Here is a 41,524-nt window from a genome sequence, read left to right as displayed (position 1 = left end):
TCATCTACCTTCTTCGCTTTTCCCAGAATCTTGAGGTGGGGTCTTACTGTCCGTTAATGCGGGATAACAAAGAAAAAACACTCCTCTTACATTAAAGGAGTGTTTTTTTCTTTGTTATTAAGATTGTGATTTTTTTGCTGCTGATTTTGCGTTTTGTTGTTTTACCGCTTGTACATTCGTTTCTGTTGCAAACTCTGTACCATAGCTAGCAGCTGCACTTTGAGCAGCGCTAGCAGCGCCAGAAGCTTGTGATTTCTTAGCTTCTGCTTGTGCGTTTTGTTGTCTTACTGCTTGTACATTTGTTTCTGTTGCAAATTCTGTGCCATAGCTAGCGCTTTGTTGTTTTGCGCTTTGAATGCTAGCACCAGAAGTTGTTTTTCCAAAACCTTGTTGTTTTTTGTTCATCTTTCTCACCTCCACAACAAATAATGTAACCATCCTTCACTGAACATATCCGTTAAAAATGTGAAAAGAAAAATATTTTTTTACGTATACAGACAAAAACGTTCATTCAAACTAACTATGATGGAGGTGTAAATATATGTATGTTGGACGTGATATGACAGAATTATCAATGACTCCAAGAAATCAATGGAAAAAAGATGAACTCGCTCATTTTCATCATTCTCTGCAGCAAATAATGCCTTATTTAAATGTAGAAGGCCAAACTATTTACAAAGAAATTGTAAAAGAAATTGAAGCACGCGGTGGTTTACAGCGGCAATAAGCTGATTAGACACATGGTATAAAGTGAAACTTCCATCAGTGGGGGTTTTCTTCATTCCCCACTGATGGAAAGCTCTCACCAATCGGGCGCATGCCAGCAGTTATCCCCCACCTCTCTTCTGTAGAAAAGCGGAAGCGGCTCGCCCAGAATCGCAGGACGTTGGAGCACCCGACAGAGAGGCGCTTTTTGCCTCGTCCGAGGGGGCGAAACGACCGGAGATTCTAGCCGCTAGAGCTGGACAACGCTTTTCTCTGCATCTTGAGGTGAGGGTCTTACTGCCCGCGAATAGCGGGACAAAAATATCCTATGATTAAAAACCCCAGCCGCTACGGCTGGAGTTTTTTCACACACTCTTCAAAAATTGTTCGATGCGATTTAGAAATTGGTAACTGTTCAAATTCCTGAACCGTTATCACCTTTAAAATATCTGTTTCAACAATTGAATTTGTTACTGTACCATAAAATACAAATATATCCCACGTTCTATGCGTAAATGTATGCTGAACATTCATTGCATAATCATCAATAGAAACAGAAAGAGAAAACTTCTCTTTCATATAATCTGTCAATTGCTGTTTGTGGTTACGAATTCCTTCTCCAATTTCTACGTTAGGAAATTCCCACATGTTAGCAAGTAGCCCTGTGCTTCCTCTTTTATTAATGACATATTTACCGTCTTCTGTACGCAATACACCGGCAACGATTGGAACCATTTTCGGTGCTTTCGCCTTACTTTTCACAGGCAATTCCTTTTGTACTCCTTCTGCAAACGCGCGGCAGTGTTCTCTAACAGGACATAGAAGACAAGATGGATTTTTAGGAACACAAATAAGTGCACCTAATTCCATCAATCCTTGGTTAAAATAAGATGGATTTTCTTTTGAAATGATTTCACGAACAATATCTTCAAATAATTTACGTGTCTTTGGTTTAGCGATATCATCCCAAATCGATAAAATTCGTGATAATACACGCATCACATTTCCATCAACAGCCGGCTCTGGAATTCCGTAAGCGATACTTAAAATTGCTCCTTTTGTATACGGACCTACACCTTTTAACTTTTCAATTTGTTTTACATCGCTTGGAACTTTTCCACCATATTGCGCTTTTACTTCTTTGACTGCAGCGTGTAAATTACGTGCTCTCGAGTAATAACCAAGTCCTTCCCACGCTTTTAACACCTCTTCATCCTCAGCATCAGCTAACGCTTCTAGCGTTGGAAACTTTCCCATGAAGTTTGCGTAATATGGTTTTACAGCTTCAACTCGTGTTTGCTGAAGCATAATTTCTGAAACCCAAACACGATATGGATCTTTATTGATGCGCCATGGTAAATCACGCTGCTCTGTTTCGAACCAACTGATTAAATCATGTTGGAAATTTTCTATATTAAAATCATCTAGTATCTCAAGCTTCAAACTTGATCCCCCTCATTTTTTGCATATACGTACTATTATAAAGAATTTAGGAGAAAATTTAAGTAAGATAGTGTAAGAAATAAAAGGTAAATGCCTTGTGATATGAAATAAAAAGAGTTACATTAATAAAAAACGGAGGTGGTTTTCATGGACACAGCCACTCATCTTGTCATGGGCGTTACATTAGGAAGCTTAGCCACACTAGATCCAGCAATCAGTCAAAGCGATTTTGGACCGCAAGCTGTGATGCTTGCCGCAATTGCCGGTTCGAATATACCTGATATTGATACTGTTTTAAAACTGCGCAACAATGCGAAATATATTCGAAATCACCGCGGGATTACTCACTCTATCCCAGCTGTTATGCTTTGGTCATTTCTTGTTAGCGGGATTACCTTTGCAATATTTCAAGGAACCCCTTATTTCCATCTTCTTTTATGGTCATTTATTGCTGTTTTTCTTCATGTTTTTGTTGATATTTTTAATGCCTACGGTACACAAGCGCTGCGGCCCTTTACTAAGAAATGGGTGGCACTAGGCGTCATTAATACATTTGATGCAGTTATTTTCTTCATTCATTTATTAGCGATTGCATGTATACTTGTCGGTGCAAATAAAGGTTATGCAGGAGTAGCTGCTTATATATTAATGACCATTTATTATATTGGCCGAATTATAATGCGTCAAAATGTAAAAAGTGTCGTAAATAAACGGTTCCGTGATGTTGAACAAGTCATTATTTCGCCGTCATACCGCTTTTATCATTACCGCTTAGCTATTGTGACAAAAGATCATTACTTTGTTGCTCATTGGCATCGCGGTCATATTATGGTTCATGATAAATTCGAGCGCATTCCATTACCTAATAATGATGTCATTCGTGCCGCTCAAAAAGATGAAAACATTTCAGCATTCTTATCGTTTTCTCCTGTCTATCGCTGGGACATTTTTGAATACAACGATCATTATGAAGTTCGATTTATTGATCTGCGCTATCGCAGCAAAGGTTATTATCCATTTGTTGCAATTGTTCGGCTTAATAAAGAGCTCGATATTATGAGTTCATACACAGGATGGATTTTCAGTGAAGAAAAACTACGAAAAAAATTAGAATTAATTCCCCATTAAAAAAACGACCTCAATTGGTCGTTTTTTTAATGTTTTAAATGATTTTCTTGATTAATTAAATGACTATACTTTGGATTATTCGTTTGAATTTCATGCAAACGCGCCCCTTGGTTATTAATCCATGCTCGTACAACTTTCTCTGTCATTTCAATCCCTTGATACGTTCCTGTTTTTGCATATGTCGCTCCAAAATCCTCCCATAACAACTCAACCCAAGTACGCGCCTGAGAATAAGAAAGGGTAGCATTTTTTTCAAGAAGTTCTTTCGTTAATTTTTCAAAAATATCGTTCATTTTATGTCTCCTTTAGTCAATTTATCCATTTTACGTTATAGAATATTTTCTCTCACATTGCACATTCTATAAGTGATACTTTTTGTATCAATTTGTAGCGAGGGGGAGTTCCTCTTGGGCAAACAATCTGAAATTTGGTCTGAAGCTAGAAATAACAATAAGTTAGACGGTCCGCCAAAAGCACAAGCACGTTTTGCTTCGAAACGACCTAACGGCACTATTAATACGCATCCGCAAGAACGAATGCATGCCGCTAATCGAGAAGAAGAAGCATAACAAATGTTTATCGATAACTATACGAGGTGATAAGATGAGTTACCGCGATCATTTAGACCATCGTTCCGAGTTATTCAACCCTACATGGGCGCGTCGAAAACATGCAAAAGCACAGGTGAATGGACAAACGCAGCAAAATCAATCTCTTATTATTTTGGCAAATGAGATGAGAAAACGCCAAACTTGATTGCCTATCTCCTGTAACAACTACGAAAAGTGAAAACCAGAGCAGCCAAGGCTCTCTGGTTTTTATTTCTTTTGCAATAGCGAAATAGGAATACCAATTCCCTCTGTTTCATTTTGTTTATGGCCCCAAGCAAATACTCCATTAAAATACGTAATCGTAAAAGATACCCCTGGCTCTTCTGTAAGTTCATATGTTTCACCAATCTTAAATGCATCGATATCTGTCATATAAGCACGAGCCATTGCAATTTTCCTCATTAATACGTCAAATTCATTTACAATACCAAGTTGCTCTGCCTTCACTGCCTGTTCTTTTAAAATGCCAATTTCTTCTCTTAACTCATGTGGTGTCATCTCGCTATAGCGCTTTGGCATATTTCTCATATTTTCCCTCATCCCTCTTCACGTTTCATTTGAATAAGCACTTCTATTTCATCAATCGAAAAACCCTTTCGATATAACGCTTGCTTCATCTTATTTTCATACGTCCAGCCATCATATTTCTTGTATTTTTCATGATATTTATTACCATGATATATAAGGGCTTCTTCTTGTTGCTTATCATCCTTTTCATCCTGTAATTCTTCTAAACAAATTTGAATGATATCACGCCCATACCCTTTGCGCACTAGCATCTCTTCTAATTTTTGTTTCATTTGCAGAAAAGAATGTTTTTGATAAGATCTTTTCTTTTTTTCTATAAGTCCAAGACCATTTTCAATTTGTTTCTCTTGTGGATACTCCTGTAAACTATGAGTAATAATTATATCCGAAACACCCTTACTTAACAGTTCACGTCTAATAACAATCGGTCCTTTTTGGCTCACATTGCTATGAGTACGTACATATGCAATTGCATACTCTTTATCATTAATATAACGGTCATGCAATAGTTTTAAAATGACTTCAGAGATGATGGCTTGTCCAATTTCTTTTTTCCGTAATTGCTCTTCTACTTCTTGTTTCGTTCTCATTTGATGCGATAAATAAGTAATGGCGTATAAATACGCTTTTTGCACTTCTTCATCGTATAAAATATTTGCTAATTCAACATCATCAAATTCTAGGCCTTTTTGAAGCCCGTGTTTAATTAAGGTCACTTGATCTACACTGAAACCATATTCTTCTCCTTGACCTTTATCAACATAAATATTAAATCTTTCTTTTATTCGTTTTTGTACTTCTATTTTTGTAATGACAGCCATAAATTTCACCCCTACATTATTTTAACATATATGAAACAAATTTGAGTTTCTTGAATATACATAATGAGGAGGGATTTCTCTTGGAAATTGCTATTTCTGGAGGAACAGGTTTTATTGGAAAAGCACTCACTTTATATTTAGCAAGCAACGGACATACCGTATACATTTTGACACGTCAACTGAGAGAAAATCTTTCACCTTCAAATATTCGATATATAAAATGGGACGCTAATGCTGTGAAATTCCCCCTTTCTTCCATTGATGTTGTTATTAATCTTGCCGGGGAATCTATTAACAATGGACGTTGGACTATGAAACAGAAGGAAAGAATCGTCAATAGTCGCTTACAAACGACAAAAGGATTAATTAAGCAACTACAAACGTTGTCCCAATATCCACATACGTTTATAAATGCAAGTGCAATCGGCTATTATGGTACATCAGAAACAGAAACATTTACAGAAGAACACCTAAAGTCAGGTAATGATTTTTTAGCTACTACAGTAAAGTTATGGGAAGAAGAAGCAAGCAAAGCTGCTGCACTCGGTATTCGCACTGTCTATACACGCTTTGGTGTTGTTCTTGGAAAAGATGGAGGAGCACTACCGAAAATGTTACTTCCATATCAATTGTTTATTGGAGGAACCATTGGCTCAGGCAACCAATTGCTTTCTTGGGTTCATCTTGAAGATGTTGTTCGAATGATTGATTTTGCTATTCATACAAAAGAAGTGAACGGTGCATTAAATGTTACAGCTCCTCACCCTGTAACAATGGAAGAATTCGGAAGAACAATCGCAAAAGTGATGCATAGACCACATTGGTTACCGATGCCCGCCTTCGCACTCAAAACCCTTCTCGGTGAAATGAGCATCCTTATTTTACAAGGACAAAATGTATTACCTCACAAGGCGATACAACATGGGTATACACATTCTTATGGTACTTTAGAACATGCGCTTCAAAATATTGTATCGTACTAATAATTTCTAAAATTCCTCAAGAGAAAAAACTCGTATGTAGAATAAAGAGGTTAATATGAAAATATTATTTAAACAAGCCACTGTTTACCCTATTACATCACCTAAATTACAAGGTGATGTATTAGTAGAAAACAACAAGATTGCTGCATTAGAACGATTTATTGAATCTAGCGAAGATATGACCGTTATTGATGCACGTGGTCTTCATCTTCTTCCAGGCTTTATCGACGTGCATACACATCTTGGCTTATATGATGAAGGAACTGGATGGGCTGGAAATGATGCAAATGAAACAGCCGAAATGCTAACTCCTCATATTCGCTCTTTAGATGGTATTCATCCTTTGGATATGGCTTTTCAAGATGCTGTACAAAGCGGTATCACAACCGTACATGTTATGCCTGGAAGTCAAAATATAATTGGCGGAACAACATGCGTCATAAAAACAGCAGGGAATAGTATTGATCATATGGTCATTCAAGAGCCCGCAGGTCTGAAAATTGCGTTTGGAGAAAACCCAAAAGGAATGCATAGTAATGGAAACAAAGAATCCATTACCCGCATGGGAATTATGGGGATGCTGCGCGAAGCTTTTTATGAAGCAAAGTATTATGGGAATGATGCGGACTTTCGAATGATTCCTATCTTGCAAGCGCTCCGCCGTGAAATTCCTGTACGCGCCCACGCCCACCGTGCAGATGATATTCTTTCTGCTCTTCGCTTTGCAAAAGAATTTAATCTTGATTTACGTATTGAACATTGTACGGAAGGTCATCTTGTTACTGATAAATTAGCAAACCACGATTTAAAAGTATCTGTCGGTCCAACATTAACACGTCGTTCAAAAATTGAATTAAAAAACAAATCTTGGCAAACATATCATGCCTTATCGAATCAGGGAATTGAAGTCTCAATTACGACAGATCACCCCTATACACCAATTCAGTATTTAAATATTTGCGCGGCTATCGCTGTTCGAGAAGGATTAGATGAACATAAAGCTCTAGAAGGAATTACGATTATACCTGCTCGCAACTTACGTTTAGAAAAGAAAATTGGTAGTATCGAGCCTAGGAAAGACGCTGATCTTGTCCTATGGACTCATCATCCTTTTCACTATTTAGCCAAGCCTGTATTAACGATGATAGACGGAAAAATTATCCACACAAAAAATTCATAAAAACTAGTTTATTTTTTTGACTAGATGAAGTATTATACGATTATAAACTGAATGAAACCATGATCAATTTGTGTCGTGTTGAGTAATTTCAAATTGATGAATGGGGAAGGCAAATGGTGCGCCACCAGCATTATAGACTGGTTCTAGTGGGTTCGATTCCCACCCCGAAATTTTTTTAAGTTTGATATAAAAATTTCGAGGGTGGGGTGTTTTTTGTCGTCATGCTGCCCTCTTTTTTGGAGGAGATAGTATGTTAAAAAAACGTGACCTACATGACAGCCACGTTCTATATGATTTGATGATTCACCCTGATGTCTTCCCCTTTGTGCGTCAGAAGGCATCTTCTTATGAAGAATTTTTGTTTCTAACAAAACAAACAATTGAAGCTGAAGAGCGCGGAGAACTAATTTCACGCACAATTGTTGATGAATGGGGAAACCCTATTGGAACAATAACTTTATTTGATGTGCAAGAAAAAGCAGGTTTTCTTGGCACTTGGCTTGGCAAACCGTATCATGGAAATGGTTATAATAAACCAGCAAAAGATGCTTTCTTTAGTGAACTTTTCTATGAATTAGATATTGAGACTATTTTCATGCGAATTCGCAAATTAAATACTCGCTCTATTAAAGCTGCAGAAAAATTGCCATACGTTAATCTAGCAAATGAAACAAGAAAATGTGTATATGATCAAATTAACGCAAATGGTGAAGTATATAACTTATATGAAATTCCAAAAGATCAATACACACTACACACAATGCGCGAAGCAACATTCCAAGACGCTCATCATTTAAAAGAAGCATAATATATGTATATCTCCCTCTGTCATTGGTAACGATAGGTAATGACTTTATGACACGAGGTGAACTGTAATGGATAAGAAAAAACGTGAAAAATCAAGAAATACATTATCTAGCACACAAGAAGTTCTCTATCAACGTGAATTTAAAAGAGCAGATCGTGCAGCTGGATATAAACCAAAAGGAATTTATTAACATAAAGCTACCTCTTGTTCAGAAGAGGTAGCTTTTTTTGTGGAAAACTTTATCCACAAAATCACTAGAATTGTGTATAAATTCTAATATCTTTTGTATAAAAGAGGAATTTAATCACAGTTATCCTGTTTACTTTGTGGATATATTTACTAAAAATTGTGGATATTGTGGATAGTTTTGTTAATATTTAAAGTTTACTGTATATTGTAAGCGGATTCTTTTGTGGATAAAGTGAAATTTACATTCGCCCTCCTTATTTTCTCAAAATCCTGACGAAAATATCTATCCTCGTAAGTAGTGAGATGCAACCAAATGCTGGATTAGAATAAAGTTTGATTAAAAGTTACACACACATTGATTTTAATATAAAGAAAAAGACCCCGTTTTGAACAAAGTTTGATCAAAACGAGGTCACTTTTTTAATATTGATAGGTTTATTTTTATAAAAAAATTGATCATTTGGTCTGCTAATTTCAACAAACTTATGAGTATGTAAATGATAGCAAACCACGTTAGTAAGAATTCCACTAACATCCGGCAACTTATCTCTTTCGAAAGTGAGAATATTAAATGTGGATAATACAAATATGTTCAAGCTCCGTGAATTTCTTACATTAAGTCCCTATTGATCTCTGTTCAATTGAAAAACATCTTGATTGATCATTTGATGAAAGTATCTATCCATTTCTTCTGCTGAAACGCTTTTTCTATTTTGTAGCCACCATGTACTTAACGTTGTAATTACACCTGAATAGAATTCGATAATTAACTCATTTGGTATTGTATGGCTTTTACAAATTCGATTTAATTCTTGATTCTCCTGTTTCTTCATTTCACGGGTTTGATAATGTATAAAGTTATTAAATTGTTCATCACCCATTTGCGACTCTAATATTTTACCAATCTCTTCATGATGTAAGAATTGCTCCATCACTTGAAATGGTTTAGTTAATCGATCTAAAAGTGTTATGGCATAATCTTCCTTTTGATATTATTTAAATCCAAATGCCAATAACGCATCTTTATCTTCAAAATGTTTATAAAATGTTGTTCGATGTACCATCGCACGATCACAGATTTGGTTGATGGTAATGGAACTATATTTCTGCTTTGATTGCGTCATTAATTCAAATAAAGACTCCCATAATAATTTATGTGTACGTCTAACACGTAAATCCAGCTGTTCCTCATTATTTTTCATCTACACTTCTCCTTTTCTGTAGATTAATTATACAACTTGTGAAATTTGATTCTCCCTTTTTAATCTACATGTGTATATGATATTGCGTATACTCATTAGTATACAAGTGTATTAAAAACAATCAATGCAGGAGGTGACCTAAGGGGAGTATGCTTCTAGGCCAGACGGATTAGGTAGTCAAATTTTGTTCTATTGTACTCTGATTAAACATGGAGGGATTTATATGGAAAATACAGTCATTTCAACTTCTGAAATTAAGGGTTTTAAAACTAAATCCGAAGAATTTGCTCCATTTTCTTGGTATAAAAAAATGCTGACGGAACATCCGATTTACTATCATGCAGACACGAACACTTGGAATGTTTTCAAATATGAAGACGTTAAGCGAGTTCTTACAGACTATGAACTATTTTCAAGTAAACGCCACCGTTCTATTTCTCAGATTGGAGCAGACACAGAGGAAGGGAGCGTCCCAGATCGCTTAAAGATTAATGAAACGGATCCACCGGAACATCGTAAATCACGTTCTCTGCTTTCGGCTGCTTTCACCCCTAGAAGTCTCAAAACTTGGGAGCCGCGTATTGAACAGATTATTAACGATTTGATTGCCGAAATGGGGGATAAGTCGGAGATCGACATTGTCAAAGATTTTACAACCCCCCTTCCGATCATAGTAATGGCCGATTTGCTTGGGGTTCCGCATAAAGACAAGCTGCTGTTTAAGAAATGGGTCGATATATTGTTCATGCCGTTCAATAGTGAAAATGCCGAGGAAGTGGGTCAACAAAAAGCGAAAGCAGCGATGGAGTACTTTAATTATCTGTATCCGATCGTTGTGGAAAAAAGAAAGCAGCTTTCAGACGACATTCTTTCTGATTTGATTCAAGTTGAAATCGAAGGAGAAAAGTTTACGGATGAAGAAGTTGTTCGTGTGACTATGTTTCTTCTTGCGGCGGGTGTTGAAACAACAAGTCTTTTGTTGGCTAATTCATTCTACGCATTGCTATATGATGCTCCTAAACTTTACGAAGAATTAAGAAGCAATATAAACCTCGTACCTAATTTTGTTGAGGAGATGCTGCGTTACCGTTTCCACGTTATTGTATTGGACCGTGAAGTGAAAGTAGATAACAATGTTCTAGGCGTTGAGTTGAAGAAAGGTGATTTGGTGATCACTTGGAATAGCGCGGCAAACTTTGATGAGGATGTATTCGAAGATCCATTTGCTGTGAATATTCACCGAAAAAATAACAACCGGCATCAAACGTTTGGCAATGGACCGCATTTCTGTCTCGGTGCGCCACTAGCAAGATTGGAAGCTAACAAAGCGTTCAAAATTTTTATGGAAACATTTTCTCGCATTGAATCGGTTCCAGGCTTCAATTTGGAGGCAAGTTTACAGACCTCCGCCGCTGGCCAGGCCTTATCCAGCTTACCGCTGAAGGTTCACCGTTAGGCCAAGTTGGCCGGTAAATTGGGGTGTCCCAAAAGTCATCAAAAATGACGGAGGGACGCCCTTTCTTCGTTTTGAAAATGATCTCTAATCTTCTATTTCAAATCCAAAAACATCTTGATTGATCATTTGATGGAAGTATCGATCCATTTCTCCTGCCGAAACAGTGCTTTTATTTTTTAACCACCAAGCAGTTAGAGTTGTAATTACACCCGAATAGAATTCGATAATTAACTCATTTGGTATCGTATGATTTTTACAAAGTCGACTTAGTTCTTGATTCTCCTGTTTCTTCATTTCCCGAGTTTGATAATGCATAAAGCTAATAAATTGTTCATCATCCATTTGTGACTCTAATATTTTACCAATCTCTTCATGATGTAAGAATTGCTCCATCATTTGAAATGGCTTAGTTAATCGATCTAAAAGTGGGATGGTAAAATCTTCCCCTTGATATTGTTTAAGTCCAAATGCCAATAACGCGTCTTTATCTTCAAAATGTTTATAAAATGTTGTTCGATGCACCATCGCACGATCACAGATTTGGTTGATGGTAATGGAACTATATTTCTGCTTCGATTGCGTCATTAATTCAAATAAAGACTCCCACAATAATTTATGTGTACGTCTAATACGTAAATCCAGCTGCCCCTCATTACTATTCATCTACACTTCTCCTTTTCTGTAGATTAATTATACAACTATTGAAAATTGATTCTCCCTATTTTTAATCTACACGTGTATATTATATTACACGTGATCTTTTAGATACAAATGTAGCAAAAAGAGAGAGACAAAAAATAGGAGGAAAATCGATAAATGAATATGACAGCCACGAGTTCCACAAGTAGCAAAATTGATACTTCTAATATTAGACATACACCTATTTTAATTGCATTAATTTTAGGTGCAATGGTCGCATTATTAAACGAGACATTACTTGGTAATGCTTTAACCGTATTAATGAAAGATTTTGATGTAACAGCTTCAACAATTCAATGGCTTTCTACATCCTACATGTTAGTTGTTGGGGTTTTAGTACCAATTACAGCTTTACTTCAACAATGGCTTACAACAAGACAAATGTTCTTAAGCGCCATGGTAACATTTTTAGTCGGTACATTGATTGCTGGGTTCGCACCGACATTTGCCGTTTTATTAATCGGCCGTATTGTCCAAGCAATCGCGACTGGGTTAATTTCACCATTACTAATGAATACAATTTTAATTATTTGTCCACCTGAAAAACGCGGTGCCACAATGGGCTTAATAGCACTTGTTATGATGTCTGCTCCAGCAATTGGTCCTACTTTATCTGGACTTATTGTCGATTCGCTTAATTGGCGCTGGTTATTCTACATTGTTATTCCTATCGTAATCATTTCCATTTTAATTGGAATGAAGTATATTCAAAATGTCACAGAATTAACACGACCAAAAATTGATTATTTATCCATTCTTTTATCAACATTAGGTTTCGGTGGTATTGTGTATAGCTTTAGTTCTTCAGGTGATTTAGGATGGTCAGATCCTAAAGTTTATTCCACTTTAATTATCGGGGCTATATCGTTATTCATTTTTGTTGTTCGTCAATTAAAAATCGATAATCCAATTTTGGAACTACGCGCATTTAAATTTCCAATGTTTACTTTATCAGTTGGGTTAATCTTCATCGTCATGATGTCGCTGTTCTCAACAATGACATTATTACCAATGTTCTTACAAACGGTTTTACTTGTCACAGCCTTTAAATCAGGGCTAATCATGCTACCGGGGAGTATTATGAGTGGCATAATGGGACCGATTGCAAGTAAATTATTTGATAAATTTAGTCCAAAGGTTATTATCATCCCTGGCATTGTATTAGTAGCTATTGCAATGTGGCTATTCAAAGGCATTAATCCAGATACAACATTGACACAAATTATCTTGATGCACAGCGTATTAATGGTTGGACTCATGTTTGTAATGACAGCACAAACATATGGTTTAAATCAATTGACACCAGAGCTTTATCCACACGGTACAGCGCTCTTCAATACATTACAGCAGGTAGCTGGCGCGATTGGCACAGCTATATTTATATCTAAAATGTCTTCAGGCACAACTCAATATATGGAGAACTCAGCAAATCCAATGGATCCAGCAGAAAAGTTAAATGGCTTAACATCCGGCTTCCAAGGGGCATTTACGCTTGGGTTAACCTTGGTAATTGTTGCCCTCGTTGTATCGTTTTTCTTAAAAGGACAGAAAAAGAAAGTAAAAACCACTCAGCTCTTACACAATGAAAATTAGAAGAGCTTAAATTTTATATTAGCTGTAGCTTGATTTAATAAGAACATCAAAAAGACATCTTTACTAGTTAAAGATGTCTTTCGTTATAACCTACGTTGGATCGAATATAGGTATATCAGTAAATTTAAAAGTCCTTCATTTTGATTTTTATGTATGCTTGTCAAATAGTCTACAAACAATTCCTCTTCTCCCTTTTTTAATATTACTATCCATTTAAACGAAATAACGAAAAAAACCTCCTTCTACTCAGATAGAAAAGAGGTTCTTATATTAAGTAAAAGACTGCACAAGGGCTGTTGGGTGTACCGGCGAATGTACTTGTACATGATTTTCTTTTAAAATAGAATCCACAATATGAAACGCTGGTTCCGGACGATAAATGTGTTTCATCGCTTCTTTCATTTGCAATAATTTCATATCATCTTGCAATAGTTCTTTCGTTTTCTGAAAGATTTCATTATCTTCGCGAATAACAATTGCTGCACCTTGTTTTTCAAAATACTTCGCATTTTCATTTTCTTGCCCTGGTACTGGTTTATATAAAACGACAGGTACTTGCAAAGCTGCTGCTTCACTTAATGTAATTCCTCCTGGTTTTGTAATCATACAAGAGGTAATACGGAACAATTCATCAATATTCTCTATATAACCGAATACTTTTAATGCATCTGGATTGCTTTCTTGTAATTGCTGCAAGTCCTCTTGCAATACTTTATTTTTCCCACAAACTACGGCTACCTGCAGATTAGGAACTGACATAAAGGATTGGCATAACTCTTTTACACTTCCTAACACTCCATGCGCTCCTGCTACAATAAGCAAAATCTTTTTGTCCCGTGACAAATCATACTTATCATACAATGTTTCTACATTGATGACCGCTTCAAAATTTTTACGAATCGGAATTCCTGTTGCTACAATTTGCTCAGCAGGTACTCCTACCTTTATCATAATGTCCTTCACATACTCTGTTGCAACAAAATAACGATCTACTTCTCGGTGAATCCATATTTTATGCAAGCAAAAATCGGTAACTACATTATAAACAGGTATAGAAATATCTGTTTGCTTTTTCAACTCTGGCACCGCAATGATTGGAAATGTATTAATAACAATATCGGGTTTTTCAGCATGCAATATCGCTTTTAAACGTTTTCGACCAAAATTGGCATACCATGATGCAATTTTTTTATCGTAAATTTTCTCAACACCATAATAAAATAAGCGGTATAGCTCTTTCCCAATTGTATAACTTTTTAAATATAAATATTTTGTAATGTCTGTTATAACAGGGTGCGATTCACTAAAAAGATCGCATACGATTACATCCTCAAGTCCTCTTTGACGAAATGTTTGTTCTAATGTTTTTGCCACTTGTATATGACCGTTACCATAATGTGCTGTTAATATTAAAACCTTGGGGTTTTTTATCAAACAAATCCACTCCTAGCTTTTTCGGTCTTTCATATTGCATCTGTCACAATATAAAAAACAATTTCCTTATGATTTTGCATGTTTGAATTCCAACAAATTTTCGTTGGATCTGTACCTGTCGTGGATATGCAAAGCATATGTTATTGACCCCTTAATCCCATCTGCTCATATCTTAAACATTATACTTTCCTATAACTGCTTTCGCAATAACTTGACTTTTATCTATACTCCAAGATACGCATTACATTATTTCTTAATTCTTTCTATTGTTTCGTTTTCCCTTTACATTTTTGTAAATTTATCCATATCGTTTCTTTACAAAAATAGACATTATGTAATCTTAGTATACTCTTTTCCTTATTTTTGCTCTACTATTTGTCAACAGAAAGCAAAAAGTCTAATCCACAATTGGATTAGACTGCTGCTAAAATATGCTTTGCTTTTTGAATGCTTTCTTCCGTTGGAGGCTCTACTCCTTCAAGAGGATATTTATGCCCTAACGCCTCCCATTTATAAACGCCTAACTTATGATATGGTAAGACTTCTACCTTTTGTACGTTATCAAGACTTTGGATAAAGGCTGCCAAATTTTCTAAGTCCTCTGTACCATCTGTAATTCCAGGTACAAGTACATGACGCACCCAAATTGATTTCTTTTTATCTGATAAATAACGAGCAAATTGTAAAATATGTTCGTTCGGTTTTCCTGTTAATTTGCGATGTTTCTTCGAATCAATATGTTTTAAGTCAAGTAATACCAAATCTGTATATTCCATCAAAATATCTAATTTTCTTTGGAATTCTTCATCTTCAGAATAGCACCCTCCAGAAGAATCAATTGTCGTATGAATCCCGATCTCTTTACATTTCTTAAACAGCTCAGTCAAAAAATCTAACTGCAGTAAAGGCTCGCCGCCACTTACTGTAATACCACCGCCAGAAGCTTCTATAAAAGGAAGGTAACATGTAACATCCTGCATCACTTCTTCAACTGTTATTTCTTTCCCTTTACCAATCTCCCACGTATCCGCATTATGACAATATTGACAGCGTAATAAACACCCTTGTGTAAATATGACATAACGAATTCCTGGGCCATCAACAGTACCACAAGACTCTACAGAATGTATTCTTCCTTTTACCATGTTGCTTCCCCCTCTATTGAAACAGCCTCCCTCTGTCTTCATGAGAACAGAGGGAAAGCTTTTACTTACATACTTTCGTGCATTGTACGGTTAATAACGTCAATTTGTTGTTCACGAGTTAATTTAATGAAGTTAACCGCATAACCAGATACACGAATTGTTAATTGTGGATATTTTTCAGGATGTTCCATTGCATCCATTAATGTTTCACGGTTAAATACGTTAATATTTAAGTGATGTCCTTCTTTTACTGCATATCCATCAAGCATAGATACTAAGTTGCGAACTTGTACATCATCTTCTTTTCCAAGTGCTTTTGGAATAATAGAGAATGTATTAGAAATGCCATCTCTTGCATCTTCATATGGTAATTTCGCAACGGATAATAATGATGCTAGTGCTCCTTTTGTATCACGACCGTGCATTGGGTTTGCCCCTGGTGCAAACGGTTCGCCAGCACGACGGCCATCTGGTGTGTTACCAGTTTTCTTACCGTATACAACGTTAGAAGTAATCGTTAAGATTGACATTGTGTGAATAGAATTGCGATATGTTGTATGTTTACGAAGCTTGTTCATAAATGTTTTCACAAGATTTACCGCAATTTCATCAACGCGATCATCATTGTTACCGTATTTAGGGAACTCGCCTTCGATTTCAAAGTCTACTGCAACTCCGTTTTCATCACGAATTGGTTTTACTTTTGCATATTTAATTGCACTTAAAGAGTCAGCTACTACTGATAACCCTGCGATACCTGTTGCCATTGTACGAATTACTTCAGTATCATGAAGCGCCATTTCAATACGTTCATAACTATATTTATCGTGCATATAATGGATGACATTTAATGTGTTTAAATATAAACCTGCTAGCCATTCCATTGTCATATCAAATTTACGCATAACTTCTTCGTAATCTAATACTTCAGAAGTGATAGGTGCAAATTCAGGTCCAATTTGTTCTTTTGATTTTTCATCTTTACCGCCGTTAATTGCATATAATAGTGTCTTAGCTAAGTTTGCACGAGCTCCGAAGAACTGCATTTGCTTACCGATTCTCATTGCAGACACACAACAAGCAATACCGTAATCATCGCCATACTCTGGACGCATAATGTCATCATTTTCATATTGAATTGCAGATGTCTTAATAGACATTTTCGCACAGTAGTTTTTAAAGTTCTCTGGTAATTGTTTAGACCAAAGAACTGTTAAGTTTGGTTCTGGAGCTGGTCCTAAGTTATCTAATGTATGCAAGAAACGGAATGAGTTTTTCGTTACTAATGGACGACCATCAAGTGCAATACCACCGATAGATTCTGTTACCCAAGTTGGATCACCAGAGAATAATTCATTATAATCAGGTGTTCTTGCAAATTTCACAAGACGTAACTTCATAATGAAGTGATCAACAATTTCTTGTGCCTCTTCTTCTGTTAATGTACCGTTTACTAAATCTCTTTCAATAAAGATGTCTAAGAAAGTAGACGTACGGCCAAGACTCATCGCTGCACCGTTTTGTTCTTTAATTGCTGCAAGATAAGCAAAATATAACCATTGGAACGCTTCTTGTGCATTTGTTGCTGGCTTAGAAATATCAAAACCATGAGAAGCTGCCATTTGTTTTAATTCTTGAAGTGCACGAATTTGCTCAGATAATTCTTCGCGTAAACGCATTGTATCTTCGCTCATTACACCGCCAGTTAAATTCAAATCTTCTTTTTTCGCTTCGATTAAACGATCTATACCGTATAATGCAACGCGGCGATAGTCACCAATAATACGGCCACGACCGTAGGCATCTGGAAGACCTGTAATAACGCCTGATTTACGAGCTGCTCTCATTTCAGGAGTATAAGCATCGAATACACCTTGGTTATGCGTTTTACGCCAGTCTCTGAAAATACGGCTCAGTTCTTTGTCCATTTCATATCCGTAAGATTCACAAGCTTGCTCTGCCATACGAACGCCACCAAATGGTTGTAATGAGCGTTTAAATGGCTTGTCAGTTTGGAAACCAACTACTTTTTCAATATCTTTATTTAAATATCCTGGGTCATGTGATGTAATAGAAGAAACAATTTTAGTATCCATGTCAAGAACTCCGCTATTGTCACGTTCTTGTTTTGTTAATTCCATTACTTGATCCCAAAGTTGTTTCGTCGCTTCTGTTGCTCCAGCTAAGAAGGATTCATCCCCCTGGTAAACGTTTATATTATTTAAAATGAAATCGCGAACATCAATCTCTGCTTTCCACTTTTCACCTTTAAAGCTTTCCCATGCGTTTTTTACATTTTCTAATACTTGAGTCATCCTAATCTCCTCCATTTTTTGATTAGTACAGGACTAAGATTTTTTGTATAACAGCTTATGTGCTTAGCATACTACTTTTTTGAAAAAATGAACGTTAAAGTTGTGACATGTTTGTGAAATAATGAGCAAACTCCTATAGACATAGTGAAAACGTTATTGGAATCTTTATTGAATTAACCCCTTTTACTAATTTCTTTTTTGGGTATTCTAATAAAAGAATCCTTTTCTGCAGGTTAAGAGTCGTATCCACTTTAAACTGTAATACTCTTCCTCCCTATTCTGTTATAGTATTTTTGAAACAGAATAAAAAAAAGTGTGCCTGTTTCAGCACACTTTTTTATTTTGTTTCTCTCTTACGTCCTCCATCATGAAAACCACCTCGAATGCCAAGTTCTACTATCACACATGACATCCCCTCTATGTAATCCTCAATACAGCTGGGGCATGCCCCTCCACTGCAAAATGTTCACTCGGCCGACTTCGATTCATTTAGTCTAAATCCACAAGAGGTAGAGAATCCTGCTAATATCGCCTTCACCTGTGCCACACATGGAAATAAGAAAGCATCAAATCCGATATATTCTAAACAAACCTTACTAAATGCATTTGGTACGGCTACCAGCGAACCTACACCTAAATCTTTTCGGTTACAAGCCAAGTTTAAAGCATATTTTAGTGCCGTAACAAGATGTAACGATGCTCGTAAATCTAAATAATAATTTAAATCATTCAACGCCACGTCTTGTCCGTCCGCAATCGCTTTTGCAAAATCCCCATCAATAAATAGCACGATATCCCCTCCCCTATAGAACGTCCCACATCATTTCCAAGCGTTTCTTCATAAATAATAGTTGTAGCCCCGCATTACTTTGCAATTGTCGCTGTCTTATCATTCAATCCATTAACAGCAACGATAATTTCAAGTGGCTCAATTTTACGTGCTTCTTGAATAACCGATGCAATCGTCATTTCTTCGTTTTGAACAGTCTCTTTATCCGCTCCATTCGCAATAACAATAATTTCATAAGGTTGTACTTTTTTACTTCTTCCAACACACCACCTATCGTTTGTGCTTCATTATGTGTTGGAATCACAACAGATACGCGCATGTTATTCCTCCTAACTATACAATCGAACATATGAAACAACTGGAATTCTTACAATAACATCTTCTAGTGGACCATAGGACGGAGCTGTTCGTATGACAATTACTCCATCTGTTACAGATAAAATACTCCCAGTTACAATCTCTCCAACAGTTACAACTTGAGCAAGTTGTCCCACATGAGACCGTAATGCATCAATAAACGACATTTTATTTCCCCCTTTCTCTATACCTCACGAATTGAAATAATAATTGAAAATGGTAATGAAATAGTTGCTCCAGTTAATTCTTGTAATGTTAAAAAGTCATCTCCTACTTGCGCAATGATACCTGTTAAACCTCCAACAGTTACAGTAATTTCGACCTCTTTCCCTAACAATTGTTCTGCAATTTCTTTAAATGGAGAAACATTACATTCTTTTAAAATAAAACAAATAATATTTTGAAATTCCTGCGATTTAATGTATTCTGCAACACCTTTTTTTGTATAAACTTCTATATACCGTGCAAACCGCGGTGAAAATAATTTTTCTTCCATAACAGGGATAAATTTCTTATATAAAAAGCAATCTAATTGTTTATCGACAACATGTGCAAACTTACGCCAATAATCTTTAAATAGAGACACTAGACTTTCCCCCTATATACATTTTGTTGTATGGACAACTTGTTCACACTTATCAGCGTATACAGAAATAACACTTTTGGTGCTAAATAAACTACACATTTTCTATAAAACAAATCACATACCTATACATGAAGTACACATACAATTGCCAACATAATAAAGTGAAACTTCCAACAATAGGAGGATTTATTGTCCGCTAATATGTGGGTTAAAAAAGGAGGAATTTTATATGCGAAAAACAAAAATCGTTTGCACAATTGGACCGGCAAGTGAACAATACGAAACATTACTTTCTTTACTAGAATCTGGAATGAATGTGGCTCGGTTAAATTTTTCTCATGGAACACACGAAGAACATCGCGCACGTATAAATACAATACGAAAGGCCACAGCGGCAGCTAAAAAAAATATTGCACTCTTACAAGATATTAAAGGACCAAAAATTCGAACCGATGAATTTGAAGGAGGACAGGCAGAACTGCTTGAAGGTACGACTGTTACCGTTTCAATGAAAAAAGTACTCGGAACATCTAAACAGTTTTCCGTCACATACGAAGGTCTATACGATGATGTAGAAGTAGGATCTCATCTATTACTTGATGATGGATTATTAGAGCTAGAAGTAATAGAAAAGGCAAATGGTGAGTTACAAACAAAAGTTATACATGGCGGGATAATTAAAGATCATAAAGGTGTGAACGTACCGAATGTAAAAATCCGCCTACCTGGTATTACGGAAAAAGATAAAAAAGATATTCTTTTTGGAATAGAGCAACATATTGACTACATCGCCATCTCCTTTGTACGTAAAGCTGCTGATATTTTAGAAGTACGCGACATATTAGCGAAGCATAATGCCTCACATATTCGCGTCATCGCAAAAATTGAAAATCAAGAAGGAATTGATAATATAAAAGAGATTGTAGAAGTTGTGGATGGAATTATGGTTGCCCGCGGTGATATGGGCATTGAAATTCCAGCAGAATATGTACCGATTATCCAAAAAGAATTAATCCATACCTGTAATCTGCTCGGAAAACCGGTCATTACAGCAACGCAAATGCTGGATTCTATGCAAAGAAACCCAAGACCAACAAGAGCAGAAGCTTCAGACGTAGCAAATGCAATCTTTGATGGCACAGATGCGATTATGCTTTCAGGAGAAACAGCTGCCGGTGAATATCCAATAGAATCCGTACAAATGATGAATAAAATCGCTCTGCAAGTAGAGGAGTCTTCTCTATTCCAAAGTCAAAAGCAATTGCTTCATGATAACCATAAACAAATAACAGAAACAATCGGTGCTGCTGCTGTCCAAGCAGCTTATTCCTTACAAGCAAAGGCAATTTTAACACCAACCAAAAGTGGTTATACAGCACAAATGATTTCAAAATATCGTCCGCACACTCCTATTATCGCAACAACATCTGAACAATCTGTTATGCAGCAACTCGCACTCGTATGGGGCGTACACCCATTTTTCACTGCACCAAAACAAACGACAGATGAAGTAATTGAACAAGCATTATGTAACGCTAAAGAACAACAACTGATCTCTACGCAAGATATTGTCATTGTAACAGCAGGTGTCCCTGTTAACGAACGTGGAACGACAAATCTGATGAAAATTGAAGTTGTAAAATAAAGTAAAACTTCCATCCGTGAGCCCGCCAATAAAGTAAAAGAAGCAGATGCACTACGTCATCTGCCTCTTTTTCACTCGCAACCCTCTATATTACATGTCATGCCATTTGAAAATGTTGCTTTTTCTTTTTTTAATTCCTGCTCGATTATAGCCTCTAATGCTTCTTTGTTACGTACACCTTGTACTACACTCTCGCCAATAACAAATGTCGGCACAGCTTGTACCCCTTGTTCGTAATAAGCATGATGTACAGCTTTTTGATGCGCTTCTTTATACGTACCATTCTCTAGTGCTTGACGAAATTCATTTTGATTTAATCCTAATTCTCCGGCGATTTCTACAAGTACATCCACTTCTCCTATATTCCGTTCCTCTTGGAAAAATGCAGTAAACACGCGGTGCTGATATTCATTTCCTTTTCCATTTTCTTTCGCATATTGATATCCTTCAAATGCAGTATGTGTATATGGATGTGGTGACAAACGAGGTAATTTTATATCAACACCCATTTGCTCTGCCCACGGTGCAATTGTACTTTGGAACATCCCTAACTTGTCTGGTTCATTCCATGGATCAATACGTTCCGCTGGATATGGACGTAATTCAAATGGCATCCATTCTACTTCTACATCTTTGCCTTGAATTGCTTCTTGTAATGGTTGTTCACCAATAAAACAAAATGGACAAACATAATCGGAATATACTTTTATTTGTAATGTCATTATTTTTACTCCTTTGTTTTCTGATTGTAACAATTATAGTTACAACAAGGATTTTCTGTCAACTAAAAAGTGTTTCCATTCAAAAGAAGACATCTAACGATTTTTCAAAGCTACTATTGCGGCTACCGCATAATACAAAGCCTTCTCGTACTTTGAATGTTCCACAATTGATAAATTAACGAGCGAACCGCCGCTCGCAGAAAAATATTCAATTGCTTCTACTGGAATCGCATCTTCTTTTACTTCAATAAAACTGCCATCTTTCCAATGTCCCTTTTGGATATTCGCATACAAATCTCCAGTAATTTCGCCAATTTCTTCATCATGCTCAGACCGTAAAAGCCATTCCAGCTTTTTTAAACTCAACGTCTGTTTCATTTCACAAATCTTATCTCCTGCTAGATCATGAAATGTATAAGAATAGTATGCTCTTTTTCTTACAATCAATATCTCTTCTCCCAGTTCGTTATACAAAATAAATCGCTTTTCATTCAATGATTTCAAGAAAAACGATATGAAAATTTTCCATATCTTTTGCATTTCTGTTTCATATTCTTCTCTTAAAACTCCAATTGTATTTCCATCCATTGAAAAATACGTAACTATAGTGGCTAAAGACATTTCTCTTCGTACAACAAACCGATGTTGATGCAGTAACGGCGATGTGCCTTTGTTACAAATCATTGTCCCAATTCTCTTAGCTCTCTTTCTTTCTACAAAACTATAAATCATAAAAAGAAAAGCCATTATAATCATACTTATAAAAGTCATAGTACCTTTGTTCCACTGAAGATGCGGCGTCCGAATAAAATCAAGGATAAATGCTATAATAGCAACAAAAAATATAAAGAGAGAGAGAATAAATAGTCTTTTTCCATTCCGTTCATGATGATCATGGATCCCCATATACAACCCCGCTTTTTTACATTTTATTATCTCATTTAACCATTATTTTTCCAAACGAATCCCCGACTGAAAATATATAAAAAAAGCTATCTTATAAGATAGCCTTCTAACCTTCTACATGCCGAGTCATTGTATAAATATCATTACTTAATACACCAAACGATTTAATGTTATTTTGAATATTAGATAATAAAACCACATACGTACTTCCATTTTTACTAAAACTATTTAAACAATTCCATCCCGGCATAACGCCATGATTTGAGTAACTACCAGGGTCCACATACCAACCAAAACCATAATCTTTTTTAAATGCTGTAAACATTTGATGATAACTTTCATTTGAAATGAGCTTTCCTGTAAATAAAGCTTGATCAAATAAATATAAATCATATGCGGTCATATATATATCACCGCATCCAAATAATTGTGACATACTTGGTAAAGCTGGTGTTGTCATCTTATTATCTACAATTTTATAGCCAGTAGAAGGATATTTTTCTTGTTGAAACTTGTCACCAAATCCGGAGTGCTTCATACCAGCTACTTCAAATATATGCTTTTGAATATAATCCTCAAGAGATTCTCCACTCACTTTCTCTACAATATACGCAAGCACAGAATAGTTAGAATCGGAGTATTTCCATTTCGACCCGGGAGGGAATGCCAATTTTTGATTTCCTATTCTTCTAATCAGTTCATCATGTGTGATGTCCTCTGATCCCTCTGGATACTCTGGAATACCTGATGTATGCGTAAGAAGATGTACTAATTTAATTTCTCCGCCTCTTGGGAAGTCAGGAATATATTTTGCCACAGTATCTTCTGTGTTTAATTTATTTTGTTCTTTCAATTGCATAATAGAAGTTGCGACAAAAGCTTTCGTAATTGATCCAATGTAATAGGATGTATCTGAATTATTAGAATTTTTTTCACCTTGATTAGCAAGTCCATATCCTTTATTCAAAAGAACTTTTCCATTCTTTACAACAACAGCTGTACCACTGAAGTTTTTACTCTTTATATACTCATCTAATTGAGCATTGTTATTGATTTCTTGCGGAGATTGCTCAGTTACCAATTCTTCTGAGCGTTTCTCTACAGGTTCTGTCTTTACTTCTTTCACTTCTTTCGCTTCTTTCGCTACTTGCAATGTTTCCTTTTCTTTATTGTTCGAAGTAATTTTCGTATACCCCCAATATACAAGGATGAATAACAGACTGAGAATAATCGTTCGCTTTATATATATAATCGGTCTGCGAGAGTTCATAACAATAAAAACCTACCTTTTCTCATAGTTGCTCATTTTACATCTTACTTTATCACGCAATGGGTGGTTTACCAACACCATGCACAAAAAATAAAAAAAGAGCATCTAAAATGCAAGATAGTCGTTACATTCGTAATGAAGTGAAACTTCCATCATTGTTTTTTTCATCCCCCACCTATCTTCTTCGGATTCCTCACAATCTTGAGGGGGGTCTTACTGCCCACAGATAGCGGAATAAAAAAATCCCTCATTTTTATCAATGAGAGATTTTTTTTATTAGTTATACATGTTTTTTCATATCATCAGCAACAGACTCAACGTTTGTACCAACGATAACTTGTATACTTGTATCACTTAGTTTCATAACACCTTTTGCACCGGCACGTTTTAACGCTGGTTCATTTACTAAGTTTGCATCTTTTACTTGTAAACGAAGGCGAGTTGCACAGTTATCAATTACTATTAAGTTTTCTTTTCCGCCTAATGCTGCTACGTAAGTTTCACCGATAGACCCTGCAACTGGTGCTTCGCCTTCTTCTACTAGCTCATCGTCATCTTCACGACCTGGAGTTTTTAAGTTAAATTTCTTAATTAGGAAATAGAACACGAAGAAGTAAATTGCTGCATAAATTAAACCAATTCCTGCTAATAATAACGGTTTTGTTGCAATACCGAAGTTTAAGAAGTAATCAATTGCACCGGCACTAAATGAGAAACCGTCATGAATGCCGAGTTGTGTTGTAACAAATAAAGAAATACCTGTTAATACAGCATGAATACCATATAATACTGGTGATAAGAACATGAATGAAAATTCAATCGGTTCTGTAATACCAGTTAAGAATGAAGTTAAAGCAAGACCACCTAACATACCCGCTACTGCTTTACGTTTTTCTGGTTTTGCTGCTGCAATCATCGCAAAACATGCTGCTGGTAAACCAAACATCATGATTGGGAAAAAGCCGGTCATGAACGTACCTGCAGTTGGATCTCCCGCAAAGAAACGAGCAATATCGCCATGAACAATATCGCCTGCTGCATTTGTAAAATCACCAAGTACAAACCAGAAATATGTGTTCATTACATGGTGTAAACCAATTGGAAGTAATAAACGGTTTAATACCCCAAAAAGACCTGCACCAATCGCACCTAGATTAACGATACCGTGTGCCACTGCATCAATACCACTTTGAATCGTTGGCCAAATTTCTCCAAATACTAAACCTAATAAAAGCATAACTACAGCTGTAATAATTGGAACAAAACGTTTACCAGCAAAGAATCCTAACCATTCTGGTAATTTAATTTTATAAAATTTATTATATAGCAACCCTGCAACCACACCTGCAATAATACCACCTAAAATCGCCATATTAATTTTCGGTGCTAACGTTGCCGCCTTTGAAATCTTCCCTAAAGTATCTGCTATTTTAGACGGATCAACAGAACTAACTAAATCTTGAATGCTGTTTAATTTATCGTGTAATTCTGCCGCCGAATACCCTTTACTTAAAGTATCAGTTGTATTTTTCAAAACAAGATAGCCAATTGCACCTGCAAGAGCTGCGGCACCGCTACCATCAACAGACAAACCAACTGCAACACCAATCGCAAAAATAAGTGCTAAATTATCAAAAATTGCTGCACCGGCTTGTGCCATAACAGGAATATTAAATACGTCAGGCTGCCCTAAACGAAGCAAGAGCCCCGCTGCTGGCAATACGGCAATTGGAAGCATTAATGCTTTACCAATACGTTGTAAAAACTGCAACATCTGAATTCCTCCTATCCAAAGATATGAAAACGTTACCATTTGTAAATAAGTTTTAGAAAACGCTTTCTATTACATAATCATGATAACATATAGTTGTATAGATGTGTAGTTATTATTTCGGGTTTTTTTATGGATTTATTTCCCTTAATCCTAGTTGTTTGTAAGATTCATCCTTATTCTAATCACTAAAAAGCAAATTGATTAAAATTATCATTTTTACAAATAACGAAGCGTCCTCATGAATAGAAGTTTCATTTTATCATTCCTCATTTTCATGTTATTATTTATTTCCGCGCTTGTCGGGAAAGTTAAATTTAGTAACTAATATAATAGGAGTGGTTTATTATGCAGTGTATCGAGACTAGCAACTTACAACAGTTATTAGATCAAGTTCAGCCCTATACAAAACAAGGTAAGCTTGCAACATATATTCCCGAGCTAGGAAATGCAAATCCCGATGATTTAGGTATCGCAATTTACCATAAAGAAAGCCATTACGTTCATGCGGGAAAATCCCAGATACTCTTTACGCTTCAAAGTATTTCAAAAGTAATTACACTCGCACTTGCTCTTTTTGACCGCGGTGAAGAGTATGTATTTTCTAAAGTTGGCATGGAACCCACCGGTGATCCTTTTAATTCTATTATTAAATTAGAAACAACAAGTCCCTCTAAACCATTAAATCCAATGATTAATGCTGGGGCGTTAGCTATCACAAGTATGATTGCAGGAGAGTCCAATGAAGAAAAAATGGAACGCATTCTTCACTTTGTCCGTGATATTACAGATAATCCTTCCATTAACTACTCTTCTAAAGTTGCCATCTCTGAATTAGAAACAGCTTATTTAAACCGCTCTCTTTGCTACTATATGAAGCAAAACAACATTATCGATGGTGATATTGAAGAATTAATGGATCTATATACACGCCAATGTGCGATTGAAGTAAACTGCATCGACTTAGCCCGTATCGGACTTATCTTTGCAATGGATGGTTATGACCCATATCGCAACAAACAAATTATCCCAAAATACATTACAAAAATTTGTAAAACCTTCATGGTAACGTGTGGTATGTACAACGAATCTGGAGAATTTGCAATTCGCGTTGGAATTCCAGCAAAAAGCGGTGTAGCTGGTGGTATCTTTGGATGTGTAAAAGGTGAAATGGGTATTGGTATTTTCGGTCCTGCGCTAGATGAAAACGGAAATAGCCTTGCTGGATTTAAAATATTAGAGTTACTTTCTGAACAAGAAGGCTGGAGTATTTTCTAAAAAGCGTCTGAAATGGCGCTTTTTTCTGTATAATTTTGCATATTTCCTATACACCTCCGAATAGTATAGTACAACCTAGTGTTTTATCATATGAAGCTTCCATGCAGGAAATACCTTTACACTAATCAAATTTTATGGAAAGTATCCGGCGAGCAAACAGGATAAAGTGAAACTTCCATCAGTGGGGGCTTCATCCCCCACTGATGGTTGGTTGAACCAATCGGGCTTTTACGGGCAGTTGTCCCCCACCTACCTTCTGCGTTTCTCTCTGCATCTTAAGGTGAGGGTCTTATTGCCCGTTAATGCGGGATAATAGGGAGGTGCCCATGAAACTCATCCTTCAAACAGAAGATCAGGCAGTTCTTGAGAAAACTATCCTTCTTTTTGTATTAAGCATCGTTGAAAGTTTAAAATTAAAAGTTGTTTCCCTTGATGAAGCCTATCGATACATATTTAATTTAGATGTACTGGAATTATTAATGGACCGAAGTATTGATGATAAAGTACTAGAAATTGTTCATTTCGGCATTGAATTAGAAGACATACAAAACTTAATCCCCGAAGATTTAGAACAAAATATCGAAGAGTTGAAATGGCGCTGTATTCAAGTGCTAAGTGACTATGAGATGTATGAGGAAACGGAGCAATTGATTGAAGATATTCGGTAAAGCGAAAATTCCAGTAAAATACTGCGCTCCTTCTCCACATGAAAGCAGGAAAAAAGCACCTCTTTAGGTGCTTTTTAATGTTTTTTTAAACTATTTTTATATGTTTCAATATTTACTGGTAGCTCTTCCTCTTCTAACGTATGTTCATTTACATCTTTATGAATGTAAGCACCCTTTGGAGGTTGATGATCGTGTCCTTTTTTCTTATGATCAAAAGATTTACCGCGTCCCATACTAACACCCCTTCCTTTGAATAAAGTCTATGTTAGTATAAATAAAAGATCGTCGACATATGCAATTGTTTGTTGTATTTCCAAGGAAATGATAGAAATTTGTTTGATCCCTTGCTTAACAACCTGTGAGCCCCCACTGATGGAAGTTTCACTTTATTATAAACTTTGCGCTTCTGCCGTATTCGTCTCTTCAACCTGTTTCATTTTATTGTTCTTATTTTTAGAAAAATGGTAAAACAGTAAGCAAACAATCATAAATGGAATACCGCAATACAATGCCATACGTTGATCTGGAATAAAGGCCATACTCACAATTACAATCATATTTAATGTAAAAGCAAGAAGTGGAACAAACGGATATAATGGCGTTCTAAATTTCAGATCCTTAATATCCCCGCCTTGCTTTACATACGTTCTTCTCGCTAAAAGATTTGATAAAGCAATAGATGCCCAGACCAGTATTGCACCAAACCCTGCGATAGAAAGAAGCCATAAATAAACTGTATCTTCTGCATATATACCGCATAATAAAGAAAGACAACCAACAATGGTACTTGCAATTAATGCGTAAATTGGAACACCCTTTTTAGATAACTTACCAAAAATCGGACTAATCATTCCTTGGTTCGACATAGACCAAAGCATACGAGAAGTGGCATATAAACCAGAGTTTGCTACTGATAGCACTGCTGTAATAATAACGAAATTCATAATATCTGCTGCATATGGAATACCAATTTTATCAAATACAACTACAAACGGACTTTCTACTAATCCCGCTTGTTCCCATGGGAATAAGCCAGCGAGTATAAATATAGAAAGTATAAAGAAAACTAATATACGCCAAACCGTATTATTAATTGCTTTTGGAATTGTTTTCTCTGGATTTTCACTCTCTCCAGCCGCAATACCAACTATTTCTGTTCCCTGAAAGGAAAAATTGACGGCAACCATTGTAACTAAAATCGCTGTCAGCCCATTTGGAAACAGTCCTCCGTGATCAGTAAAATTCGAAAGCATTGGGGCTGGTTCGGTTCCTTTCATATCTAAAAATCCAAACATAGCTGCCCCACCTAAAATAATAAATGCAATAATCGTAATGACTTTAATGCTCGCAAACCAAAACTCAACCTCTGCAAAACTTCGTGAAGATAATGCATTAACAGCAAAAAGAAGTACTGCAAAAACTATGCACCAAATCCAAGATGGTACATCTGGAAACCAACGTTTCATTAAAATACTAACTGCAATCAGCTCAATCCCTATCGTAGCAGACCAGTTTAACCATGACATCCAACCTACTACATAACCTGCCGCAGGCGAAATATGCTTTGTAGCATACACTTGATAAGATCCTGCACTCGGCATGGAAACTGCTAATTCCCCAAGACAGAGCATTGTTAAATACATAACAAAGCCTCCAACAAGATATGCGGCAATTGCCCCGCCTGGTCCAGCTTCATGAATGGTATAACCGGATCCTAAGAAAAGACCTGTACCAATAACCCCTCCAAGTGCAATCATAAATATGTGTCGACTTTTTAGCTCTCGCTTTAACTCCTGATTTTGCTTTTCCATATGAACCCCCCTTTAATTTTATCCCGCTATTCGCGGACAGTAAGACCCCCGCTGATGGAAGCCTCACTTTATAAGCACCCCAAAATGTAAACGCTTTACATTTAATATGAAAAATAAAAATGAATAAAGTGCATTTTTATTTCATCGTTACTATAGATTTGTAATAAGAGGGAGATTTTTCAAAAGAAAATCTCCCTATACAAGAAAATACCCAAAACACGATAGATTGTTCATACGAAAACTTTCTTATGCTTCACTTGGTAATGACATAAATTAAACAATTGTTTAAAAGAGCATTAGAAAACGGTACATAATCCAGAAGGCTTTGTATCAATCACTTCCTGTGATCAACAGATCATCCCTGACTGTTATTAATAATGTTTGATTTGTGATAGCTTGTCCTTCTTCTACTTCTAACAACTCCACATAGCCACTGATTCCCACTTTAATCTCTACTTTCTGTTTATCCATCGTTTCAATTAAAGCTAATTTCTCCCACTCATACACATAGGAACTTTCATTAATAAATAATTTTTCAACTTTACCATAACAAGGACTGTACACGTTTTCTATCACTGTTCTCATCTTTTAAACCCCTCTTTCTTATTAAGTGCAGATGTAACTCTTTCAACTTACCCCCCATCTCAAAATTTAAAGTATTCAACTACTATTAATGCAAGATATGTACCAACCTAATTTCTTACGTGGAATTAAGAGTTAGTACTGAAAAAATTTTAATACGCGCAAAATTTTTCTTCCCCTTTACAGATTTTTAACCCAAAAACGCAAATTTTTTTTGCATACTTACAATAATTTTATTAAAATTAAGAAAAATCAGTCTTCATATGGTATACAAGGAGAAGATAAATGATGCACACAGAAGAAATTAATTTCAAAAAATTAGTCGAAATGAATATGCTATATGAAACCTTACTCAATGAAATTGATATTGGGATTCACATTATTAACGAAGAAGGCAAAACAATCATCTACAACCGCAAAATGACGGAAGTTGAATCAATGAATCATAAGGAGGTACTATATAAAAATCTTTTAGAGGTATTTGCATTTGAAGAAAATCAAAACAGTACTCTTATAGAAGCACTAAAACTAGGAAAAGCGAGAAAAAATATAAAGCAAACGTATTTTAATAATAAAGGACAAGAGATCACAACAATTAATGATACCTTTCCCATAGTAGAAAATGGAAAAATAAAGGGTGCTATTGAAATAGTAAAAGAGATTCCCCAGATAAGGCAAACAAGTAAAGCAAATGCCCTTCGAGGCCATAATACTAAATTTACCTTTAATCATATAATAGGTAATTCTAAAGCCATTCAATCGGTTATTATAGAAGCAAAAAGAGTAACACGCACCTCTTCCTCTATACTTATCGTGGGAGAAACGGGGACTGGCAAAGAATTATTTGCACAGAGTATTCATAATGAAAGTTATCGTGCAGGGAAGCCTTTTATCTCACAAAATTGTGCTGCTATACCTGAAACTCTAATGGAAAGTTTATTATTCGGCACAAACAAAGGGGCTTTTACAGGTGCAATAGATAAACCAGGTTTATTTGAAGAAGCACACGGGGGAACTTTATTATTAGATGAAATTAACTCATTAAGCCCAGCACTTCAAGCTAAATTGTTGCGTGCAATACAAGATAAAACAATACGAAGAATCGGAGGAACACAAGAAAAAGAAGTAGACGTTCGAATCATAGCAACTATTAATGAAGATCCAATTGAAGCCATTACACACAACCGCTTACGAAAAGACCTATATTACAGATTAAGCGTTGTTACTTTATTTCTTCCACCTTTAAGAAAACGAAAAGAAGACATCTTCCCCCTTCTTCATAGTTTTATTGAAAAATATAATATGCAATTTGGCTTAAAAGTAAAAGGGATTGCTGACGACGTAAGGGACTTTTTCTATAAACACGATTGGCCTGGAAATATAAGAGAATTAGAACATATAATTGAAGGATCCATGAATTTAATAGAAGATGAGGAAATGATTACAACATCCCATCTTCCAACACGCTTTTATGAGTTAACAAAAAATGAATTCAACATTCACCCTCCTCTAACTAGGTGGGAGACAGATAACTCAGATTCCACATCTAAAACTTTAAAGAACACAATAAATGAAATGGAAAAAGAATATATCATTCAAGTTCTTAACGAACATAACGGTAATATCTCACAAGCCGCAAAATACTTAGGATTAAGTAGGCAAAATCTACAGTATCGATTAAAAAAGTACGGGCTAAACACGTAAAGATTATCGCTCTATCATTAATCCATACGAGTTTCTATAAAGTTTCTATAAGTACAGCAAAAAAGGGCGTTCTTAAAGAACAGCCCTCTATTTTTTTGTATGACACCACTCATAAACAAATGACAGAATCACTTTTGTAAACTCAACAAGCTGTTCTATCTCAACCTTTTCATTTACTGAGTGCGCTTCTTCTAACGTGCCTGGCCCGTAAATCACTGCTGGAATGTTAAATTCACTAAACCATCCTCCATCAGTTACTGTTGCAGACATATCAAGAATGGCACTGCGGTGTAATGTTGATTCATGTACAGCAGCAAGTTGTCGTACTGCTGGATGATCTTGATCAACTTCTAATGAAGGAAAGATTTCACCACGATCCACAATCATAGATTCCCCGCCCCATTTAAATTGTGGTGGATTTTCACGCAACCATGGATCAGCTGCCGCAAGTCTGCCAATATAATCTTCAATCTCTTCAATCACTTGTTGATGTGTTTCATTTGGATAAAAGTGTACCGTAATCCATAATCGGCATTCATCTGCAATAAATGCTGCATGACGGCCGCCTTCAATGACAGCCGGATTAATTGTCGTTGTCCCTACTGGATAACCTTCATATGTTTTCATAATAGCCCAGTGACGTTCTAGCTCTTGCAACCCTTGCACAATTTTCATCATCTTTTCAATCGCACTCGCTCCGAACAAGCGACCGCCGGCATGAATCATTTGTCTGCGCGTTGCATCATGAAATGTTTGCGGACTTTTCACAGTAATCCATCCTGTAATAACCCCGCCTTGGCCTTGCATATGTAAATCACTTGTATCCACAACAACTGCAAAATCAGCATTATATCCACGCTTGCAACATTGAAGCGTTCCTGCTTCTCCCACTTCTTCTCCAATTACCGATTGAAAAATTAAATCCCCAGGCAGTTCCATACCAGCTTCTTGCAAAAGCTGAATGGCAAATAGAGCTCCAGCTAGTCCACCTTTCATATCAGCAGCGCCGCGGCCAACAAGCCAACCATCTTTAATAAAAGGTTCAAACGGTCCAGTTTCCCATGGTTCATCTGCTGAAACTTCTGCTACATCCATATGACCATTAATAATTAAGCTTTTGTGCGAATCTCCTGCTGTACCCTGTTTCACTCCAACAATATTCGGATCATTCGGATACACATCCCATTTATCAATCTTAAAATCACGCTTCGTTAAAAAATCAGCGATAAATTGCTGTGCTTCATTCGTATTTCTTGCTGGTGGTGCAGGAGTTTCAAAACGGATTAATGCTTTTGCCAGTTCTACTATTTCATCTTTTCTTACATCAATTTGTTCTAGTAGCTGTGAAATCGTTTCATTCATTGCAAATTCCCCTTTGCATACCTAGTATATTCTTGCTCTTATTTTCACATAAAAAAGAGACTGTTTACAATGTTACAGTCTCTCATAAGCCACAAAATATATTTGTAAAGAACTTATTCTACAGAAACAATTCATACAAGAGAAGATTCTATCAAATATTTTTAATATATAATGAATGCAAAAGTAATTAAGGAGATAATGGCTATGCAAAAATTACTCATATATCAAGATAACTCCTCTCATAAATTTTGGAGAATCAACGTTACCGGAAACTGCTTTACCGTTACTTATGGAAAGATTGGAACCATTGGTGCTATTCAAAGTAAACAATTTGATTCACCTCAAAAATGTGAAAAAGAAGCTAATAAACTAATCAATTCAAAGTTAAAAAAGGGATATATAATTACAGACAATACTGAAGAAATAGTAAAAGAAAGTACGATAACAGAGGACACTTTCTGGAATTTACTAGATTCAGCGAAAAAGAAAGGTGATGATCCAGAAGAACAAGTCGAATGGCTAATTAATCACTTATCCAGAAAACCAATTAAAGATATTATTGAGTTTGACTTCATTCTTCAAAATTATCATCATTCTTCTTATACATCTGACTTATGGGCCGCTGCCTATATTATCCTGGGTGGTTGCTCCGATGATTCGTTTGACTATTTTAGAGCATGGCTGATTTTTCAAGGAAAAGATATATTTAACGTTACCCTACGGGATCCACAGGCTATTATTCCAGCTTTACAATTGATAGAAGACGGAGAAGTCCCTGAATTGGAAGATCTGCTATTTGTAGCAAGTAGTGCATATGAAGAAAAGACGGGATTAGATGATGAACAATATAACAATCTATACTTGCAAACAAAAGACGGGCCATACAGTTTCCCAGACATCGAATTTGATTGGGATGAAAATGACGAAGAAGGATTAAAAAATAAATTCCCCAAATTGTGGGAGTTGTATGGTGATGAACCATTAGGATAGCAAAAAACAATAAAGTGAAACTTCCATCAGTGGTTTTTTTCATCCCCCACTGATGGTTAGTTAAACCAATCGGGCTTTTACGGGCAGCTATCCCCCACCTATCTTCTTCGCTTCTCTCTCAATCTTGAGGTGGGGGTCTTACTGCCCGTTAATGCGGGATAAAACTTGATTTGATTGAAGCATCCCTTGAATTGAAACGATAAAATCCCAGCAAGTAAAAAAGAAATTGACTTACCTTTTACCTGCTAGGATTTTTATTTTCTCTCTCATTATCTTAATTAAAAATCAACCTTCTCCAAATACAACCCACTTGCATCGGCAAGACAATTTATTTGGTTTCGTTGTTTTGCCTCTAAAATTTGCGGTATTGCTTCAGCATCTAGCTGGCCTAATCCAACTTCTATTAACGCTCCAACAATTTTTCTCACCATATTGTGAAGAAATCCGTTTCCGCTTACTCTAATTTGGATAAAGCCCTCGTCTTCAACGATATCAAGCATATATACTTCTCGAACCATAGACTTCTTCTTAGATTTAGCATTTGAAAAAGCAGTAAAATCATGTGAGCCGATTAAATATTGAGCTGCTTTTTTCATGCGTTCAATATTTAACTTTTTTCCAACGTGCATGCTGTATTTTCGCATGAATGGATTTGTATGTTCCTCATTCCAAATCTTATATAAATACGTTTTCGCTTTCGAGTTGTAGCGGGCATGGAAACGCTCCGGAACTAATTCCACATCAGTAATACTAATATCATTTGGTAAGTATTGATTTAAGTACTTTTTAACTTTAGGTTCCGCCAAATTCTCATCAATCGTAAAATTAGCTACTTGATTAAGAGCATGTACACCAGCATCCGTTCTGCTGCAGCCAATAATTTCGATTTCTCTTCCGAGCATTTCAGATAATACACTCTCTATTTTTCCTTGAATGGTATTATCATTATTGCCAAGACGCTGCCAGCCCTTATAGCGTGCACCATCATATTGAATCGTCAATTTATAATTGTTCATTGTATTCTCCTTACTTTAATTCGCTGAATAAAGTGAAACTTCCATCAGTGGGAAGTTTCTTCATCCCCAACCTACCTTCTTCGCTATTCTCTGAATCTTGAAGTGAGGGTCTTACTGCCCATTAATGGGGGATAAAACAAAATCTTAAGCATTCTATGATGTTTTTCGTTATCTTCTTTCCATAGTAACACAAGACAGCTACTTTAGTGTCTACTTGTGCCAATGTATTATGCGCGTAGCCTAAATCAACAGTGTACAATCTCCCTCTTCTCGTTCACGGACGCTACCCATGTTCCTGCCAGAACTTCTGCAGTTCTTCTTCAGACGGTACATTTTTCTCCCACTCTTCGCACTCCTCTAGAAGCTTCTCAGTCTCATGGACGACAGACGGTTCCTTCTTCCGAAACCTCACTGTGGCTTCCTCTACTTCACTAAACTTCGTATATACTTTTCCATACCAATCTCGTAAGATGCCCTTCACATAAGCAAGCGTCCGCTTGTTGTTTTCATGAGCAATCTGGAGTGCTTTTAATACAAGTTCATCTGACAGATCATCCATCCACGCATTCAGTTCCTCCGTCGTATACCGTGACAAGCTGCCAAAGTTTTGTTCATAAAACATGAATACATTGTCGCCCGAATCAATTTTTCCATCTACTTCACAGCTTTCGGCATCATCTTGAGGAGCAGCTTGAAACTCCTCAACCGGCATACCGAAATGCTCCAATAATAGCGGAATGCTCAACTCCTCTTCCAAGCATTTTTGAAGAAACATATGAATAAACTTTTTGCTTTTCACAGTCTTTAACTCACGCAACACGCATTTCTCAATGTTTGTGTTCGCAACTGGGTTATAACGCAACCAATTCTGGATATATAACTCCTTCGTTTCTGCATCATATAATACGATGAACCGCTGCAGCAGCTTCTCGACAGTCTCTCTGTTATAGCCTGTTTCCATCTCCGCCAAACGCTTCGGTAACGAATAAATACCGCATTGCGTCGTTTTAGAGCATGTCAGCAAGTATATGTAAAAGTATCGCTCCTCCGGCGTTAAGTCCAATATAAAATCATCCTGCCAAAAATTCACCTGTACATTCCGGTATACTACCATATGTATTCCTCCCATCTTTACCGCAAATATAAAATTGCCGTTTCCTTAATAGATATAAGGATGAGTGAGGAAATTTGGTAGTTTTATTTTATAAAAAATTACTACTACGGTTTTATTGCTTTCGGGGTGATTCTTGTAGTAGTAGTGTTTTTTATTTTGTTTTTGTAATGATTTATTACTTGCAAGGGGCTTGGGATGGGCTTACAAGGGGTTTGTAAGGGGCTATTCATTGTGAGTCGAAAGAATTTGGCTATCATTACTATAAAACATGGTAAAAAATAGTGAAAATTTAAGAATAATAAGGTAAACTAATCAATGGTCTTATTTTACTAGTTTAAAGTCAATTGACGTTGATGTATGCGGAGGAAAGATTTATGAACAACAACACGCTAAATGAATCAGTTGAAGAAATTGATAAAAAACGAAGTGATAAAAAACGGGTAAACTCAATCAAGTGGTTTAAAAATTGGAAGTTTATCACAGCGGGTGGCGCTGTTATAATTGCACTTCTAATTGGGGGAATGAGTTATTATCAGGCAACCCGTTTCAATTCACATGTTACGATTAATGACACAAACGTCGGCGGTCTGACTGCTGATCAGGCAATAAAGAAATTACAAGCATCTGTATTAAAAAACGAAGTCTATGTTGATCAACAACAAATTTTAGATGAAGAAGATACACAAATAGGATTTACGGATGAAGATTTGCCTAAAGTTAAGAAATTACTAAAAAGCCAGTGGACATTTTTCCCTTCCTCAAAGGAAAAAAATTATTGGCTGATACCCGAAAAGGCGGATCAATATCGAAGCGAAACGATGAAAAAACTTGTAGAAGAAAAGCTCTTATCTATGAATAAAGATTTAAAAGCGCCTCAAGATGCTATGGCGAAGTTGGAGCAGGGCAAAGTTGTTATCTCAAAAAGCATTGACGGAAAACAGTATGATGTCGCTAATCTATTGAAGGATTACGACAAGCAGAAGTATAAAAGTGAAATCCATTTGAATCCTGTATACATACAGCCTATTAAAGAAAACAATCCGATTGTAAAAAAAGAGGAGAAAGCGCTACAGGATCTTCTTCAACAAACCATTGATTATAAGGTACAAAATGAAGTTTACTCTTTAACAGCTAAAGATCTAATTAAAAATGCCTCTATGTCAAAGGATATGAAGGTTACAATCGATGCGAGTGACATTAAAAACAAAATTACTGAAATTAATAAATCTCAAGCAACATTAAATAAAAACTTCACATTTACAACCCATTCTGGTTCGGTCATATCAGTAAAAGGACAAGGCTATGGCTGGGCAATAGATGTTGAAAAAGAAGCAAAACGAATCCAAGAAGCCTTCGAAAAAGGGGAAAAATCACTTTCTGCTTCTAATATTTACGGAAATGGCTGGGAGAATAAAGGCATCGGTTATGAAACAACAGCCAATAATGGCATTGGAGACACGTATGCTGAAGTGTCAATTGCAGAACAGCAAATCTGGATTTACAAAGATGGAAAATTGGCAGTCACAACGAGTGTAGTGACTGGTAAACATAGCACGAGTGAAGATACATCACCGGGAGTGTGGTATATCCTCTATAAACGATCACCGTACACACTCAAAGGCAGCGCAGTAGGTAAACCTGATTATTCCGTTAAGGTAGATTACTGGGCTCCGTTTACAAACAGCGGACAAGGGTTCCACGATGCCGGCTGGCGGACAAACTGGGCAAATAATGCCTATTTAACGGGCGGTTCGGGCGGATGTGTCAACCTCCCTCCTAGTGTTGCGAAAACTGTGTATGATAATCTCAGCACTTATGAGCCGGTTGTCGTGTACTAGCGAATAGCAGTCTCTCATGAAGTGAGGCATGTATCCAGAACTGAAAAAGTATTTTCTTTATAAAAAAAAGAAGCAGGCAATCGCAAGTGATTGTCTGCTTCTTTTTTTTATGTATGATACGTCCTTCTCATGTGCAGGTGGAGAAACAGTTATATGCTTATATTCACTTGCAACAAAAACTCCATTTACTTATGGTACAGTTCACCGTTATGAATCTATATGAGGTAAATTTCTAGGTGATTGAACTCTACTGGGCTTACCACCACGACTCTTCATGATATTTGTTGCTTTCTTCGTATTTAAGTAATGCAAATATAGTGATTCGTTGGATATACCATAAAAAAATTTAAGCGGTTACTTGTGATACGTACCTATACGGTTTCTACTGCCGCTTCAAGCATTGTTCCATTTTTAGCATAATTCGTATGCCAAGAAAAAGCTTTTTCTAAAACATGAGGAGTTTGTCCACCTCTTGTTTGTGCTTCTTGGTAATAGGCTCGTAGCTGGTCACGATACATTGGATGTGCGCAATTCTCAATAATCAGTTCCACTCTTTCCCTTGGCGCCAGTCCCCTTAAGTCAGCATATCCCTGTTCAGTGACAATCACATCTACATCGTGTTCAGTATGGTCTACATGAGAGACGAAAGGAACGATGCTTGAAATGTTACCGCCTTTCGCAATGGATTTAGTAACAAAGATAGCTAGGCGTGCATTTCTTGCAAAATCACCAGAACCACCAATGCCGTTCATCATCTTTGTACCTAAAACGTGAGTAGAGTTGACATTTCCGTATATATCTAATTCTAAAGCAGTATTAATCGAGATTAATCCAAGGCGGCGAATGATTTCAGGATGATTAGAAATCTCTTGCGGGCGCATCATTAATTTATCGCGATATTTTTCAAAGTTGGAAAATACCTGTTGCATTTTCTCTTCGGAAAGCGTGATGGAGCAGCAGGAAGCAAAATGGACTTTCCCAGCATCCATAAGATCAAAGACCGCATCCTGTAATACCTCAGAATACACTTCTAAATCTTCAAACTCCGAATCTAACATTCCATGCAGCACTGCATTGGCCACTGAACCAATTCCCGATTGTAATGGCGCTAAACGATTTGTTAATCTGCCTACTTTTACTTCTTTTCGAAGGAACTCTATTAAATGCTGTGCCATGATAACCGTTTCTTCATCTGGAGGAACAATCGTCGATGGCGAATCAAGTTGGTTCGTAAACACAATACCCTTCACTTTTTCAACATCAATTGGAATGCCGATAGTTCCAATTCGATCATCCGATTTAACGAGCGGAATTGGAGGCCTTGCCCCTTGTTTTCCTGGTTCATATAAATCATGCAGCCCCTCTAGTTGTGTAGATTGAGCCATATTAATTTCAATAATAATGGACTTGGCATTTAGGGAAAACGCTAAGGAATTTCCAATTGAAGTGGTTGGAATAATCATTCCGTCCTCAGTTATCGCAACCGCTTCCAAAATAGCGACATCTATATCCATAACGTCGGCACGGAGTAGCTCTGCTGTATGAGACAAGTGCTGATCCACAAATAAAAAGTCTCCTTTATTAATTCCTTTTCGCATGGTCGCATCGGCTTGGAAGGGCAATCTTTTTCCTAAAATTCCTGCTTCAGCAAATAATTTATCTACATCCGAACCTAAGGAAGCTCCAGTATAAACATTTACTTTAAAAGATTCATCATGCTTAACGCGGTTCACCAGCGCAAATGGGACTGCCTTCACATCACCTGCACGTGTAAATCCACTTAAGCCTAAAGTCATTCCATTTTGAATCCAGGAAGCCGCTTCTTCAGGTGTAACTACCCGGTCCTTTAGACGTTGGTCCCTGATTCTCTCCAAATTATTCTCCATAAGTAATCCCTCTCTTAATGAATATTCATAATTATTTTACACATTAACACTATCAAAATAGGGATTTTGGTATACGATACCGAAAATTCAGATAAAATAGCAAATCTAGGCTCTAGAGCAGAGAAATCTAGAATCCTAGAAGCTTCCGAAAATAACTGGCGTATGATTGACTAACTGGTACCCTCTCACCATTATCCATCGAAAGTAAAAAGGTAGAATGGGTATCAGGATAAATCGCTTTAATATGATTAACATTTACAATAAATGAGCGGTGGCATCTAATAAACGAATCCTTCGGAAGCAAGTATTCGAATTCTTGCAGAGAGTATTTATGCGTTCCTGATAACTCTTCGGAATTCACATACGTCTTTTTATCTTTAGCCTCTAAATAAATGACCTTTGAAAAAGGAATCGGAATCCAGCCGTCCGTTGTTTTTAAGGTAACGACCGATTTTCCATCCGTTAAAGCTGGATAAATTGCCGTCACGCAACCCTCAAGTTTTCCATTATTTAAAAATGGTACGGCCATTCCATGATAAGGAATACCAAAAACATCCCGATTAATAAACTCAGAAACCTTTTGCTTCGTCACGATTGCTTTATGGGCAATCGTCCCTTCCTTTATAGGGTCCCCGACGCTAATTTTTAAATCAATTCGTTTACTTGGCCGATAGTATATATATTCTTTTGTATTAGAAACAGCAATTGAAATTTCATCTGAAAATACTTCACCAATAACATCTAGTAGTAAGCCTAAGGTTATATCTTCCATACTATTAACACCTCATTTACTATTATACTACTTAACACCAAACTGTACTGATTCTGATGGGAAAAAGACATCATGGAAACAAAACAGTGATATGGGAAAAAGACAGAATCAATCCTTTTGCCATATCCCACACAATCTCCTCATTGAAATGATCATCTATAAAGCAAAACGAAAAGGCATTCCTGTACAAGTCGTGGAAGAATCGTATACAAGCAA

At 36.4% G+C, this 41,524-nt stretch carries 38 protein-coding genes and 5 pseudogenes; 17 read left to right on the top strand and 26 right to left on the bottom strand.

What is annotated here, in order from left to right:
* Positions 1-117: 117 nt before the first annotated feature.
* Positions 118-420: a gamma-type small acid-soluble spore protein gene (locus CN326_RS05170; protein ID WP_141524972.1), complete on the bottom strand. Its 303-nt coding sequence runs from the start codon at positions 418-420 to the stop codon at positions 118-120.
* Positions 421-541: 121 nt separating this feature from the next.
* Between CN326_RS05170 and CN326_RS05165 the strand changes: the two genes are divergently transcribed.
* Positions 542-727, top strand: a complete 186-nt coding sequence (locus tag CN326_RS05165) for a hypothetical protein (protein WP_098306897.1) — start codon at positions 542-544, stop codon at positions 725-727.
* Positions 728-1,053: 326 nt separating this feature from the next.
* Here the strand turns inward: CN326_RS05165 and mutY are convergent, their stop codons facing one another.
* Positions 1,054-2,148 carry an A/G-specific adenine glycosylase gene (mutY, locus tag CN326_RS05160; RefSeq protein WP_098306895.1) on the bottom strand — a complete coding sequence of 365 codons (1,095 nt, stop codon included), beginning with the start codon at positions 2,146-2,148 and terminating at the stop codon, positions 1,054-1,056.
* A gap of 147 nt (positions 2,149-2,295) precedes the next feature.
* On the opposite strand from mutY, the gene CN326_RS05155 reads away from it, so the two are divergent.
* Entirely contained in the window at positions 2,296-3,276 is a 981-nt protein-coding gene (locus tag CN326_RS05155; RefSeq protein ID WP_098306893.1) for a metal-dependent hydrolase, read from the top strand.
* Between the two features lie 26 nt (positions 3,277-3,302).
* On the opposite strand, the gene CN326_RS05150 is transcribed toward CN326_RS05155, so the two are convergent.
* Positions 3,303-3,569, bottom strand: a complete 267-nt coding sequence (locus tag CN326_RS05150) for a YfhJ family protein (RefSeq protein WP_098306891.1) — start codon at positions 3,567-3,569, stop codon at positions 3,303-3,305.
* Between the two features lie 114 nt (positions 3,570-3,683).
* On the opposite strand from CN326_RS05150, the gene CN326_RS05145 reads away from it, so the two are divergent.
* Together CN326_RS05145 and CN326_RS05140 are read left to right on the top strand one after the other, a co-directional pair.
* On the top strand, positions 3,684-3,845 hold the full coding sequence (locus tag CN326_RS05145) for a small, acid-soluble spore protein K (protein WP_098306889.1): 162 nt from the start codon (positions 3,684-3,686) through the stop codon (positions 3,843-3,845).
* 34 nt (positions 3,846-3,879) lie between these two features.
* Positions 3,880-4,032: a YpzG family protein gene (locus CN326_RS05140; protein ID WP_098306887.1), complete on the top strand. Its 153-nt coding sequence runs from the start codon at positions 3,880-3,882 to the stop codon at positions 4,030-4,032.
* A gap of 62 nt (positions 4,033-4,094) precedes the next feature.
* Here CN326_RS05140 and CN326_RS05135 read toward each other — a convergent pair whose 3' ends face one another.
* Positions 4,095-4,415: a YfhH family protein gene (locus CN326_RS05135; protein ID WP_141524970.1), complete on the bottom strand. Its 321-nt coding sequence runs from the start codon at positions 4,413-4,415 to the stop codon at positions 4,095-4,097.
* Between the two features lie 8 nt (positions 4,416-4,423).
* Positions 4,424-5,236, bottom strand: a complete 813-nt coding sequence (recX, locus tag CN326_RS05130; protein WP_098306885.1) for a recombination regulator RecX — start codon at positions 5,234-5,236, stop codon at positions 4,424-4,426.
* Between the two features lie 80 nt (positions 5,237-5,316).
* Here recX and CN326_RS05125 point away from each other — a divergent pair, with 80 nt between their 5' ends.
* The 4 genes from CN326_RS05125 (at position 5,317) to CN326_RS05110 (ending at position 8,397) form a co-directional block, all read left to right on the top strand.
* Positions 5,317-6,219: a TIGR01777 family oxidoreductase gene (locus CN326_RS05125; protein WP_098306883.1), complete on the top strand. Its 903-nt coding sequence runs from the start codon at positions 5,317-5,319 to the stop codon at positions 6,217-6,219.
* A 55-nt stretch (positions 6,220-6,274) separates the two neighbouring features.
* Positions 6,275-7,399 (top strand): amidohydrolase, encoded by a 1,125-nt coding sequence (locus CN326_RS05120; RefSeq protein WP_098306881.1) that lies wholly within the window; start codon positions 6,275-6,277, stop codon positions 7,397-7,399.
* Between the two features lie 250 nt (positions 7,400-7,649).
* Positions 7,650-8,207 carry a GNAT family N-acetyltransferase gene (locus CN326_RS05115; protein WP_098306879.1) on the top strand — a complete coding sequence of 186 codons (558 nt, stop codon included), beginning with the start codon at positions 7,650-7,652 and terminating at the stop codon, positions 8,205-8,207.
* A 67-nt stretch (positions 8,208-8,274) separates the two neighbouring features.
* On the top strand, positions 8,275-8,397 hold the full coding sequence (locus CN326_RS05110; RefSeq protein WP_098306877.1) for a YfhE family protein: 123 nt from the start codon (positions 8,275-8,277) through the stop codon (positions 8,395-8,397).
* A gap of 622 nt (positions 8,398-9,019) precedes the next feature.
* Here the strand turns inward: CN326_RS05110 and CN326_RS05105 are convergent.
* Positions 9,020-9,598: pseudogene (locus tag CN326_RS05105) on the bottom strand (TetR/AcrR family transcriptional regulator).
* A 223-nt stretch (positions 9,599-9,821) separates the two neighbouring features.
* Between CN326_RS05105 and CN326_RS05100 the strand changes: the two are divergent.
* Positions 9,822-11,054, top strand: coding sequence for a cytochrome P450 (locus tag CN326_RS05100; protein WP_098306875.1), 1,233 nt, complete (start codon positions 9,822-9,824; stop codon positions 11,052-11,054).
* 84 nt (positions 11,055-11,138) lie between these two features.
* On the opposite strand, the gene CN326_RS05095 is transcribed toward CN326_RS05100, so the two are convergent.
* Positions 11,139-11,717 carry a TetR/AcrR family transcriptional regulator gene (locus CN326_RS05095; RefSeq protein WP_098306873.1) on the bottom strand — a complete coding sequence of 193 codons (579 nt, stop codon included), beginning with the start codon at positions 11,715-11,717 and terminating at the stop codon, positions 11,139-11,141.
* A gap of 159 nt (positions 11,718-11,876) precedes the next feature.
* Here CN326_RS05095 and CN326_RS05090 point away from each other — a divergent pair, with 159 nt between their 5' ends.
* Positions 11,877-13,346 (top strand): MDR family MFS transporter, encoded by a 1,470-nt coding sequence (locus CN326_RS05090; protein WP_483295634.1) that lies wholly within the window; start codon positions 11,877-11,879, stop codon positions 13,344-13,346.
* Between the two features lie 270 nt (positions 13,347-13,616).
* Here CN326_RS05090 and CN326_RS05085 read toward each other — a convergent pair whose 3' ends face one another.
* The 7 genes and pseudogenes from CN326_RS05085 to CN326_RS05060 form a co-directional block, all read right to left on the bottom strand.
* Complete coding sequence (locus CN326_RS05085) at positions 13,617-14,780, bottom strand: diglucosyl diacylglycerol synthase (protein ID WP_098306869.1); 1,164 nt, start codon at positions 14,778-14,780, stop codon at positions 13,617-13,619.
* A gap of 413 nt (positions 14,781-15,193) precedes the next feature.
* Positions 15,194-15,925, bottom strand: a complete 732-nt coding sequence (pflA, locus tag CN326_RS05080; RefSeq protein WP_098306867.1) for a pyruvate formate-lyase-activating protein — start codon at positions 15,923-15,925, stop codon at positions 15,194-15,196.
* A gap of 65 nt (positions 15,926-15,990) precedes the next feature.
* Positions 15,991-18,240: a formate C-acetyltransferase gene (gene pflB, locus CN326_RS05075; RefSeq protein WP_098306865.1), complete on the bottom strand. Its 2,250-nt coding sequence runs from the start codon at positions 18,238-18,240 to the stop codon at positions 15,991-15,993.
* Between the two features lie 337 nt (positions 18,241-18,577).
* Positions 18,578-19,224: pseudogene (locus CN326_RS05070) on the bottom strand (glycosyl transferase); the annotation flags it as partial.
* Between the two features lie 12 nt (positions 19,225-19,236).
* Positions 19,237-19,349, bottom strand: a pseudogene (locus tag CN326_RS24515) (glycosyltransferase); the annotation flags it as partial.
* A gap of 10 nt (positions 19,350-19,359) precedes the next feature.
* Positions 19,360-19,554 carry a hypothetical protein gene (locus tag CN326_RS05065; RefSeq protein ID WP_098306863.1) on the bottom strand — a complete coding sequence of 65 codons (195 nt, stop codon included), beginning with the start codon at positions 19,552-19,554 and terminating at the stop codon, positions 19,360-19,362.
* A 17-nt stretch (positions 19,555-19,571) separates the two neighbouring features.
* A complete protein-coding gene (locus tag CN326_RS05060; RefSeq protein WP_098306861.1) occupies positions 19,572-19,973 on the bottom strand; it encodes a DUF2642 domain-containing protein in 402 nt (133 codons plus the stop codon).
* Between the two features lie 229 nt (positions 19,974-20,202).
* On the opposite strand from CN326_RS05060, the pseudogene pyk reads away from it, so the two are divergent.
* Positions 20,203-21,612 (top strand): annotated as a pseudogene (gene pyk, locus CN326_RS05055) (pyruvate kinase); the annotation flags it as partial.
* 77 nt (positions 21,613-21,689) lie between these two features.
* Here the strand turns inward: pyk and CN326_RS05050 are convergent.
* The 4 genes from CN326_RS05050 to nagE all read right to left on the bottom strand — a co-directional run bounded on the left by CN326_RS05050 (position 21,690) and on the right by nagE (position 26,290).
* Positions 21,690-22,340 carry a DsbA family oxidoreductase gene (locus tag CN326_RS05050; RefSeq protein ID WP_098306857.1) on the bottom strand — a complete coding sequence of 217 codons (651 nt, stop codon included), beginning with the start codon at positions 22,338-22,340 and terminating at the stop codon, positions 21,690-21,692.
* Positions 22,341-22,433: 93 nt separating this feature from the next.
* Positions 22,434-23,246 (bottom strand): sugar ABC transporter ATP-binding protein, encoded by an 813-nt coding sequence (locus tag CN326_RS05045; protein WP_098306855.1) that lies wholly within the window; start codon positions 23,244-23,246, stop codon positions 22,434-22,436.
* Between the two features lie 106 nt (positions 23,247-23,352).
* Positions 23,353-24,516, bottom strand: coding sequence for a serine hydrolase domain-containing protein (locus tag CN326_RS05040; protein ID WP_098306853.1), 1,164 nt, complete (start codon positions 24,514-24,516; stop codon positions 23,353-23,355).
* Between the two features lie 280 nt (positions 24,517-24,796).
* A complete protein-coding gene (gene nagE / locus CN326_RS05035) occupies positions 24,797-26,290 on the bottom strand; it encodes an N-acetylglucosamine-specific PTS transporter subunit IIBC (protein WP_098306851.1) in 1,494 nt (497 codons plus the stop codon).
* Between the two features lie 345 nt (positions 26,291-26,635).
* Between nagE and glsA the strand changes: the two genes are divergently transcribed.
* Positions 26,636-27,565 carry a glutaminase A gene (glsA, locus tag CN326_RS05030; RefSeq protein WP_098306849.1) on the top strand — a complete coding sequence of 310 codons (930 nt, stop codon included), beginning with the start codon at positions 26,636-26,638 and terminating at the stop codon, positions 27,563-27,565.
* A 326-nt stretch (positions 27,566-27,891) separates the two neighbouring features.
* Complete coding sequence (locus CN326_RS05025) at positions 27,892-28,233, top strand: DUF3969 family protein (RefSeq protein ID WP_098306847.1); 342 nt, start codon at positions 27,892-27,894, stop codon at positions 28,231-28,233.
* A gap of 74 nt (positions 28,234-28,307) precedes the next feature.
* Here the strand turns inward: CN326_RS05025 and CN326_RS24510 are convergent, their stop codons facing one another.
* The 3 genes from CN326_RS24510 to CN326_RS05010 form a co-directional block, all read right to left on the bottom strand.
* Positions 28,308-28,466 carry a hypothetical protein gene (locus CN326_RS24510; protein WP_020061179.1) on the bottom strand — a complete coding sequence of 53 codons (159 nt, stop codon included), beginning with the start codon at positions 28,464-28,466 and terminating at the stop codon, positions 28,308-28,310.
* Between the two features lie 156 nt (positions 28,467-28,622).
* A complete protein-coding gene (locus CN326_RS05015) occupies positions 28,623-30,044 on the bottom strand; it encodes an amino acid permease (protein ID WP_098306845.1) in 1,422 nt (473 codons plus the stop codon).
* A 330-nt stretch (positions 30,045-30,374) separates the two neighbouring features.
* Positions 30,375-30,629, bottom strand: a complete 255-nt coding sequence (locus CN326_RS05010; RefSeq protein WP_098306843.1) for a biotin/lipoyl-containing protein — start codon at positions 30,627-30,629, stop codon at positions 30,375-30,377.
* Between the two features lie 285 nt (positions 30,630-30,914).
* Between CN326_RS05010 and CN326_RS05005 the strand changes: the two genes are divergently transcribed.
* Positions 30,915-32,330: a sigma-54 interaction domain-containing protein gene (locus tag CN326_RS05005; RefSeq protein ID WP_098306926.1), complete on the top strand. Its 1,416-nt coding sequence runs from the start codon at positions 30,915-30,917 to the stop codon at positions 32,328-32,330.
* 87 nt (positions 32,331-32,417) lie between these two features.
* Here CN326_RS05005 and CN326_RS05000 read toward each other — a convergent pair whose 3' ends face one another.
* Complete coding sequence (locus CN326_RS05000) at positions 32,418-33,692, bottom strand: acetylornithine deacetylase (RefSeq protein WP_098306841.1); 1,275 nt, start codon at positions 33,690-33,692, stop codon at positions 32,418-32,420.
* Between the two features lie 204 nt (positions 33,693-33,896).
* On the opposite strand from CN326_RS05000, the gene CN326_RS04995 reads away from it, so the two are divergent.
* The gene (locus CN326_RS04995; protein ID WP_098306839.1) at positions 33,897-34,682 is read left to right on the top strand and encodes a DUF4240 domain-containing protein; all 786 of its coding nucleotides are present in this window, start codon (positions 33,897-33,899) and stop codon (positions 34,680-34,682) included.
* A gap of 278 nt (positions 34,683-34,960) precedes the next feature.
* On the opposite strand, the gene truA is transcribed toward CN326_RS04995, so the two are convergent.
* Together truA and CN326_RS04985 are read right to left on the bottom strand one after the other, a co-directional pair.
* On the bottom strand, positions 34,961-35,698 hold the full coding sequence (gene truA, locus CN326_RS04990) for a tRNA pseudouridine(38-40) synthase TruA (protein WP_098306837.1): 738 nt from the start codon (positions 35,696-35,698) through the stop codon (positions 34,961-34,963).
* 283 nt (positions 35,699-35,981) lie between these two features.
* Entirely contained in the window at positions 35,982-36,812 is an 831-nt protein-coding gene (locus CN326_RS04985) for a DnaD domain-containing protein (RefSeq protein WP_098306835.1), read from the bottom strand.
* Positions 36,813-37,186: 374 nt separating this feature from the next.
* On the opposite strand from CN326_RS04985, the gene CN326_RS04980 reads away from it, so the two are divergent.
* On the top strand, positions 37,187-38,650 hold the full coding sequence (locus CN326_RS04980; protein ID WP_098306833.1) for a L,D-transpeptidase family protein: 1,464 nt from the start codon (positions 37,187-37,189) through the stop codon (positions 38,648-38,650).
* A 371-nt stretch (positions 38,651-39,021) separates the two neighbouring features.
* Here the strand turns inward: CN326_RS04980 and CN326_RS04970 are convergent, their stop codons facing one another.
* Both CN326_RS04970 and CN326_RS04965 read right to left on the bottom strand, forming a co-directional pair.
* The gene (locus CN326_RS04970) at positions 39,022-40,536 is read right to left on the bottom strand and encodes a succinyl-CoA:acetate CoA-transferase ScpC (protein ID WP_098306829.1); all 1,515 of its coding nucleotides are present in this window, start codon (positions 40,534-40,536) and stop codon (positions 39,022-39,024) included.
* A gap of 127 nt (positions 40,537-40,663) precedes the next feature.
* Positions 40,664-41,308 (bottom strand): LytTR family DNA-binding domain-containing protein, encoded by a 645-nt coding sequence (locus CN326_RS04965; protein ID WP_098306827.1) that lies wholly within the window; start codon positions 41,306-41,308, stop codon positions 40,664-40,666.
* A 58-nt stretch (positions 41,309-41,366) separates the two neighbouring features.
* On the opposite strand from CN326_RS04965, the pseudogene CN326_RS04960 reads away from it, so the two are divergent.
* Positions 41,367-41,524 (top strand): annotated as a pseudogene (locus CN326_RS04960) (IS200/IS605 family accessory protein TnpB-related protein); the annotation flags it as partial.

The organism is Bacillus sp. AFS018417 (assembly GCF_002560985.1).
Classification (GTDB): Bacteria; Bacillota; Bacilli; order Bacillales; family Bacillaceae_G; genus Bacillus_A; species Bacillus_A rhizoplanae.
Note: the sequence above shows the minus strand (reverse complement) of the source record. Positions and strands in the feature narration are given on the sequence as shown.

What these genes read in the sequence shown, in the direction of transcription:
- CN326_RS24510 (WP_020061179.1), bottom strand. Translation starts at nt 28,466, where the DNA reads ATGGGACGCGGTAAATCTTTTGATCATAAGAAAAAAGGACACGATCAT.
- CN326_RS05000 (WP_098306841.1), bottom strand. Translation starts at nt 33,692, where the DNA reads ATGAATGAAACGATTTCACAGCTACTAGAACAAATTGATGTAAGAAAA.
- CN326_RS04995 (WP_098306839.1), top strand. Translation starts at nt 33,897, where the DNA reads ATGCAAAAATTACTCATATATCAAGATAACTCCTCTCATAAATTTTGG.
- recX (WP_098306885.1), bottom strand. Translation starts at nt 5,236, where the DNA reads ATGGCTGTCATTACAAAAATAGAAGTACAAAAACGAATAAAAGAAAGA.
- CN326_RS05110 (WP_098306877.1), top strand. Translation starts at nt 8,275, where the DNA reads ATGGATAAGAAAAAACGTGAAAAATCAAGAAATACATTATCTAGCACA.
- CN326_RS05155 (WP_098306893.1), top strand. Translation starts at nt 2,296, where the DNA reads ATGGACACAGCCACTCATCTTGTCATGGGCGTTACATTAGGAAGCTTA.
- CN326_RS05090 (WP_483295634.1), top strand. Translation starts at nt 11,877, where the DNA reads ATGACAGCCACGAGTTCCACAAGTAGCAAAATTGATACTTCTAATATT.
- CN326_RS05015 (WP_098306845.1), bottom strand. Translation starts at nt 30,044, where the DNA reads ATGGAAAAGCAAAATCAGGAGTTAAAGCGAGAGCTAAAAAGTCGACAC.
- CN326_RS05135 (WP_141524970.1), bottom strand. Translation starts at nt 4,415, where the DNA reads ATGAGAAATATGCCAAAGCGCTATAGCGAGATGACACCACATGAGTTA.
- CN326_RS04985 (WP_098306835.1), bottom strand. Translation starts at nt 36,812, where the DNA reads ATGGTAGTATACCGGAATGTACAGGTGAATTTTTGGCAGGATGATTTT.
- CN326_RS05065 (WP_098306863.1), bottom strand. Translation starts at nt 19,554, where the DNA reads ATGTCGTTTATTGATGCATTACGGTCTCATGTGGGACAACTTGCTCAA.
- pflA (WP_098306867.1), bottom strand. Translation starts at nt 15,925, where the DNA reads ATGGTAAAAGGAAGAATACATTCTGTAGAGTCTTGTGGTACTGTTGAT.
- CN326_RS04970 (WP_098306829.1), bottom strand. Translation starts at nt 40,536, where the DNA reads ATGGAGAATAATTTGGAGAGAATCAGGGACCAACGTCTAAAGGACCGG.
- CN326_RS05165 (WP_098306897.1), top strand. Translation starts at nt 542, where the DNA reads ATGTATGTTGGACGTGATATGACAGAATTATCAATGACTCCAAGAAAT.
- CN326_RS05095 (WP_098306873.1), bottom strand. Translation starts at nt 11,717, where the DNA reads ATGAATAGTAATGAGGGGCAGCTGGATTTACGTATTAGACGTACACAT.
- CN326_RS05040 (WP_098306853.1), bottom strand. Translation starts at nt 24,516, where the DNA reads ATGAACTCTCGCAGACCGATTATATATATAAAGCGAACGATTATTCTC.
- CN326_RS05140 (WP_098306887.1), top strand. Translation starts at nt 3,880, where the DNA reads ATGAGTTACCGCGATCATTTAGACCATCGTTCCGAGTTATTCAACCCT.
- CN326_RS05045 (WP_098306855.1), bottom strand. Translation starts at nt 23,246, where the DNA reads ATGGGGATCCATGATCATCATGAACGGAATGGAAAAAGACTATTTATT.
- CN326_RS05115 (WP_098306879.1), top strand. Translation starts at nt 7,650, where the DNA reads ATGTTAAAAAAACGTGACCTACATGACAGCCACGTTCTATATGATTTG.
- CN326_RS04965 (WP_098306827.1), bottom strand. Translation starts at nt 41,308, where the DNA reads ATGGAAGATATAACCTTAGGCTTACTACTAGATGTTATTGGTGAAGTA.
- CN326_RS05025 (WP_098306847.1), top strand. Translation starts at nt 27,892, where the DNA reads ATGAAACTCATCCTTCAAACAGAAGATCAGGCAGTTCTTGAGAAAACT.
- truA (WP_098306837.1), bottom strand. Translation starts at nt 35,698, where the DNA reads ATGAACAATTATAAATTGACGATTCAATATGATGGTGCACGCTATAAG.
- CN326_RS05150 (WP_098306891.1), bottom strand. Translation starts at nt 3,569, where the DNA reads ATGAACGATATTTTTGAAAAATTAACGAAAGAACTTCTTGAAAAAAAT.
- glsA (WP_098306849.1), top strand. Translation starts at nt 26,636, where the DNA reads ATGCAGTGTATCGAGACTAGCAACTTACAACAGTTATTAGATCAAGTT.
- CN326_RS05050 (WP_098306857.1), bottom strand. Translation starts at nt 22,340, where the DNA reads ATGACATTACAAATAAAAGTATATTCCGATTATGTTTGTCCATTTTGT.
- nagE (WP_098306851.1), bottom strand. Translation starts at nt 26,290, where the DNA reads ATGTTGCAGTTTTTACAACGTATTGGTAAAGCATTAATGCTTCCAATT.
- CN326_RS05010 (WP_098306843.1), bottom strand. Translation starts at nt 30,629, where the DNA reads ATGAGAACAGTGATAGAAAACGTGTACAGTCCTTGTTATGGTAAAGTT.
- CN326_RS04980 (WP_098306833.1), top strand. Translation starts at nt 37,187, where the DNA reads ATGAACAACAACACGCTAAATGAATCAGTTGAAGAAATTGATAAAAAA.
- CN326_RS05100 (WP_098306875.1), top strand. Translation starts at nt 9,822, where the DNA reads ATGGAAAATACAGTCATTTCAACTTCTGAAATTAAGGGTTTTAAAACT.
- CN326_RS05005 (WP_098306926.1), top strand. Translation starts at nt 30,915, where the DNA reads ATGCACACAGAAGAAATTAATTTCAAAAAATTAGTCGAAATGAATATG.
- CN326_RS05120 (WP_098306881.1), top strand. Translation starts at nt 6,275, where the DNA reads ATGAAAATATTATTTAAACAAGCCACTGTTTACCCTATTACATCACCT.
- pflB (WP_098306865.1), bottom strand. Translation starts at nt 18,240, where the DNA reads ATGACTCAAGTATTAGAAAATGTAAAAAACGCATGGGAAAGCTTTAAA.